The 55375-nt window shown below is 64.0% G+C and carries 57 protein-coding genes, 1 tRNA gene and 2 pseudogenes (1 of these 60 running past the window's edge); 32 read left to right on the top strand and 28 right to left on the bottom strand.

What is annotated here, in order from left to right:
- Nucleotides 1–300: 300 nt before the first annotated feature.
- The 7 genes and pseudogenes from DRB87_RS04515 (at nucleotide 301) to DRB87_RS04480 (ending at nucleotide 6601) form a co-directional block, all read left to right on the top strand.
- Nucleotides 301–1152 (top strand): TIGR04255 family protein, encoded by an 852-nt coding sequence (locus DRB87_RS04515; RefSeq protein ID WP_130025027.1) that lies wholly within the window; start codon nucleotides 301–303, stop codon nucleotides 1150–1152.
- Complete coding sequence (locus DRB87_RS04510) at nucleotides 1149–1736, top strand: hypothetical protein (protein WP_130025026.1); 588 nt, start codon at nucleotides 1149–1151, stop codon at nucleotides 1734–1736. Before DRB87_RS04515 ends, DRB87_RS04510 begins: the two co-directional genes overlap by 4 nt.
- Before the next feature lie 12 nt (nucleotides 1737–1748).
- Nucleotides 1749–2423: a hypothetical protein gene (locus DRB87_RS04505; RefSeq protein ID WP_130025025.1), complete on the top strand. Its 675-nt coding sequence runs from the start codon at nucleotides 1749–1751 to the stop codon at nucleotides 2421–2423.
- Between the two features lie 102 nt (nucleotides 2424–2525).
- Nucleotides 2526–2642: pseudogene (locus DRB87_RS23405) on the top strand (transposase); the annotation flags it as partial.
- A gap of 1882 nt (nucleotides 2643–4524) precedes the next feature.
- Nucleotides 4525–5307, top strand: a complete 783-nt coding sequence (locus DRB87_RS04490) for a hypothetical protein (protein WP_206100068.1) — start codon at nucleotides 4525–4527, stop codon at nucleotides 5305–5307.
- 12 nt (nucleotides 5308–5319) lie between these two features.
- Complete coding sequence (locus DRB87_RS04485) at nucleotides 5320–5565, top strand: DUF4224 domain-containing protein (RefSeq protein WP_130025024.1); 246 nt, start codon at nucleotides 5320–5322, stop codon at nucleotides 5563–5565.
- Nucleotides 5549–6601 carry a tyrosine-type recombinase/integrase gene (locus DRB87_RS04480; protein WP_130025023.1) on the top strand — a complete coding sequence of 351 codons (1053 nt, stop codon included), beginning with the start codon at nucleotides 5549–5551 and terminating at the stop codon, nucleotides 6599–6601. The genes DRB87_RS04485 and DRB87_RS04480 overlap by 17 nt, the downstream gene beginning before the upstream one ends.
- 13 nt (nucleotides 6602–6614) lie before the next feature.
- Here the strand turns inward: DRB87_RS04480 and DRB87_RS04475 are convergent, their stop codons facing one another.
- The 5 genes from DRB87_RS04475 to acs all read right to left on the bottom strand — a co-directional run bounded on the left by DRB87_RS04475 (nucleotide 6615) and on the right by acs (nucleotide 11703).
- On the bottom strand, nucleotides 6615–6815 hold the full coding sequence (locus tag DRB87_RS04475) for a hypothetical protein (RefSeq protein WP_130025022.1): 201 nt from the start codon (nucleotides 6813–6815) through the stop codon (nucleotides 6615–6617).
- A gap of 193 nt (nucleotides 6816–7008) precedes the next feature.
- Nucleotides 7009–7099, bottom strand: a tRNA-Ser gene (locus tag DRB87_RS04470).
- An 86-nt stretch (nucleotides 7100–7185) separates the two neighbouring features.
- Nucleotides 7186–9204 carry a sodium:solute symporter family protein gene (locus tag DRB87_RS04465; protein WP_165385233.1) on the bottom strand — a complete coding sequence of 673 codons (2019 nt, stop codon included), beginning with the start codon at nucleotides 9202–9204 and terminating at the stop codon, nucleotides 7186–7188.
- Nucleotides 9201–9698, bottom strand: coding sequence for a DUF4212 domain-containing protein (locus DRB87_RS04460; protein WP_130025021.1), 498 nt, complete (start codon nucleotides 9696–9698; stop codon nucleotides 9201–9203). Before DRB87_RS04460 ends, DRB87_RS04465 begins: the two co-directional genes overlap by 4 nt.
- A 22-nt stretch (nucleotides 9699–9720) precedes the next feature.
- Nucleotides 9721–11703, bottom strand: coding sequence for an acetate--CoA ligase (gene acs, locus DRB87_RS04455; RefSeq protein ID WP_130025020.1), 1983 nt, complete (start codon nucleotides 11701–11703; stop codon nucleotides 9721–9723).
- Nucleotides 11704–12044: 341 nt separating this feature from the next.
- Here acs and DRB87_RS04450 point away from each other — a divergent pair, with 341 nt between their 5' ends.
- The 13 genes from DRB87_RS04450 (at nucleotide 12045) to hemP (ending at nucleotide 22387) form a co-directional block, all read left to right on the top strand.
- Complete coding sequence (locus DRB87_RS04450) at nucleotides 12045–12932, top strand: DMT family transporter (protein WP_130027717.1); 888 nt, start codon at nucleotides 12045–12047, stop codon at nucleotides 12930–12932.
- Between the two features lie 186 nt (nucleotides 12933–13118).
- Nucleotides 13119–13691 carry a TIGR00645 family protein gene (locus DRB87_RS04445; protein WP_130025019.1) on the top strand — a complete coding sequence of 191 codons (573 nt, stop codon included), beginning with the start codon at nucleotides 13119–13121 and terminating at the stop codon, nucleotides 13689–13691.
- Between the two features lie 15 nt (nucleotides 13692–13706).
- The gene (locus DRB87_RS04440; RefSeq protein WP_130025018.1) at nucleotides 13707–15230 is read left to right on the top strand and encodes a fumarate hydratase; all 1524 of its coding nucleotides are present in this window, start codon (nucleotides 13707–13709) and stop codon (nucleotides 15228–15230) included.
- 288 nt (nucleotides 15231–15518) lie between these two features.
- On the top strand, nucleotides 15519–15998 hold the full coding sequence (gene bfr, locus DRB87_RS04435; protein WP_130025017.1) for a bacterioferritin: 480 nt from the start codon (nucleotides 15519–15521) through the stop codon (nucleotides 15996–15998).
- A gap of 112 nt (nucleotides 15999–16110) precedes the next feature.
- Nucleotides 16111–16989: a glutamate racemase gene (murI, locus tag DRB87_RS04430; protein WP_130025016.1), complete on the top strand. Its 879-nt coding sequence runs from the start codon at nucleotides 16111–16113 to the stop codon at nucleotides 16987–16989.
- Nucleotides 16990–17102: 113 nt separating this feature from the next.
- A complete protein-coding gene (locus DRB87_RS04425) occupies nucleotides 17103–17360 on the top strand; it encodes a bacterioferritin-associated ferredoxin (protein WP_130025015.1) in 258 nt (85 codons plus the stop codon).
- Between the two features lie 446 nt (nucleotides 17361–17806).
- A complete protein-coding gene (locus tag DRB87_RS04420) occupies nucleotides 17807–18511 on the top strand; it encodes an energy transducer TonB (protein WP_130025014.1) in 705 nt (234 codons plus the stop codon).
- A 39-nt stretch (nucleotides 18512–18550) separates the two neighbouring features.
- Nucleotides 18551–19288, top strand: a complete 738-nt coding sequence (locus DRB87_RS04415) for a MotA/TolQ/ExbB proton channel family protein (protein ID WP_017233114.1) — start codon at nucleotides 18551–18553, stop codon at nucleotides 19286–19288.
- Nucleotides 19289–19315: 27 nt separating this feature from the next.
- Entirely contained in the window at nucleotides 19316–19741 is a 426-nt protein-coding gene (locus DRB87_RS04410) for a biopolymer transporter ExbD (protein WP_130025013.1), read from the top strand.
- Nucleotides 19742–19979: 238 nt separating this feature from the next.
- Entirely contained in the window at nucleotides 19980–20876 is an 897-nt protein-coding gene (locus DRB87_RS04405) for a pirin family protein (RefSeq protein WP_130025012.1), read from the top strand.
- A gap of 171 nt (nucleotides 20877–21047) precedes the next feature.
- On the top strand, nucleotides 21048–21458 hold the full coding sequence (locus tag DRB87_RS04400) for an OsmC family protein (RefSeq protein WP_130025011.1): 411 nt from the start codon (nucleotides 21048–21050) through the stop codon (nucleotides 21456–21458).
- A 66-nt stretch (nucleotides 21459–21524) separates the two neighbouring features.
- Nucleotides 21525–21995, top strand: a complete 471-nt coding sequence (locus DRB87_RS04395; protein WP_017233110.1) for an SRPBCC family protein — start codon at nucleotides 21525–21527, stop codon at nucleotides 21993–21995.
- 164 nt (nucleotides 21996–22159) lie between these two features.
- Nucleotides 22160–22387: a hemin uptake protein HemP gene (gene hemP, locus DRB87_RS04390; RefSeq protein ID WP_370363508.1), complete on the top strand. Its 228-nt coding sequence runs from the start codon at nucleotides 22160–22162 to the stop codon at nucleotides 22385–22387.
- A 394-nt stretch (nucleotides 22388–22781) separates the two neighbouring features.
- On the opposite strand, the gene DRB87_RS04385 is transcribed toward hemP, so the two are convergent.
- From DRB87_RS04385 to DRB87_RS04375, 3 genes are all read right to left on the bottom strand, one after another.
- Complete coding sequence (locus DRB87_RS04385; RefSeq protein WP_130025008.1) at nucleotides 22782–23189, bottom strand: heme-binding protein; 408 nt, start codon at nucleotides 23187–23189, stop codon at nucleotides 22782–22784.
- Nucleotides 23190–23308: 119 nt separating this feature from the next.
- On the bottom strand, nucleotides 23309–24097 hold the full coding sequence (locus tag DRB87_RS04380; RefSeq protein ID WP_130025007.1) for a YdcF family protein: 789 nt from the start codon (nucleotides 24095–24097) through the stop codon (nucleotides 23309–23311).
- 84 nt (nucleotides 24098–24181) lie between these two features.
- Nucleotides 24182–24670 (bottom strand): Dps family protein, encoded by a 489-nt coding sequence (locus DRB87_RS04375; protein WP_017233106.1) that lies wholly within the window; start codon nucleotides 24668–24670, stop codon nucleotides 24182–24184.
- Between the two features lie 241 nt (nucleotides 24671–24911).
- On the opposite strand from DRB87_RS04375, the gene DRB87_RS04370 reads away from it, so the two are divergent.
- Nucleotides 24912–25613 (top strand): thiamine phosphate synthase, encoded by a 702-nt coding sequence (locus DRB87_RS04370; RefSeq protein WP_240756177.1) that lies wholly within the window; start codon nucleotides 24912–24914, stop codon nucleotides 25611–25613.
- A gap of 176 nt (nucleotides 25614–25789) precedes the next feature.
- Here the strand turns inward: DRB87_RS04370 and DRB87_RS04365 are convergent, their stop codons facing one another.
- Complete coding sequence (locus DRB87_RS04365) at nucleotides 25790–26734, bottom strand: LysR substrate-binding domain-containing protein (RefSeq protein ID WP_017233103.1); 945 nt, start codon at nucleotides 26732–26734, stop codon at nucleotides 25790–25792.
- 165 nt (nucleotides 26735–26899) lie between these two features.
- Entirely contained in the window at nucleotides 26900–29200 is a 2301-nt protein-coding gene (recG, locus tag DRB87_RS04360; protein WP_130025006.1) for an ATP-dependent DNA helicase RecG, read from the bottom strand.
- A 102-nt stretch (nucleotides 29201–29302) separates the two neighbouring features.
- Here recG and queA point away from each other — a divergent pair, with 102 nt between their 5' ends.
- The 5 genes from queA to secF all read left to right on the top strand — a co-directional run bounded on the left by queA (nucleotide 29303) and on the right by secF (nucleotide 35174).
- Nucleotides 29303–30385 carry a tRNA preQ1(34) S-adenosylmethionine ribosyltransferase-isomerase QueA gene (queA, locus tag DRB87_RS04355; protein ID WP_130025005.1) on the top strand — a complete coding sequence of 361 codons (1083 nt, stop codon included), beginning with the start codon at nucleotides 29303–29305 and terminating at the stop codon, nucleotides 30383–30385.
- Nucleotides 30386–30522: 137 nt separating this feature from the next.
- The gene (tgt, locus tag DRB87_RS04350) at nucleotides 30523–31653 is read left to right on the top strand and encodes a tRNA guanosine(34) transglycosylase Tgt (protein ID WP_130025004.1); all 1131 of its coding nucleotides are present in this window, start codon (nucleotides 30523–30525) and stop codon (nucleotides 31651–31653) included.
- 224 nt (nucleotides 31654–31877) lie between these two features.
- Nucleotides 31878–32144: a preprotein translocase subunit YajC gene (gene yajC / locus DRB87_RS04345; RefSeq protein ID WP_232424572.1), complete on the top strand. Its 267-nt coding sequence runs from the start codon at nucleotides 31878–31880 to the stop codon at nucleotides 32142–32144.
- Between the two features lie 135 nt (nucleotides 32145–32279).
- Nucleotides 32280–34172, top strand: a complete 1893-nt coding sequence (gene secD / locus DRB87_RS04340) for a protein translocase subunit SecD (protein WP_130025003.1) — start codon at nucleotides 32280–32282, stop codon at nucleotides 34170–34172.
- A gap of 24 nt (nucleotides 34173–34196) precedes the next feature.
- Entirely contained in the window at nucleotides 34197–35174 is a 978-nt protein-coding gene (gene secF / locus DRB87_RS04335) for a protein translocase subunit SecF (RefSeq protein WP_130025002.1), read from the top strand.
- A gap of 18 nt (nucleotides 35175–35192) precedes the next feature.
- Here the strand turns inward: secF and DRB87_RS04330 are convergent, their stop codons facing one another.
- Together DRB87_RS04330 and purB are read right to left on the bottom strand one after the other, a co-directional pair.
- Nucleotides 35193–35381, bottom strand: coding sequence for a hypothetical protein (locus DRB87_RS04330; protein ID WP_130025001.1), 189 nt, complete (start codon nucleotides 35379–35381; stop codon nucleotides 35193–35195).
- Between the two features lie 28 nt (nucleotides 35382–35409).
- Nucleotides 35410–36783, bottom strand: coding sequence for an adenylosuccinate lyase (gene purB / locus DRB87_RS04325; protein WP_130025000.1), 1374 nt, complete (start codon nucleotides 36781–36783; stop codon nucleotides 35410–35412).
- Nucleotides 36784–37006: 223 nt separating this feature from the next.
- On the opposite strand from purB, the gene DRB87_RS04320 reads away from it, so the two are divergent.
- Entirely contained in the window at nucleotides 37007–37618 is a 612-nt protein-coding gene (locus tag DRB87_RS04320; protein ID WP_130024999.1) for a glutathione S-transferase family protein, read from the top strand.
- Between the two features lie 340 nt (nucleotides 37619–37958).
- Here the strand turns inward: DRB87_RS04320 and DRB87_RS23400 are convergent, their stop codons facing one another.
- The 13 genes from DRB87_RS23400 to DRB87_RS04255 form a co-directional block, all read right to left on the bottom strand.
- On the bottom strand, nucleotides 37959–38657 hold the full coding sequence (locus DRB87_RS23400) for a lytic transglycosylase domain-containing protein (RefSeq protein WP_240756176.1): 699 nt from the start codon (nucleotides 38655–38657) through the stop codon (nucleotides 37959–37961).
- Between the two features lie 37 nt (nucleotides 38658–38694).
- A complete protein-coding gene (locus DRB87_RS04310; RefSeq protein ID WP_240756175.1) occupies nucleotides 38695–39804 on the bottom strand; it encodes an EscU/YscU/HrcU family type III secretion system export apparatus switch protein in 1110 nt (369 codons plus the stop codon).
- A 7-nt stretch (nucleotides 39805–39811) separates the two neighbouring features.
- Nucleotides 39812–40654 (bottom strand): type III secretion system export apparatus subunit SctT, encoded by an 843-nt coding sequence (gene sctT / locus DRB87_RS04305; RefSeq protein WP_130024998.1) that lies wholly within the window; start codon nucleotides 40652–40654, stop codon nucleotides 39812–39814.
- 5 nt (nucleotides 40655–40659) lie between these two features.
- Complete coding sequence (sctS, locus tag DRB87_RS04300) at nucleotides 40660–40926, bottom strand: type III secretion system export apparatus subunit SctS (RefSeq protein ID WP_017233091.1); 267 nt, start codon at nucleotides 40924–40926, stop codon at nucleotides 40660–40662.
- A 19-nt stretch (nucleotides 40927–40945) separates the two neighbouring features.
- Complete coding sequence (gene sctR, locus DRB87_RS04295) at nucleotides 40946–41596, bottom strand: type III secretion system export apparatus subunit SctR (RefSeq protein WP_130024997.1); 651 nt, start codon at nucleotides 41594–41596, stop codon at nucleotides 40946–40948.
- Between the two features lie 48 nt (nucleotides 41597–41644).
- Complete coding sequence (locus DRB87_RS04290) at nucleotides 41645–41863, bottom strand: hypothetical protein (protein WP_130024996.1); 219 nt, start codon at nucleotides 41861–41863, stop codon at nucleotides 41645–41647.
- A gap of 71 nt (nucleotides 41864–41934) precedes the next feature.
- Nucleotides 41935–42813, bottom strand: coding sequence for a hypothetical protein (locus DRB87_RS04285; protein ID WP_130024995.1), 879 nt, complete (start codon nucleotides 42811–42813; stop codon nucleotides 41935–41937).
- Nucleotides 42803–43249, bottom strand: a complete 447-nt coding sequence (locus DRB87_RS04280) for a hypothetical protein (protein WP_130024994.1) — start codon at nucleotides 43247–43249, stop codon at nucleotides 42803–42805. The genes DRB87_RS04285 and DRB87_RS04280 overlap by 11 nt, the downstream gene beginning before the upstream one ends.
- 118 nt (nucleotides 43250–43367) lie before the next feature.
- Nucleotides 43368–43778, bottom strand: a complete 411-nt coding sequence (locus tag DRB87_RS04275) for a hypothetical protein (RefSeq protein ID WP_130024993.1) — start codon at nucleotides 43776–43778, stop codon at nucleotides 43368–43370.
- Nucleotides 43754–45118, bottom strand: coding sequence for a FliI/YscN family ATPase (locus DRB87_RS04270; protein ID WP_130024992.1), 1365 nt, complete (start codon nucleotides 45116–45118; stop codon nucleotides 43754–43756). Before DRB87_RS04270 ends, DRB87_RS04275 begins: the two co-directional genes overlap by 25 nt.
- A gap of 1 nt (nucleotide 45119) precedes the next feature.
- The gene (gene sctV, locus DRB87_RS04265) at nucleotides 45120–47195 is read right to left on the bottom strand and encodes a type III secretion system export apparatus subunit SctV (RefSeq protein ID WP_130024991.1); all 2076 of its coding nucleotides are present in this window, start codon (nucleotides 47193–47195) and stop codon (nucleotides 45120–45122) included.
- Entirely contained in the window at nucleotides 47192–47581 is a 390-nt protein-coding gene (locus DRB87_RS04260; protein ID WP_130024990.1) for a hypothetical protein, read from the bottom strand. Before DRB87_RS04260 ends, sctV begins: the two co-directional genes overlap by 4 nt.
- A 156-nt stretch (nucleotides 47582–47737) precedes the next feature.
- Nucleotides 47738–48397 carry a two component system response regulator gene (locus tag DRB87_RS04255; protein ID WP_130024989.1) on the bottom strand — a complete coding sequence of 220 codons (660 nt, stop codon included), beginning with the start codon at nucleotides 48395–48397 and terminating at the stop codon, nucleotides 47738–47740.
- A 313-nt stretch (nucleotides 48398–48710) separates the two neighbouring features.
- Here DRB87_RS04255 and DRB87_RS04250 point away from each other — a divergent pair, with 313 nt between their 5' ends.
- The 5 genes from DRB87_RS04250 to DRB87_RS04230 all read left to right on the top strand — a co-directional run bounded on the left by DRB87_RS04250 (nucleotide 48711) and on the right by DRB87_RS04230 (nucleotide 53014).
- Entirely contained in the window at nucleotides 48711–49238 is a 528-nt protein-coding gene (locus tag DRB87_RS04250) for a hypothetical protein (RefSeq protein ID WP_130024988.1), read from the top strand.
- Nucleotides 49239–49240: 2 nt separating this feature from the next.
- Nucleotides 49241–50857, top strand: a complete 1617-nt coding sequence (locus tag DRB87_RS04245) for an EscC/YscC/HrcC family type III secretion system outer membrane ring protein (protein ID WP_130024987.1) — start codon at nucleotides 49241–49243, stop codon at nucleotides 50855–50857.
- Nucleotides 50854–52185 (top strand): type III secretion system inner membrane ring subunit SctD, encoded by a 1332-nt coding sequence (sctD, locus tag DRB87_RS04240; protein WP_130024986.1) that lies wholly within the window; start codon nucleotides 50854–50856, stop codon nucleotides 52183–52185. The genes DRB87_RS04245 and sctD overlap by 4 nt, the downstream gene beginning before the upstream one ends.
- Complete coding sequence (locus DRB87_RS04235; protein WP_165385232.1) at nucleotides 52160–52399, top strand: EscE/YscE/SsaE family type III secretion system needle protein co-chaperone; 240 nt, start codon at nucleotides 52160–52162, stop codon at nucleotides 52397–52399. Before sctD ends, DRB87_RS04235 begins: the two co-directional genes overlap by 26 nt.
- Nucleotides 52400–52600: 201 nt before the next feature.
- Entirely contained in the window at nucleotides 52601–53014 is a 414-nt protein-coding gene (locus DRB87_RS04230) for a hypothetical protein (RefSeq protein WP_130024984.1), read from the top strand.
- 81 nt (nucleotides 53015–53095) lie between these two features.
- Here the strand turns inward: DRB87_RS04230 and DRB87_RS04225 are convergent, their stop codons facing one another.
- The 3 genes and pseudogenes from DRB87_RS04225 to DRB87_RS24120 form a co-directional block, all read right to left on the bottom strand.
- On the bottom strand, nucleotides 53096–54232 hold the full coding sequence (locus DRB87_RS04225; protein ID WP_130024983.1) for a TyeA family type III secretion system gatekeeper subunit: 1137 nt from the start codon (nucleotides 54230–54232) through the stop codon (nucleotides 53096–53098).
- Entirely contained in the window at nucleotides 54225–54914 is a 690-nt protein-coding gene (locus DRB87_RS04220) for a hypothetical protein (protein ID WP_240756174.1), read from the bottom strand. Before DRB87_RS04220 ends, DRB87_RS04225 begins: the two co-directional genes overlap by 8 nt.
- Nucleotides 54915–55101: 187 nt before the next feature.
- Nucleotides 55102–55375: pseudogene (locus tag DRB87_RS24120) on the bottom strand (type III secretion system domain-containing protein); its annotated part runs 200 nt beyond the window's last position; the annotation flags it as partial.

The raw sequence follows: 55375 nt of genomic DNA, 5'->3' as shown, positions 1-55375 counted from the left end.
GCACACCGCCCCCGACCCGACCCTCACTTGTGATTTTTGGAAGGGACAAAGAGCTGAGGCCGATCAAATCGAGCGGGCCAAGCCCCCCCGGCAACACAATGACGCGGACGAGCCCAAAAGGCGGGGAAATTCGCAAAAATGGCACTTGTTAGGCGCAAAATTTGCCACATATACTCACGAACTGCTCGTGGATTGATGGCCTTGCATCGCATATCTCGTCGGTGGATGGTCCGGACTGCGCCATCGTCGTGGCGGGCTGGACCTTGAGATTGAGATGAGTCGCCTTAAACTCATGGCAGAATGATCCAAATTGCCCATCCAAAATTGACTGAGGACACTGTGACCAAAGTCTGGAGCTCCGACTCCCTCGTAGATGCTCGCTCAGCGAACGTTGATCGTTACGAACGCACATTTCTGCGTCAGGCGGTGTGCGAGTTTCGCTTTCCTACGCTGCTTGAGCTTGGCGGGACTAGACCTCCCGCTACGTTCGTTGCTGCGCTGAGGAAGGAGTACCCTCATTTAGAGCTTACGCAAGAGTTGGCTCTCGGCCACGGCTCAGAACAAACTGTCACGGTAAATAAGCACGTTTTCCGATCCGAAAAGTTAAATTGGACAGTCTCACTTAAAGAGAGCGCATTCTCGATTGAGACGAATTCGTACACAACCTTTCCGGTAATGCGCGAGAGGATCCTCCGCGTGCTTTCGGCTGCAACGAAAATCATCGATTCAGAATTTTTCACTCGCGTCGGATTGCGCTACATTAACATGATCGATGCGAACGCAGACCCCGTAAATGAAGGGTGGATCAACCACGACTTGGTTGCACCTCTTCACGCAAAGGTTTTCACCGGGATCAGCGAGTATGCCGGGCGTTTGAACTTGGCAACCGATGATGGAGGTTGTCTTTTACAGCATGGGCTAAAGTTTAAATCGCATCCCGCTCGTGCATTAGAAGATACCGAAGTCGATGCGTTACCCATGTATTTGATCGATATTGACGCGTTTCGCAATGGAGTGGCGTTGGAGGATTCAGCAGCCGCACTTGATTCGATGCATGCACAAGCCTTCGATGTCTTTGACTGGGCAATAGGCGATGCTGCCCGCTCATACCTTGCAACCCCCAAACGATCCAAGGCGGAGGTCCCACGATGAACTTCTATACGAACTCCAAACCTCAGCCGGACATTGGCAGTATTTGGGGAGCACATCAATGGCATGCCACCCCGGAAACAAAGCAGGATTGGTTAGCAACTCCAGGCTACATGACTTGCTTTGTTGATACGGCGTCTGCGCTCACCGGCAACTACGCGCGAACAGGCTCGAGCCACGGAACGCAATCAAGATCGTTCCGTCGTGAACTCACACCGATTCGGGATGAGGGGCTGACTCTTGAAGAAATTGAGTTGCCGCTCGAAACGTCTAACGAAACAGCAACAACGGATTCCGTTAACGTCTCACATAACGTTTTGGCGGAACCCGATCAGATCAAGCGCATCGCGCGAGAGCGTGTGATGCTGATGGCGCGGTTATCCGGCAAGACTCAAGAGCAAACAGAAGTGGAAGCGCGCCTTGAAATGCTGAACTCCCGTTTGCTTTCAATTGCGCCGCGTGTCACTAAGGAACAGGTTGCTGCGCTCGCCCGTACTGCGGAGGAGATCGCCGACACTGCGGCATCGCTTGAGGCTCTGAGACGGGAACGGGCGGAAAGACGAGAACGCGCCAGACTCGGTATTTGACGACAATCGCTCATGAGCCTGTTCCACTTTCCAAAAGCGCAACATACTCGGCAGCTCCAGCCCAAGCAATTCAAACGTTATCAGACCTATAAACGCTACCTGCAGGTAGAGTTTTCACGCGTCTGCGTGTATTGCCGGCAGCCCGACAGTTCCGCAGTAAATCTGAATTTCGGCGTCGACCATTATCGGCCGAAGGGGCTTCCCCAGTTTGCCGCACTTGTGTGCACCTACACAAATTTGTACTATTGCTGCGGCAGTTGCAATAGCCGAAAAAATGACGACTGGCCTATTGATGAGACAACCGGCCAATTCGTCGTCAACCCTTGCGACTTCAAGATGGCTGATCACCTACGCTACGACTCAACTAGCGGACGGATTTCTGCGCGCACTGATTACGGCCAACACACAGTAAATCTACTCCAACTGAACGATCCAAACTCAGTGGAATATCGCCTGAATGTTGCATTTACCGTAGATATCCTGGCTAAAACCATCGCCGACATCGACGTGGAAATTAAAGAAGTTGGTATCGATTTCGACGCCCAAATACTCTCTGCAGCCGATAGGTCTCGTATTTTGGAGGACTTGGACAGAAAGCGCCGTAGAGCGGTATCGAGCTTGCAAGCCCACACAGGCACCACGCCGCTTCCATTGCAACGAAAAATCGGCACCCCAGCCCCCCATTAGCCGCATTTTCTTCCGGCGAAGCTATCAAGGTTCTCGCGGCGTCTCCCCCAATTTGAGTAGCGCGACGATTTAGAGTCCAATCACGTGGTCAGAAGATTGGGCATGAAGAAGCGATTCACGGAAGAGCAGATCATCGGATTCCTGCGGGAGGCTGAGACCGGCATCCCGATCAAGGAGTGGTGCCTCCGGCACAGATTCTCGGAGAGAGCAATGCAACTGCGAGGCGCATTATCCAGAGCCTTTTAGATTTCGGGATTCTGCGCTCCGACTCACATCGGGATGATCTTGCCTTCGCTCTGCCGCTAATGAGCTTGAGATTCTTGTTTCCGAAGCTCTGGCCCGAAGTGGATTCCGAGTAAACACCGCCGTCATTCGATAGATTTCGTTCCCGTACGGGAACGAAATGCCGAAATTGCACTGCTTTAACGGCTTTCGTTCCCGAGCGGATACGAAACAGTGTCCTTAGATGCGGTTGAAGCAATCGCCCGCGTACACGTGAGTGGAGTCCAAGGCTCCGTTTTCGTGCCGATCATTGTTCAGACTTCCCCCGTCAACCAAGAAGAGTCCCGATTAGAACATCGGAATGTTCCGAATCGAAAAGAGTCACCTAGAATGGGACTCGGAACGCGTGGTGTCGATATTGTCGGGCCGCTAATCTTGTCCCCGTCGCGCCCCAAACGCGACCGGGTTTAGCGACCCGAATGGTCATATCTCGGGCACACGGCCGCGATTTCTGCGGCTTTCGTGTGCGTAGTGCCACGTATCCGTGTCAACGGGCGGGCCTGGATTGGGACACCTTCGGGTGTGCCGCCTAATCCGAGTGACCAGCGGTTCGCTAACCTAGTCCAGTGCCCGCCCACCCCTGCGCAATGCAGCGGGCGGCGGGGCCCGCAAGTTGGCTAGATCGAGGCACCCGCATGACTTCTCAATTCCCATCATGTCCCTTAGTCCGCGCTTCCGTGGACAGACTCAACACCCTCTCAGAACGCGTCCTCGCTCTTGCGATGTGCTCGACGACAGACGCAGGCAAAGAAATCCCTCACAGATTTCTACTCGCGATCTTCGAAGAACTCGGCGAAATGGCCGGGGAACTTGTCAGCGAATGCCACAAGCTGAAAGCAAGCCTTCTGTCCGCATAGCCTCAACATCAGCATCCAACTCTGCCTCCGGCATGGCCCCCGCATGTTTCGGCTGCATTCATAGCATCGTCGCGCTCAACAGCGCTCGCTGCTTCAACGTCACGCCACGCCATTCGCCATGCAAGCCACCACCCTCCCCCTCGCCGCTTCAATCGGAATTTCCCCATATACGCGACTTCTGCGTGCTGCTTTAATAGCCCCACATTCGCGCCGCACATCCATATGTGGCGTCCGTTTGGATCTTTGTTTCCCGGTGCATAGAAGTACGGGCTCGCACTGGCCCACTATCACTTCCGGCGACAGACGCCGGACGTTCATAAGCGCGGAAACGCGTAAGCTGGGGCATTTTTACGAGAGTTCGGCCAAGATCCCACCGTGGGCAGTTACCTCCGTCGTACTGCGGCCATCATCCCAAAAATTCCCAATCTCACCCAGCAGGTAACACAGTCGTAACCCAACCTCACCGTTGGTTCGTGCATTGACGTTTGTACTTCCGCTCACCGGTCGTCTTCAGGACGTCTAGCGTCGGGAGTGTCAGCGCCGTACCCGGAGAGCGGGTTGCGTATGCGTGCCTGCGGAGTCCGTGCGGTTATCGCGCGGCTCAGCGCGGCTCGCGTGACCGAGCAGCGGGTCTCACCTCGCGCGCTCGCCACAACCTCATACCTATGCATTCCGGCTTTCATGCCGAACCTTTCTGCGTTCGACGCTGCGATATCGCTCGTCTTGAACGTGACGGGTTACGGACAAAAAGTTGGGAAGCGCTGCGAGCGCCCGCCGCCCGCAGGGGCGAGGACGGCGGGCGCGCGAAGCGCGCCCTTAGACTTGTATTAATAACACTTAACGTACAAGTCATCGGAATCGCCGGCCAGATCAGGCACGACAAGAACACCAACCCCCGAGCGCTCAATGCAAGGGGCACCCTGATCAGAGAGATAGAGGTTTGCGATGAATGACGCCCCTTAATGGATTACTCGCCGTTCCGCCGTGAGTGGATCGTCCGTAGACGCGTCTTCGAGGACGGCCAAGTGGAGGCCTCTGCGACGCGTTTTGACCGGTACATGAAGGCTCAAGCCCTTCATCTCGTGCCCAAGGCAAAGCGCGGCGAATCGAAGGACGAAGAGACGAGCATGCTGAGCGCAGCGAAACGCGCAAGGCAACAAGTGCGACTGCGCTGCAAGGCAATTGGTGCCGACCGCATGATCACGCTTACGTACCGAGAAAACGTGCTCGACAAAGAGAAGATCAAGCGCGATTTCGACTCGCTGCGACGCCTCCTGGGCCGTGTCCAGAGCTTCCAATACGTCGCTGTTCCTGAGCGGCAGAAGCGAGGGGCATGGCATTTGCACATTGCCGTCAAAGGGCGGCAGAACTATCGCGTCCTGCGAGCGCTGTGGCTCCGTGTCGTCGGCGAGGGTAACGGCAACATTGACGTGCGCAACCCAAATCGCGAAGTTGGCCTTCGTCACAAGATCGCGACTTACATTGGGAAATACATCGTCAAGAATTTCGATGAGCACAAGCTCAATGAAAAGAGGTATTGGGCAAGTCGGGGGATCAAGGTTCCGGAAGCGGAGACTATTGCTCACTTTCTCGAAGACGGAGCTTTCGATGCAGTTGTTGCCGCGTACAACTCCGCAACTGAGACCGGCGTATCGCTCGAAGGTCACCAGTATTACTGGAATCAGGACGCGGGATATTTCTGGATGGCGACACGAGAGCGCCGCGAGTCCGACGGCAAGGCGTAAGGAGGTGCATCGATGAGAAATCTGACTTCGATGTTTCTCGAACCGGATGAGTTAGTGACGTTGACCGGACGCACTCAGAACCGCGCCCAGGCACGCGCACTGCGCATGATGGGCATTGAGCACCGCGTGAGGCCAAATGGCACGATTGTGGTGTTGAGCGAGCATGTTGCAATAGTGCTTGGCGTGCAAACGGCCGTAGCCGCCCGTGACGCCTCCGTTGAGCCAGACTGGAGGGCGATGAATGCCGCGAAAGCGTGATCCCCGCCACAAGGGCTTACCGACGCGCTGGCGGCATGTCAGCGGCGCGTATTACTACCAAGTGCCTCCCGGCCTCGAATCGATGTGGGACGACAAGCAGACATTCCGGCTCGGATCGTCGCTTCCCGAGGCATATCGGGTGTGGTCGGATCGGCTTGCCGATCTGGAAAACGTGCGAACCATCGACAAGTTGCTTGAGCGCTATGCGCGAGAGGTTCTGCCCACCAAGGCGGTAACGACGCAGGCGCAAAACACGTCGGCGTTGAAATCGCTTAAGCCGGTTTTCGGTCGCATGCCGCTCAACGGCATCAAGCCTCGGCACGTCTATCAGTACATCGATAAGCGCGAGGCGAAGGTGTCCGCGCGTCGTGAGGTCGAGGTGTTGTCGCACGCGCTTACGAAGGCTGTCGAGTGGGGGTACATCGACAGGCATCCGTTCAAAGGCGAGTTGCGCCTGGCTAGCGTTCCGCCAAGGACTCGGTATGTCGAAGACTGGGAAATCGTCGAATGCTTCTCGCTAACGTCGAAGCGGAAGGCTGGCAGCGTCCTCGCGGTGCATGCCTACATCCGCGTCAAGCTGCTCACGGGATTGCGTCGCGGGGATCTATTGCGGCTTCGTCTCGATGACCTGCAAGAGGACGGAATCCACGTCATGCCAGCCAAAACGGCGAACAGCACTCGCAAGCGGTTGATCATCGAGTGGACGGACGCGTTGCGGGAGGCCGTCGAGGAAGCGAAGTCCGTCAGGCCATCGCAAACTTCCGAGTGGCTATTCTGCACTCAACAAGGCGAGAGCTTCCTGAACGAGAGCACCGGCAGGGCCGGCTCATGGGACTCGATGTGGCAAGGATTTATGCGGCGGGTGTTGGCAGAGACAAAGGTCGAATTCCGGTTCACGGAACATGACCTTCGGGCCAAGTGCGCCAGCGATGCCGAGACGCTTGAGCACGCTCAAACGCTTCTTGCACATGCCGACAGCCGCCTGACGGCGAGGGTCTATCGTCGCAAGCCGGAGCGCGTCAAACCGCTCCGTTAGCGCACTCGAGTGACTAGCGCCCGCCCTCGTTATGGAGAGGCGCGATCATCTCATCATATTCGCGCATCGTTCGCTCGCTGATACCACCCGCAGCATGCATGTCTTTGGCGATATCGTGAAGCGCAGCCAGCGGGGCAGACTCGTCTATGACGGAATAGCGCTTTGTTGTTTCCGCGGAAATTTGATGCGTTGAGTTCTTCACCTTGACGACCACCTTTCGACTCAAATGGAGTAGGCAAGGAGTGTACCGGCGCGGCGGGTGGGTGACCGGGCCACGCTAATGACGGACGTGTTACCGACGAGAACCCGAGCGCGAAAAGCCGCCCCGCAAGCCCCCGGAATAGTAAACATCCGCCCTATAGTAAAACGCGAAAGGGCTCCCTTGCGGGGAGCCCTTTAAACATCTGTGGCGGAGAGAGGGGGATTCGAACCCCCGATAGGCTATTAACCTATACACGCTTTCCAGGCGTGCGACTTAAACCGCTCATCCATCTCTCCTGAAGGTCGCGAATTATAGCAGATCATCGGCAACATCCCATACCCTTTCGCACGAACCCCGCCAAAAATGCTTCCGCCCCGCATCATTACGGGCGGCGAAGATGGTCCACCAGATGTCGATCGCGCTCGCTCGGACGCCCCCCCAGCAAGCTGAATACGATCGCCACCGCAAACCCCGCCGGCACCCCGAACGCCCCCGCCGAAATCGGATCCACCCCCCACCAGCGCGCCCCCACAAATCCCGTCAAACGTGTAAAGAACGGATACGTCGTCACAATGTAATACACACACACCAACAACCCACTCACCATTCCCGCCGTCGCCCCCAGCCGTGTCGTACGCTTCCAAAACACCCCCAGCACCAACGCCGGAAACAAACACGACGCCGCCAACGAAAACGCCGCCCCCACCAGGAACAAAATGTTCCCCAGGTTCAGCGACGTCACATACGACGCAAACATCGCCACGCATAACAACAAGATCTTCGACGTCGTCACCCGCTTCTGGCTCGACGCATTGCGATCCACCATGTGAAAGTAGACGTCGTGCGACAACGCATTCGCGATCGTCAACAGCAACCCGTCCGCCGTCGACAACACCGCCGCCAACGCCCCCGCCGCCACCAGCCCCGAAATGACGTACGGTAGACCCGCGATCTCCGGCCCCGCCAACACCAGCATGTCCGGCTGCATCCAGATCTCCCCCCACTGCACCACCCCATCGCGGTACACATCCGAGATATCAAGCTGCACCGGCGTCGCATGCCGCCATTGCATCACCCACCCCGGCAGATTCTCATAACGCGCCCCCACCAAATGCAGCAGCACGTCATACTTGAGCATCACCGCCAACGCCGGTGCACTCACATACAGCAGTGCCACGAAGAACAGCGTCCACCCCACGGAACTACGCGCGCCCTGCACCGTCGCCGTCGTGCCATACCGCGTCAAGATGTGCGGCAAGCTCGCCGTGCCAATCATCAGGCACACCATCAGCAACAGAAAGTTCAAGCGCTGCGCGTTGCGCGTAGCGTCGTCACGCGCCGGGAACGGCTCCGTTATCGCATGCTGCGGCTCGCTACGCTCCACATACTGATTGCGCATCTCCAACCAACGGTTCTGCGCCTCGCCGACGTCGCGCGGGAACGCCTCCAGCTTCGCTTCCAGCACCTTCACGTCGCGCAACGGCCCATTGCGACGCTTCGTATCCAGCAACTGCCGCTCCAGCTCCGCACGCTCACCATAAAAGCTGTCCGGTAAGCCGTCCAACCGACGCTGCATCTGCTCCGCCTGCTCCCGGTAGTAATCACGCACCTCGCGCTCAGGCACCGACTGCTGTATCTCGCGCTCCAGCGCCTCGACTTTCGCCAACGCCGTGCCATAGCTGAACTGCGGAAACCAACCGTTACCCGTCTGATGGCCAATCATGGCCGTCGGCACCAGAAACGCCGTGATCATGATGATGTACTGCGCCACCTGCGTCCACGTCACGGCGCGCATGCCCCCCAGGAACGAGCACACGAGAATGCCCGCCAACCCAAAGAAAATGCCAATGGTGAATTCCACACCGATGAATCTCGACGCGATCAGTCCCACGCCCTGAATCTGCGCCACGAGATAGACGAATGAACACAGAATCGTCGAGAAGACCCCCAACGCCCGAACCACGTTGCTGTCGTAGCGCGTGCCAAGAAAGTCCGGCACCGTGTAGCGCCCCATCTTGCGCAAATACGGCGCAAGCAGGAACGCCACCAGACAGTACCCGCCGGTCCATCCCATGACGTACGCCAGGCCATCGTAGCCCGACACGTAAAGCGACCCCGCCAACCCCATGAACGACGCGGCGCTCATCCAGTCCGCCGCGCACGCCATCCCATTGAACACCGGCGGAACACGACGCCCCGCAACGTAGTACTCGGCAGCGTCCGACGTCCGAGAGATCAGGCCAATCACGGCGTACACGGCAATCGTCACGAACAGGAACGCATAGCCGATCCACACGCCCGGGCCGTTGACCCGCTCGAGCAGCCCCATCATCAACACGAACGCCAGGAAGCCCGCCGTGTAATAGAGGTAGTAGCGCAGCATTCTGCGCGTGAAACTCATCGGGACGTCGGCGCCGACGCGACGCGAGAGGGGGCGAGAGAGGACGCGCTTCGCGATGCCGCAGACGCCGCTGCGTTGTCCATCCCGTCGCGATCCAGGCCGAGACTGTCTCGATGAGCGTCGCGCAACGCATTCAGCTCACGATGGTAGCGCGCGTCGTTGCGCCGCTGCAGCCACGCGTAGACGGCAATCAGACCGATGTCGACCAGAATCGAACCCTGGGCGCCCATGTAGAACGGCAGCGGCCACCCGGCAAATCGCGTCTCGGCCCACTCGCGCGCCCAGAACTGCGGAACGAATGTCACCACGAAGCCGATCGCCATGAGCACGGCCACCCAACGCAATGTCCTGCGCCAGTGGCGCGCCGCAATGCCGGCGGCCGCCCCATGCCAGTCGACATCGGGCAGCGAGCCACCGACAGCAAGCCCCGGCGGCCGGCTGACGCCCACCGGGTCGGCCTTGCCGGCCGAGCCGGTCTGCGAGCGATTTGCCATAGCCCCGCCGCGAAACCCGCGCTTACTGCGCCTGCTTGAGCTGCTCCAGAATGGCCGGATTCTCAAGCGTAGACGTGTCCTGCGTAATCTCCTCACCCTTGGCAATCACGCGCAGCAAACGGCGCATGATCTTGCCCGAGCGGGTCTTCGGCAGGTTGTCGCCAAAGCGAATGTCCTTCGGCTTGGCGATCGGCCCGATCTCCTTGCCCACCCAGTTGCGCAGTTCAATGGCCAGTTGCTTGGCTTCGTCGCCCGTCGGCCGCGAACGCTTGAGCACCACGAACGCCACGATCGCCTCGCCCGTGGTGTCGTCGGGGCGCCCCACGACCGCCGCTTCGGCCACGAGAGGGTTGGCGACAAGCGCCGACTCGATTTCCATCGTGCCCATGCGGTGTCCCGAGACGTTCAGCACGTCGTCGATACGGCCCATGATCGTGAAGTAGCCCGTCTTGGCGTCGCGAATTGAGCCATCCCCCGCCAGATAGATCTTGCCGCCCAACTCCGACGGGAAGTAGCTCGACTTGTAACGCTCCGGATCGCCCCAGATCGTACGAATCATCGCCGGCCACGGACGCTTGATCACCAGCATGCCGCCCTGACCATTGGGCACGTCCTGCCCGGTTTCGTCGACGATGGCCACCGCAACGCCCGGCAGACCCAGCGTGCACGACCCCGGCACCAGCGGCGTGGCACCCGGCAGCGGCGTAATCACGTGTCCGCCCGTCTCCGTCTGCCACCAGGTGTCGACGATCGGGCAACGCCCGCCGCCAACGTTTTCGTAGTACCACATCCACGCCTCCGGATTGATCGGCTCGCCGACCGACCCGAGAATGCGCAGCGACGACAGGTCGTACTGTTTCGGATGCACGGCCGGCGTCTGCTCGGCCGCCTTGATCAATGAGCGGATCGCCGTCGGCGCCGTATAGAACACGGTCACCTTGTGACGCCCGATCATCTCCCAGAACCGCCCCGCATTCGGGTACGTGGGCACGCCTTCGAACACGATCTGCGTGGCGCCCACCGCCAACGGGCCATAAGCGATGTACGTGTGACCCGTGATCCAGCCAATGTCGGCCGTGCACCAGAAAACGTCGTCGGGCTTGATATCGAAGGTCCACTGCATGGTGAGCGATGCCCACAGCAGATAGCCCCCGGTGCTGTGCTGCACGCCTTTGGGCTTGCCCGTCGAGCCCGATGTATAGAGGATGAAAAGCGGATGCTCCGCGCTGACCCACTCCGGTTCGCACTGATCCGATTGACCGGCGACGAGATCCTGCAGCACTTCGTCACGACCTGGGTGCATCGTCACATTGCCGCCCGTGCGACGGTAGACAATCACGGACTTCACATGGTCGCAGCCGCCCATCGCGAGCGCTTCGTCGACGATGGCCTTCAAGGGCAGCGCCTTGCCGCCCCGCATCTGCTCGTCGGCAGTGACAATCGCCACCGCCCCGGCGTCGATCACGCGCTCGTTGAGCGACTTGGCCGAGAAGCCGCCGAAGACGACCGAATGCGTCGCGCCGATACGCGCGCACGCCTGCATGGCGACCACGCCCTCGATCGACATCGGCATATAGATGACCACGCGGTCGCCCTTCTTCACCCCCTTGGCCTTGAGCGCATTGGCGAAACGGCTCACGCGTCCGAGCAGGTCGCGATAGGTGACGGGGGTCACCGTGCCATCGTCTGCCTCGAACAGAATGGCCGTCTTCTCGCCCAGGCCCGCTTCGATCTGGCGATCCAGACAGTTGTAGGAAGCGTTGATCTGACCGTCGGCGAACCACGTGTAGAACGGCGCGTTGGTCTCGTCGAGGACTTGCGTGAACGGCTTGTGCCAGGCCAGATTTTCGCGCGCCTGGCGCGCCCAGAATCCCTCGTAATCCTTGTCGGCCTCGGCGCACAGCGCCTCATAGGCGGGCATGCCGGAGATCTTCGCGTTGGCGACCAGCGCCTGCGGCGGCGCGAAGACGCGCTGCTCCTGCAATACCGATTCGATTGCTGCCATGAGTTGTCCCCTCTTATAGATATGCAAAAACCATTGCAATCAAGCCCAAACAGATCGCTAACGTCACATTAAGACGAGCGACTTACTAACGCCTTACACTGGCGCACGCGAGGTGGTCGCGCCGCGCGCGGGACTCGCGCGAACGCGCAGCCGTATGGCGTCAGACTGTGGCGAATTCGCTACAATCCTACCCGCATCCCCCCCGACTCGCCACCCCGGACTCGCACGGAGCGCCCGTGAATTCGACATCTCCGTTCCAACCGCCCACGCCGTCGCCCCCGACGGGGTCAGCCGCCGACCGCCTGTTTGCGCGCTTTCCGAGTTTCGCGCTGGCACTGGCGATGACCTTCGTGGGCGCCAACGTCGGCATCGGCAAGACCATGGTCGCCGTCATGCCGGTGGCCGCCTTCGCGCTGTGGCGCTTCGTGATCGCCATCGTCGCCCTCGCGCCCCGCTACCGCCCGTCGGCCATGCGACGCGTCACGCGCCCCCAATGGCGCAACCTTTTCGTGCAAACGTTCTTCGGCACGTTTCTCTTTACCTTGCTCATGCTCTCGGGCGTACGGATGACGACAGCCACCGCCGCCGGGGTCATCACCGCGACGCTGCCGGCCTGTGTCGCCCTGCTGTCGTGGGGCGTGCTGCGCGAACGCCCGTCACGACGCACGCTCGTGAGCATCGGACTGGCGATTGCCGGGGTCGCCCTGCTCAACCTGTCGCGTGCCGACACGCACGGCGCTGGCGCCCCGGGGGCCGCCGGCAACGCCTGGCTGGGCAACCTGCTCGTGCTCGGCGCCGTGGTCTGCGAAGCCATTTACGTGATCGTCTCGAAACGGCTCGCCGCTGAACTCCCCGCCATCGATATTTGCGCCTACACCCACCTGATCGGCGGCGCGCTGATGCTCCCCTTCGGCGTGGCGGGCCTGATGGCCGTGAACTACGCGGCGCTGACGCCCGGGCATTGGGCGCTCATCGTCTGGTACGGACTCGCCGCCAGTGTCTTCTCGTTTTTCCTGTGGATGCGCGGCATTCGGCACGTCAGCGCTCAACTCGCGGGGGTTTTCACCGCCATGGTGCCCGTGGCGGCGACCGCGTACGGCGTGATCTTCCTCGGCGAGCGACTGGCCGCCGCCCAAGGCGCCGCGCTGGCCCTGACCGTCGCCGGGATCGTGCTCGCCGCGTTGCCGCGCTCCGGTTCACGCAAAACGCTATTGCCCGCCCGAGATTGAATCGGACGCAGCGCCTGCGGCCAGACGTTGTAAAATGCCCGCCAAGCCGAATGTCGCGACGCGATATCCGTAACGGGCAAGCGGGTCGCCGTATCGCCCGATGTCCTTCTCTTTGATTTGCGTATCCAATAATTCCGGTCGGCCGCGGCAAGCGCCGACCACTGTCACCACCTCGTCAAAACCGCCATGTCGACTCCCGGCCGCCCGTCCGACGCGCCGATGCGCCCCCTGCCCCGCATCATCTTCTTCAGCCGTTGGCTTCAACTGCCGCTGTATCTGGGGCTGATTGCCGCGCAAGGCGTCTATGTCTACAAGTTCCTGGCCGAACTCTGGCACCTGATCTCGCACGCCACGACGTTCGACGAAACGCAGATCATGCTCGTCGTGCTCGGCCTGATCGACGTGGTGATGATCTCGAACCTGCTCATCATGGTCATCATCGGCGGCTACGAGACGTTCGTCTCGCGCCTCGGTGTCGAAGGCCATCCGGACGAGCCGGAATGGCTCGATCATGTGAACGCCGGGGTGCTCAAGGTGAAGCTGTCGATGGCGCTCATCAGTATTTCGTCGATCCACCTGCTCAAGACCTTTATCGATGCCGCCCAGCAAACGCCCCACACGATCATGTGGCAGGTGATCATTCATTGTGTCTTCCTGCTTTCCGCCGTCGTCATGGCCGTCGTCAACAAGTTGACGAACGAGAGCCACGCTCCGGCGTACGCAACCCCGCAAGTCATTACCCCCACCCGTTCCCACTAAGTCGAGAGCCGTTTCATGTCTACCGTCATTAAAGAAGACGACGTCATTCAGAGCGTCGCCGGTGCCCTGCAGTACATCAGCTACTACCATCCGGACGATTACATTCAGGCACTGGGCCGGGCGTACGAGGCCGAGCAAAGCCCCGCCGCGCGCGACGCCATCGCGCAGATCCTGACCAACAGCCGCATGTGCGCCGAAGGCCGCCGCCCGCTGTGCCAGGACACCGGCATCGTGACCGTGTTCGTGAAGGTCGGCATGAATGTGCGCTGGGACGCCAAGCGCAATCTCACCGACATGATCAACGAAGGCGTGCGTCAGGCGTACATGCACCCGGACAACGTGCTGCGTGCCTCGATCGTGGCGCCGCCCGAAGCCGGCCGAAAGAACACGAAGGACAACACGCCCGCCGTCATCCATTACGAAATCGTGGAAGGCGACAAGGTCGACATCACGGTCGCAGCCAAGGGCGGCGGCTCGGAGAACAAGTCGAAGTTCGTGATGCTCAACCCGTCCGATTCGATCGTCGACTGGGTCGTGAAGACGGTGCCGACGATGGGCGCCGGCTGGTGCCCGCCGGGCATGCTCGGCATCGGTATCGGCGGCACGGCGGAAAAAGCCATGGTGCTCGCCAAGGAATCGCTCATGGACCCGATTGACATCCATGACGTTATCAAGCGCGGTCCGCAGAACTGGAACGAAGAGCTGCGTATCGAGTTGTTCGAGAAGGTCAACGCCCTCGGTATCGGCGCGCAAGGCCTGGGCGGCCTGGCAACCGTGCTCGACGTGAAGATTCTCGACTACCCGACGCACGCAGCCTCCAAGCCGGTCGCGATGATCCCGAACTGCGCGGCCACACGTCATGCGCACTTCACGCTGGACGGCTCGGGCCCGTCGTTCCTCGCCGCGCCGTCGCTCGACGCATGGCCGAACGTGCACTGGGCACCGAATACCGAGACCAGCAAGCGCGTCGATCTGGACACGCTCACGCCGGACGAGGTTGCCAGCTGGACGCCGGGGCAGACCCTGCTGCTCTCGGGCAAGATGCTCACCGGTCGCGACGCGGCGCACAAGCGCATCGCCGACATGATCGGCCGCGGCGAGCCGCTGCCGGTGGACTTCAACGGCCGTGCGATCTACTACGTTGGCCCGGTCGACCCGGTGCGCGACGAAGTCGTCGGCCCGGCGGGCCCGACCACGTCCACCCGCATGGACAAGTTCACCGACATGATGCTCTCGAAGACGGGGCTCGCCGTCATGATCGGCAAATCGGAGCGCGGCCCGGCCGCCATCGAGGCGATCAAGAAGCACAAGGCTGCGTACCTGATGGCCGTTGGCGGTGCCGCTTATCTCGTGTCCAAGGCCATTCGTGCGGCGCGCGTGCTCGCGTTCGAAGACCTCGGCATGGAAGCGATCTACGAGTTCGACGTCAAGGACATGCCCGTGACGGTGGCCGTCGATTCGACCGGCGTCTCGGTGCACCAGACCGGTCCGAAGGAATGGCAAGCCAAGATCGGCAAGATCCCGGTCGCTGCCGAGTAATGCGCCGTAAAGCGACGTAGCGCGAAGTAGCGCGCCACAACGCGACACCCGGTTGCCCCCGGCCGCAGACAGCCGGGTCAGCGCCTGCTGGACCGAGCCCGGCCTTCGCCGGGCTTTTTTCATCCGCTCGGCGCCGATCCGCGCCATGCCGATCTCACAAGAAGGAGCACGAATGGATCGCATTTCCATTTGCACCTTGGTTCACGAAAGGCCCGGCAAGGCTTGGCTTCCCAGCCTTTTCAGGCTACGCTTCAACCGCTCGCAAACCGAACAAGGCAGGGATTCCAAATGAAAGGCGACAAGAAAGTTCTCGAACTCCTCAACGCACAGCTCACGAACGAGTTGACGGCGATCAACCAGTACTTTCTGCACGCCCGGATGTACAACCACTGGGGCCTCGCAAAGCTCGGCAAGCACGAGTACGACGAGTCCATCGGCGAGATGAAGCATGCCGACAAGCTGATCGAACGCATCTTCATGCTCGACGGCCTGCCCAACCTGCAAGATCTGCACAAGCTGTTCATCGGTGAGAACACGGAAGAAATCCTGAAGTGCGATCTGAAGCTCGAAAACCTCTCGCAAAAGACTTGCAAGGAAGGGATCGCCCATTGCGAAAGCGTGAAGGACTTTGTCTCGCGCGAAATCTTCAACGAGATCCTGCACGACACCGAAGAGCACATCGATTGGCTGGAAACGCAAATCGAACTGATCGACAAGGTCGGTCTGCAGAACTATCAGCAGTCTGGCATGGCGTCGTTCGACGAATAAGGCCGTTCGCCGCAGCACGCGGACGCACCACGCATCGCCGCACCGATATCGGTTCGCAGGCTTTGCGCTAGAATTTCGGGGCCGGCCATTTGCCGGCCCTTTTTCGTTTGCCATGCCCTCCAACGCGCCCATTGGCGTTTTCGATTCCGGTCTCGGTGGCCTGTCGGTGCTTCAGGCCGTGCGCGCCCTGCTCCCACAAGAGTCCCTGCTCTATGTGGCGGACTCCCGATTCGCTCCGTACGGCGAGCGCCCCGATGCGTTCATCGAACAACGCAGTCTGGCGATCGGCCGGTGGCTGCGCGAGCGCGGTGCCAAGGCACTTGTCGTCGCCTGCAACACCGCGACGGCGCACGGCGTGGCAGCGCTTCGCGCCGATGCCTCGTGGCCGGTCGTCGGCGTCGAGCCCGGCATCAAACCCGCAGCGGCAGTGTCGAAGCGCGGTGTGATCGGGGTCCTCGCTACCGCGGCCACGCTGCGCAGCAGCCGGTTTGCCGATCTGCTCGCGCGCCACACCGCACAAGGCCAACGCTTCCTTTGCCAGCCGGGCCACGGGCTCGTCGAGCGCATCGAAGCCGGCGATGTCGACTCACCTGACGTCATGGCACTGCTCGAACGATATGTGGAACCGATGGTGTCGCAAGGCGCCGACACGCTCGTGCTCGGCTGCACCCACTATCCCTTCCTGATACCGGCCATCCAGCGACGCTTCGACACGACGCTCTCCCTCATCGACACCGGTGCGGCCATCGCCCGGCAGCTTCAGCGGCGTCTCGAATCCGATGCCTTGATCGCCCCTCGTCTGCCCGACACCCGTGGCGACCTCCAATTGTTCGCCACCGCGAACGCGAGCGAGCTGCAGACGATGGCCGACCGGCTACTGCCCAACGCGCCACGCGCTCAGACGATCGAGATCGCCGACATTGCCGAGATCACGTCGGATGGCCCAGCCAGTCTCGATCCGCCCCCAGACCTTCCCATCATCTCCGCCTGAACCCGCGACCGCAAACCCCTGCTCGCACCATGGAATAGGCCTTCGACACTTGCAAAACATCATCACTTGAATAATAATTATTCTCATTAGTGTTACATTTTTACGTTTTCATCATGATCGTCTGCGTCTGCAAAGCCGTCTCCGAGCGCCAGATCAAGGCCTGCATCGACGCCGGTGCCACCTCGATGGAAGATCTTCAGATCGACCTCGGCGTTGCACTGTGCTGCGGCAAGTGCGGCCCTTATGTCCAGGAAATGGTGTCCGGTGCGTCGCCGTGCTGCGGCCGCTCGTGCGGTGGTGGCTGCCAGTCAGCCCAAGTGACGCCCCCCTCGGAAGTCGTCGTCGTGCGGGAACGGGCGCTGGCCGCCTGAGACGGCTCGCACCGTCACGCCCTCCCCCGATTGCCCAACGGCATCGGCATCGGCATCGGCATCGATTTTGCCGAGTGTTCTGCCTAGTATTTTTCCGAACCGCCTCTGCGGCCAAGTGTCGCATCGGCAACAGCGCCAGCCAACGGCGGCCTATGCGACGATTCGCATGTGCCGCCCAGCGCCAGCCAGCGACTTCTCACCCACCGGAGGTGTCAAATGGAACTCCTGATTGGCTTTGTGTCGACGCTATGTTTGTCGTTTTTCCTGTTTCGAAAGTGAGTTCGCGCACGGCGCTCGATTCATGCCGTCACTGTGTTCGCCGACCGCGCCGCTTGGCGCGGTTTTCCTTTCATCGTACGTCCCGGCCTATCCCGAACGCCGAGTCATCGCGCACCGCGCAGCGCTCGCCGTTCGTCGCCGCAATTTAGCGTACCCTAGCCGTTACCATGTCGACCGTGCCCCCTTCTGGCCTCACGCTCATGCCGAGCCGCGATCCGCTGATGTCGCCGCGCGCCGTCGCAATTGCGGCAGTGATCGTCGTCGCCCACATTGCCGCTCTGGTGGGTCTGTCGCACCTGCGAAATGCCCCGGCGCCGGCCACGATTGTGCCGACGGTCTTCACCGCCACCATCGTTCCGCCCCAACCGAGACCTGCGCCGCCGCAGGCATCCCCACCCAAGCCCGCGCCCGAGCCTCCGAAGCCGAAGGTCGCGCCGCCACCGCCCAAGCCTCGCGTATCGGCGCCCACTGCCATCGCGCAAAAGGCCGAGCCGGTAGCGCCGCCGCAGCCAAGTGCCGAGCCGGTGAAAGACACGGCACCCGTCGCGCCGCCGGCACCGCCCGCACCGGCACAGGCCGTCGCGCCGCCGGGCCGCGTCGAAGGGCTGAAGCTCGAATGCCCGGATCCGCCGCTGATCTATCCGACGCAGTCACGCCGGCTCGGTGAGGAAGGCGTCGCGACGGTCAGGATGGTCATCAATGTGCAAGGCCGAGTGGCGGAGGCAAACATCGTCAAGTCGAGCGGTTATCCGAGACTCGATAAAGCCGCCATCGAATCGGCCTACAAGATGCGCTGCGCCGCGCCGATGAAAGACGGACGCGCGGTGGAAACCACAGCGACGAAGCCGTTCAGATTCAACATCGACAATTAACGCAACCCTTCACGAACGGGATCTCCCGAGGAAAGCAAAATGCAAGAGTATGGTTTGAGCCACGTCTGGGCGCAGGGTGATTTCGTTACCCGAGCCATCGCGATCGTGTTGTTGGTGATGTCGGTGCTGTCGTGGACGGTCATCCTCATCAAGGGCACCCAGGTCTTCCGCCTGAGCCGCCTGACGCGCACCGCCGAGCCGGATTTCTGGCACTCGGAGAATTTCTCCGCCGGTCTGCAGAAGCTGGGCGAATCCGGGCAGAACAACCCGTTCCTCGCACTGGCCCTCGCCGGTCAGGACGCCGCGGAGCATCACCGCCAGAGCCAGCCGCACCTGCACGACAAGATGGATGTGAGCGACTGGATCACGCGCGCCCTGAAGAACTCGGTGGACGACACGGTGTCGCGCCTGCAAAGCGGCCTGGCCATGCTGGCGTCGATCGGCTCGACCGCACCGTTCGTCGGTCTGTTCGGCACGGTGTGGGGCATCTATCACGCCCTGCTGGCGATCGGCGCGTCGGGCCAGACGACGATCGACAAAGTGGCCGGCCCCGTGGGCGAGGCGCTCATCATGACCGCCTTCGGTCTGTTCGTCGCCATTCCGGCCGTGCTCGGCTTCAACGCCCTGACGCGCGCCAACAAGGGCATCGTGTCGAAGCTCAACCGGTTTGCCCACAGCCTGCACGCCTACTTCCTGACCGGCGCCAGCCTGCACCCGACGCAGTTCGCGACCAACGTCTCGCCGGTGCGCAAGTCCACCCCGGCCAGCGCCAGCTAAACCGCCGCGCCAGACAAGGAGTTCGCCATGGCTATGGGTTCATACAGCAGCGACGACGGTGCCGACGACGCCATGATGAGCGAGATCAACATGACGCCGCTCGTCGACGTCATGCTGGTACTGCTGATCATCTTCATCGTGACGCTGCCGGTGCTCAATCAATCGGTCAAGCTCGACCTGCCGCAAGCAAGCAGCCAGCCGGAAGACACCAAGCCGGCCAAGATCGATCTGTCGATCCAGGCCGATGGCACCGTCTTCTGGGACAAGCAGGTCGTCGACGAGACCGCGCTCAAGGCGCGTCTGGCGCAGGCCGCCGAAGCGCAGCCGCAGCCGGAACTGCACCTGTTCGCCGACAAGAACGTGCGCTACGAGAGCGTCGCCAAAGTGCTGTCGCAAGCGCAGACGGCCGGCATCACCAAACTCGGCTTCGTGACCGCCCCCGACACGAAATAAGTTTGACGCGTTCACGAATCGCGCAAGCGCAAGCGCGGTGCTCGTCACCGCGCTTTTTTTCGCCTATCGATGTCGCAAACTACGCCGCGCGGCCACGTTTTGCCGGCATTGTTCCAATCGGGTAACAATCCTTCCTGTGTTACGGGCTACTCCCAGAGCCATGCGCCCCGATATAGTTTGGGCACGACATTGGACGCACAACGCCATCTCGGCATGCGCCCCCACAGGAGGTTTCCCCATGAGCACCCCGTCCGCCCGCCCGATCGCCCGCGTCTTCACGGCAGCGCAAACGCAGGAAGGCGCCGGTTTTCACGTCAATCGCCCGTTCCCCACGCGCATGATGGCGGACTTCGATCCGTTCCTCCTGCTCGACGAAATGGGACCAATGCAAGTCGCCCCCGGCGACGCCAAGGGCGCTCCCGATCACCCGCACCGCGGCTTCGAGACCGTGACGTACTTGCTCTCCGGAGAAATGGAGCATCGCGACTCACAAGGCCACGCAGGCAAGCTCACGCCGGGCGACGTGCAGTGGATGACGGCCGGTGCGGGCGTCATCCACTCCGAAATGCCCTCGCAGGCCTTTCAGCAGCGCGGCGGCGAGATGCACGGCTTCCAGCTCTGGGTGAACCTGCCGCGCACGGACAAGATGATGACGCCGCGCTACCAGGAACTGCCGGCGGCCGGCATCCCGAGCGCGACCAGCGAAGACGGCAAAGTGTCGGTGCGCGTGATTGCGGGCGAGGCGCTGGGCACGCGCGCCGCCATCGAAACGCGCACGCCGATCCTGTACCAGCACTTCACGCTGCAATCGCAGGGAGTGCTCGATCATTCGGTGCCCACGGACTTCAACGTGTTCGCCTACGTGATCGACGGCGAAGGGCAATTCGGCGACGACGCCACCGTGGCCAAGACGCATCAGATGGTCGTATTCGGCGACGCCGGCGAGCGCATTGCCGTGCGCAACGTCAGCGACAGACCGATGTCGTTCCTGCTGATCGGCGGCAAGCCGCTGGGTGAGCCGGTGGCCCGCTACGGCCCGTTCGTGATGAACACGGAGGGCGAGATTCGTCAGGCGATTCTCGACTTCCAGGCAGGCCGCATGGGACGGATTCCGGCCACGAGCAACACCGACTGAGGCGGCGGCGTCGGGCAGATCCCTGCCGTTCGTACCGGCCCGGTGAATTTCGGTCACAATGGCACGCAGAGTGCGTTGTGGCTCGACCTCTTCACCGGGCCGTTCTCATCCTCTTCCGATACGTTCCGTGATGTTCACCCTAACGTTCATTTGGCCCCCACAGGAGCTGCCATGGCTGCAGAAGCGATAGTCACCGCCCATTTGGGCGCCGCAGGTTTTACCACGCCTCTCTCGGACGGCAAGCATGAATGGCTGGCGGACGAGCCCGCGGCGCTCGGCGGCGGCGACCTCGGTCCCGCCCCTGCGGCGTTGCTGCTTTCCAGTCTCGGCGCCTGCACCTCGATCACGTTGCAGATGTATGCGCGGCGCAAGGAATGGCCGCTCAAGGAAGTGACCGTGACGCTCGCGATGAATCCGGACGGCAAACCGCCCGTCGGGACCACGCAAATCACGCGCAAAATCGAACTGGCCGGAGATTTGTCGGAGGAGCAGCGTCAGCGCCTCTTGGAAATCGCGAATGCGTGCCCAATTCACAAGGTGTTATCGGGCACCATTGCCATCGACAGTATGTTGGTCGAGTAATATTCGGCGCGACGCCGGCATGCTGTCACCGCATGCCGGCCCGCGCCGATGGACGGGGAGACTTTCTTGCAGTACGAACACCTGATCGAGGTCAACGACCTCCTGAATCCGCTGGCCTTCGCGTTGACGCGCGATCAACTGTGGCGCGGTCTCGTGCTGCGCGCCGAGCAACCGGAGACTTTCGTGCTCGGACTCGACAAGTGCATCGTGCACGAACGCACCGACGACTCGCTGACCCGCGAGCTGCGTTTCGGCGAAGCGGTGGTGCACGACCGGGTCGTCTTCGAGGCCCAGCAGTGGGTGCGCTACGAGACGGCGGCAACCGATCAGCACGCGGGTGGCACCCTCACCATGCGTATCGAAGAGCCGACGCCGACGCATTACTTCGTGCGCTTCACCTACAGCACCACACTGCAGGAAGACGCCGCCACGGCAGACACGCGCTATAGCGAGTTCGTGAAGTCCGCCTATCGTGAGGCCGACATCGACACCGTCGGGCAGATCCGGGCGCTCGCCGAACAAGGCGCGCTGGGCTGAGCGGTCATCAGCAAGCGATTCGCCGGGCGTGGCGTGTCACCGTCCGGCGAATCCTCGATTAGTCATTCACTATTCACAATTCACAACAATAGCCATATTTCAATGCAAATAGTAATGATTCTCATTTAATATCTGTCTCATAGTCAGCCACACGGATGAGCGAGATGACCGCAAGCCACACCCCTGCCCGCCAGACCCTGCCCGCCATGGAGCCGCGCCGCACGTTGTCGGCGTCACGTGCGCAAACGGCCAAATCGGCCAGCCACACCACGGGCCGCGCGCTCACGAGCGATCACCTGCTGCAAGGCACGCAATGCGTGAACATCCTGCACAACGGACAGACGTATCAGTTGCGCGCCACGCGGTACGGCAAGTTGATCCTGACGAAATAAGACACGCAATCCGTCACGAATTTTGGCGGTGGCACGACCACGACCGTGCCGCCCCGTTACCGAGTTTTGTGGGGACCACCTCGCCTAAGAGGTGTTTGGCAGTAGCCAGCGAATGCAACGCACTCCCATGTAGTTACGGCAAGCCCCTCTCTACCTGCGTTGCACGCCAGCCAAGCCGCTTTTTTTGTCCGTCCACGCGAGTTTCATTGATGTTCTCCTCGTGGCCCAGCCTGACAAGCCTCAGGGGGTGGCCATCCGGCCTGACAAGCCTTTGACCCGTCCGCGAGGACGGGTTTTTCTTTGGTGCCGTCGAAAAAAAAAGCATCGCCGAACTCATCGACGATGCCTTTTTGTCCCTGCGAACCTACGGAGGCGGGCGAGTGCCCCGAGGCGCTCAGGCGCGCTTGAGCGCCGCGATCCCAGCCCGCGCGATCTGGGCATCCTGCGTCGACTTCACACCGGACACACCGACCGCGCCAATCACGTTGCCGTCGACCACGATGGGCACGCCGCCTTCGAGCATCGCGGTGTTCGGCGCGCTCAGGAACGCAAAGCGGCCGCCATTGATCATTTCCTCGAACGCGCCGCTTTCGCGGCGGCCGACCGCGGAGGTCTGCGCCTTACCCATGGACATCATGGCCGTGCTGGGAGCCGCACCGTCCATACGATATAGCGACAGCGCGTGACCGCCGTCGTCGACGATCGTGATGCACACGTTCCAACCGTTCGCGGTGGCTTCGGCCACGGCGGCGGCGTTGATCTTCTGCACGTCTTCAACGCTCAGGACAGCTTTCGTCTTCATACGTCTCTCTCGTTTGAGGTTGGCAATTCAAGGAGCCCGCATTCGTGCGTGACCCCGATTCGTTCGTCATCCCGTCTGAGACGCCGGTACTTCGTGGCATCGACAAGGGAAGGAAAAGCTCAATGCCCCACGGCCAGGGCCATCCATTCGCGCAGCGCCTGATGCGTGGTGCGCAAGCCACCGACGGTGGGCCACCAGCCGGGGATAACATCCGGTTCGAACGCGTTTGCATTACAGCACGGTGCGGGTACCACCGTAAGTCCAGCACGTTCGAACTGGTCGCGAGCCCGGCGCATATGCCAGGCGCTCGTGACCAGATAGACGCGCGACACGCCGACGTTCGCCAGCATACGCGCGCTGAAGGTGGCGTTTTGCGCCGTATTCAACGATTGTCCTTCGATCCAGCGCACCGGGACGCCAAACTCTTCGGTCGCGACTTGGGCCATCATGCGCGCCTCGACCACTTCGCCGGTCGGACTGCCGCCCGAGACGAGCACCGGCAACTGCGTGCGACGCGCGAGTAGCGCGCCATACCGCACGCGGGCCAACGTGGGTGCCTTCAGGTCGGAATCGCCTTCACGCCCGAATTCTGGCGCGTGCCGGGTCGCGCCGCCACCGAGAATCACGACTGCCTGCGGCAGCGTCGCCGCTTCGGCGGCCGACCCGCGCGCGGCATCGAGCGACTTGAGATCGATTGGGGTTCCGGCCTCCAGCGGTCGAGCCAATTGCCGGCCGAACCAAGGCATCGCCTGTAGCCATAGCGCAAGTATCGCGACGACCGCCAGCGTTTTGCCGACACGCGGACAGCGCCGCCCGATGGCGACGGCAAAACCCGCGAGCAGCAGTACATTAACCGGCGGCAGGAACAGGCTGACGAGAAGGGTGCGGGCAAGCCAATCGAGGGACATCCGGCCAGTGTACTGGACTGCACCGCCCTGCGCACCCTTTCTCTATGACATTTCCCGTTCGATAGCGGGGCGGGTGTTACGCGCTCAGGCCAGCAGGCTACGCAGCATCCATGCGTTCTTTTCGTGCAATTGCATGCGTTGCGTGAGCAGGTCGGCGGTCGGCTCGTCGGAGGCTGCGTCGACCGTCGGGAAAATGCCGCGCGCGGTGCGGGTCACCGCTTCCTGCCCTTCGACCAATTGGCGAATCATTTCTTCGGCAGCCGGCACACCGTCGGCTTCGGGAATCGACGACAGCTTCGCAAACTCCTTGTAGGTCCCCGGCGCCGGGTAACCCAACGCGCGAATACGCTCGGCAATCAGGTCGACGGCCAGGGCGAGTTCGTTGTACTGGCCTTCGAACATCAGATGCAACGTGTTGAACATCGGACCGGTCACATTCCAATGGAAGTTGTGCGTCTTCAGGTAAAGCGTGTAGGTGTCGGCCAGCAGATGGCTCAATCCTTCGACGATACGCTTGCGATCCTTCTCGCTGATGCCGATGTTCACGCTAGCCACATTGTTCTTCTTTGCCATGATCCGACTCCGTTGGTGATGGTGCCCCCGTCGTACTGTGAGGGCACACTGGACTGAAATGAAAATGCCGGCGCAGGCCGACGAATCCCGGCTTCGGCAGGCATCGCTCCAGTCTATCGGGATCGTGTGACGATACCCGGCACGTCTGGATGTGATGCCTCTCACCCGCCGATATTTCGCACGAGCGCTCTCCGTACTTTCCTCGAGACGTGCGCGCTGGCATTCCGGTTACACTGCGCGCATGTCCGCTGACCCCGCAGATTCCGCCTACCGCCTGTCGCTGCCCGACCGCCCGGCCGCGCACGACAACGTGGACCGTGCCACGTCTCCCGCTCAGACGCCTCTGCCGCGCCAACTCCTGGTGACGCCCGATATCGCGACGCGCACACAGATCGCCGGGTTCGCGTCACAACTCGCGCAAGCACTCGCCCGCGGCATCCGTCTGGTACAGCTTCGCAATCGTTCGCTCGATGCCGACAGCTACCGGGCCTTGGCAGAGAGCGCCCTGGCATTGACCCATGCGGCAGGTGCGCAACTTATCCTCAACCCGCCGCAAAGCGTTGCGGATCTCTGGCTCGACGCACCGAACGGCGTGCATGCCAGTACTGTTCCACAGGCAGACGGCTGGCATCTGACGAGCGCGCGGCTCATGGTCTGCGATGCGCGTCCCGCGGGCTGGAAGCTTGTCAGCGCCGCGTGCCACAACGCTGCACAGATCGAACGCGCCACGCGTCTGGGCCTCGACTTCATTACGCTCTCGCCCGTGCTCGTCACCGCGACGCATCCGCACGCCAAGCCGCTTGGCTGGCCCGCGTTCACCGCGCTCGCCGCGCAAACGTCGCTGCCGGTGTTCGCCCTCGGCGGCATGCGGGACGACGCCTTGTCGAGCGCGCGCCACGCCGGGGCCTACGGCATTGCCGCCATACGCGCCTTCTGGCCGTAGTCGACACGCCCGGTCATGATTTGCCGGGCTTCTCGATCCATAAGATTAATTCGCCTTATGAAAGCGGTCGAGTTGATCGTTTTTATGTATCCAATAGCTAAAAACAATACGCCGCAGCACCAAGCGACGGCGTATTGCGCCTTCAAGCGGTAACGGAACGGGTGGGTCCCGGCGTATCAGTTCGACGTTGCCGGCAGATCGAGGGGAATCACGCCCGGCAGATGGCATCGGGCGATGGCTTGCGCCACGGCGTCGATGGCAGGCAACCGCGTGAAGCTCTTGCGCCACGCCAGCACGACGCGACGGTCAGGCACCGGCGCCGAGAACGGCACATAGCGCAGCAGACTGTCGGGCGCCTGCGTCTCGGGCACCGACGTCTTCGGCAGCACGGTGATGCCTACGCCACTCGCGACCATATGGCGAATGGTCTCCAGCGAGGAGCCTTCGAACGTCTTCTGGATACCGTCGGCATTCTGCGAGAAGCGCATCAGTTCCGGACACACACCCAGCACGTGATCGCGGAAACAATGTCCACTGCCCAGCAGCAGCATCGTCTCCTGCTTGAGATCGCCGGCGTCGATGTGCTCTCGCTCAGACCACGGATGCGAACGCGGCAGCGCCACGACGAACGGCTCGTCGTAAAGCGGGCGCACCATCAGGCCGCTCTCCGGGAACGGCAGCGCCATGACCGCTGCATCGATTTCGCCCTGCTTGAGCAGTTCGATAAGCTTGAGCGTGTAGTTCTCCTGCAGCATGAGCGGCATCTGCGGGGTGGTCTCGATCATCTGTTTGACGAGGGACGGCAGCAGATACGGTCCGATCGTGTAGATCACGCCCAGGCGCAGCGGCCCGGCAAGCGGATCGCGCCCCTGCTTGGCGATTTCCTTGATGGCGATCGTCTGCTCGAGCACTCGCTGCGCCTGGGCAACGATCTGCTCGCCGAGCGGCGTCACGCTCACTTCCGCGGCCCCACGCTCGAAAATCTGCACGTTCAGCTCGTCTTCGAGCTTCTTGATGGCCACCGAGAGCGTCGGCTGGCTGACGAAACAGGCTTCCGCTGCGCGACCGAAATGGCGTTCGCGCGCCACCGCCACGATGTACTTGAGTTCCGTGAGGGTCATGTCGTCCTAACCTGTGTAAATTAATCGAATTACCGCAATCGATAGATTTTGTTTTTTATAGCACAATCGAGCGGCCATTGCCCGTTTTCGGTCGACGTCCGCGTTGATGCGCGCCCTGATGTTTCCGTTGATGCCCGGCCCCCTATCGTCGCGCGGACACCGGGGTCATGCCTTAAGATAGTCCTCCCGCGCCCCGAGCCAGCGCTCCAGGTGCGCCGCCACGGCGCCGGGATGCGATGCGAGCAGCACATCGGCCGCTTCCTGTGCGCCCGGGATCAACCAGGCGTCCTCGTTCAGATCGACGAAGCGCAACATCGCCGCGCCCGACTGCCGCGCGCCGAGAAATTCGCCCGGGCCGCGGATTTCCAGATCGCGCCGCGCAATGACAAAACCGTCGGTGGTCTCGCGCATCGTCTGCAAACGCGCCTTCGCGCCCATCGACAACGGTGACGCATACATCAGCAGGCACACCGATTCCGCCGAGCCGCGCCCGACGCGTCCGCGCAACTGGTGCAGTTGCGCGAGCCCAAAGCGCTCGGCGTGCTCGATCACCATCAGCGACGCGTTGGGCACGTCCACGCCCACTTCGATGACCGTGGTCGCCACCAGCAAATGCGTGTCGCCACGCGTGAAGTCGTCCATCACGGCCGCCTTCTCCGTCGGCGCGAGCCGCCCGTGCACGAGTCCCACACGCAACTCGGGCAGCGCCGCGACCAGTTGGGCATGCGTGTCGACGGCCGTCTGCAATTGCAGCGCCTCGCTTTCCTCGATCAGCGGACAAACCCAGTACACCTGACGGCCGGCCAACGCCGCCGCCCGCACGCGTTCGATCACCTCCGGGCGCCGGGTGTCACTGATCAGCTTGGTGACGACGGGACTGCGGCCAGGCGGCAGCTCGTCGATCACGGAAACGTCAAGATCGGCGTAGTACGTCATCGCGAGCGTTCGCGGAATGGGCGTCGCGCTCATCATCAACTGATGCGGCATGGCGTTGCCGCCCATGCCGGCGGTTTGCATCTTGCTGCGCAGCGCCAGACGCTGTGCCACGCCAAACCGATGCTGCTCGTCGACGACGGCCATGCCCAGCCGCGCAAACGTGACGGTGTCCTGAATGATGGCGTGCGTGCCGATGACCAGTTGCGCGTCGCCGCTCGCCACGCGCGCGAGGGCCTCGCGCTTTTCCTTCGCCTTCATGCTGCCCGCCAGCCACGCGACCTCGACGCCCAACGGCGCAAGCCAGCCCGAGAGTTTGCGCAGATGCTGCTCCGCGAGGATTTCGGTCGGCGCCATGATCGCCGCCTGATACCCCGCGTCGATGGCCTGTGCCGCGGCCAGCGCCGCAACGATCGTCTTGCCGCTGCCCACGTCGCCCTGAAGCAGGCGCTGCATCGGATGGGGCTCGGCAAGATCGGCGCGGATCTCGGCCCACACGCGTTGCTGGGCGCCGGTCAGGCGAAACGGCAGCGCCGCCTCGAAACGTTCGAGCAGGCCCCCCGGCACACGGGCGCCGAGCGCAGGGGCCGCAAGCCGGCGACGCGCGGCCTGTGCCCGTTTGAGCGACAGTTGCTGCGCGAGCAATTCCTCGCACTTGATGCGCAGCCATGCCGGATGCGAGCGCTCGACAAGCGCTGTCTCGGACACATTGGGCGGAGGCGCGTGCAGAAGGTGGACGGCGTCGGACAACGCGGGGAGCGGATGCTCGGGCCCCATGACACGCTGGAGCAGTCCTGGCGGCAGCAACTCCGGTAACGGCGTGCGCTCCATCGCGTTGTGGATCGCTTTGCGCAGATACGCTTGCGACAGGCCCGCCGCGCTCGGGTACACCGGCGTGAGGGACTCTGGCAGCGGCGCGGCGGCGTCCTGCACCACGCGATACGCGGGGTGGACCATCTCCAATCCGAAGAAGCCGCCACGCACTTCGCCACGCACCCGCACACGCGTGCCAACGGCGAGTTGCTTCTGCTGGCTGCCGTAGAAATTCAGAAAACGCAGCACGAGTTCGTGGCCGTCGTCCGCAATACGTACGACCCACTGACGGCGCGGTCGGTAGGCCACGTCGCTTGACGTGACGACGCCCTCCACCTGCGCCAGTTCGCTCGGCAGTACTTCGCCGATCTTGCGCAGGGTGGTTTCGTCCTCGTAGCGCATCGGCAGATGCAGTATCAGATCGATGTCGCGCTTCAGGCCGAGCTTGGCGAGCTTATCGGCCGTGCCCGAGCCGGTCGTCTTGCGCGCGGCGGCCTTCGCGTTTTTCGGTGACTTCGCGGACGTGGCGGACTGGGCGGACCGGGCGGGGGCCGCTTCGCCCTCCCCTGTCGGCGCCTGAGCCGGCGCCGCCGGGCGCCGACCGCGCTTCGCGGCGGGACGTGGCGCGACATCGGCCTGTGCACCGGCGGCATCGGCAAGATCCACGAGGTCGGCGGGGGTGTCGTCAGGCGCGGTGGCGGGCATTCTGCGTTCGGTCATGCAGTCGCGAGTCGGGGACGTTCGGCCGTGAGGCGCACACCGTGCCGGCAGGCCTTCGGACGAACCAAGTAAAATGTCGGTTGCTACGCATTGTAAACGCTGATGTATACCCTTTCCGATTTCGATTTCGACCTGCCGCCCGAACTGATCGCGCAGACCGCGCTTGCCGAGCGCACCGCCAGCCGCCTGCTGGAGGTCGACGGCAGCGTCACGCCGCCGCATCTGTACGACCGGCGCTTCGCCGATCTGCCCGGCCTGCTCGCCCCTGGCGACCTGCTGGTGTTCAACGACACCCGTGTCATCAAGGCGCGCCTGTTCGGCCAGAAGGCGAGCGGCGGCAAGATCGAGGTGCTCGTCGAGCGTGTCATCGACAACCGCACCGTGCTCGCGCAGATCCGGGCGAGCAAGAGCCCGACGCCCGGCACCGTGCTGCATCTGGCCGATGCGTTCGACGTGACCGTTGGCGAGCGCGTCGAACCGTTCTACACGCTGCACTTCCCGGACGACTGCTATACGCTGCTGGAGACCTACGGCCGCCTGCCGCTGCCCCCCTACATCGCGCACGACGCCGACGCCGCCGACGAAACGCGCTACCAGACCGTCTATGCGCGCAACCCGGGCGCGGTCGCCGCGCCGACCGCCGGGCTGCATTTCGACGACGGCCTCTTCGCCCGCCTCGACGCACTGGGCGTGCACCGCGCCACACTCACGCTGCACGTCGGCGCCGGCACGTTCCAGCCGGTGCGCGTGGAGAACATCGGCGAACACAAGATGCACTCGGAGTGGTACGAAATCACGCCGTCGCTGGTCGACGCCATCGCCGCCACCCGCGCGCGTGGCGGCCGCGTCGTCGCGGTCGGCACGACATCGATGCGTGCCCTGGAGTCGGCCGCGCAAGCCACGCTGGCTGCGGGCGGCGCGCCGGGCACCTTGCGCGCCGGCAGCGCCGAGACGGACATTTTCATCACGCCGGGCTACCGTTTCCAATTGGTCGACCGGCTCATTACCAACTTCCACCTGCCCAAATCGACCTTGCTCATGCTGGTGTCGGCGTTCTCGGGGATGGAGACGATCCGCGCGGCCTACCGGCATGCGATCGAGCAGCGCTACCGCTTCTTCAGCTACGGCGACGCGATGATCCTCTCGCGCGTGGCGCCTCACGACGCGCCGAAAGCCGCCGCCTGACGCGGCACGGCCGTTGGATCGACGGCCGTGCGACCCGGTACAATAGCGGCTTGGCCGCGCATGGGGCGCCGGCCGCTTATTTGACGTCCTGTGCGGGCGCCGGCTTGTGTTGCCGGTGGTGCCGGGGCGCACGACACATGCTCAAGTTCGAACTCATCACCACCGACGGACAAGCCCGCCGGGGGCGCGTCACGCTCAACCATGGCGTGGTCGAGACACCTATCTTCATGCCGGTCGGCACCTACGGCTCGGTCAAGGCGATGTCGCCGGCCGAATTGGTCGAGAACAACGCCCAGATCATCCTCGGCAATACCTTCCACCTTTGGCTGCGCCCCGGGCTGGAGACGATCGCCGCCCACGGCGGGCTGCATCGCTTCATGGGCTGGGATCGTCCGATTCTCACGGATTCCGGCGGTTTTCAGGTATTCAGCCTCGGGGAGCTGCGCAAGATCAGCGAAGACGGGGTGAAGTTCGCGTCACCCGTGAATGGCGACCGTCTCTTCCTCTCGCCCGAAATCTCGATGCAGATCCAGCACGTGCTCAATTCGGACATCGTCATGCAGTTCGACGAATGCACGCCGTACGAGATCGACGGCCGCCCGGCCACGGAAGTCGAGGCCGGCCAGTCGATGCGCATGTCGATGCGCTGGGCCAAGCGCTCCATCGACGAATTCAACCGTCTCGAGAACCCGAATGCGCTGTTCGGGATCGTGCAAGGCGGCATGTACGAACATTTGCGCGACGAGTCGCTCGCCGGGTTGTCGGAACTGGACTTTCACGGCTATGCGATCGGCGGGTTGTCGGTGGGTGAGCCGAAGGAAGATATGATGCGCGTGCTCCAGCACGTGGCGCCGCGGCTGCCGGCGAACAAACCCCATTACCTGATGGGGGTCGGCACGCCGGAGGACCTCGTGGCTGGCGTGGCGGCGGGCGTCGACATGTTCGACTGCGTGATGCCCACGCGTAACGCCCGCAATGGCTGGCTCTTCACGCGATTCGGCGATCTGAAGATCCGCAACGCGTCGCACAAGACCGATACGCGCCCTCTGGACGAAACTTGCGGCTGTTACGCCTGTCGAAACTTCTCGCGCGCCTACCTGCACCATTTGCAGCGAGCCGGGGAAATTCTGGGCGCGCGGCTCAACACCATCCACAACCTGCATTACTATCTCACGCTGATGCAGGAAATCCGGGATGCCATCGAAGCGCACCGTTTCGACGCTTTCGTCGCCCAGTTCCGGGCCGATCGCGCGCGCGGCGTGCATTGACGGGCGGCGCGCGCCAGCGGGCACCGAAACCCCGGAGACCGGGGTTGGGCAGTGGTAAAATGCCGGGCTTGGATCCTGCATCCACGCACCGAAACACACGCCGCGCGTGTCCGGAGCTCCGGCCACACGCGGCTTTTACACGTCTTACATAAGGAGAACCGAACGTGCTGATTTCCAATGCCTTCGCTCAGACGGCAGGCGCCGCGAGCCCGACCAGCAACCTGATGAGCTTCCTGCCGCTGGTGCTGATGTTCGTGGTGCTGTACTTCATCATGATCCGTCCGCAAATGAAGCGCCAGAAAGAAACGCGCAACATGCTGTCGGCCCTCGCCAAGGGCGACGAAGTTGTGACCTCGGGCGGCCTGGCCGGTCGCATCTCGAAGGTCGGCGAGACCTTCGTGACCGTGGAGATCGCTGAAAACGTCGAAATCAACGTGCAGAAGGGTGCGATCACCACCCTGCTGCCGAAGGGCACCATCAAGGCGCTCTGAGCCTTCGCGCCACTGCACGCGGCCGCCTTCAACGGCGGCCGCCGTGCATGGCGACGCCGGCCGTGGCGACCCACGTTGCCATGCCAGCCGGTCTGAAGCACGGTTTGCCACGAGGCATCACCCTAGCCCGCTGCTATGAATCGCTATCCTCTCTGGAAGTACATCCTCATTCTGGTGGCGCTTGCCATCGGGGTGTTCTATACGCTGCCCAACCTGTTCGGTGAAACACCGGCAGTACAGATTTCCAGCGTCAAGGCGACCGTCAAGGTCGATGCCTCAACGCTCGCGCGCGCCGAAGACGCGCTCAAGGCGCAGAACATCGCTTATCAAGGCGCCGTGTTCGACAGCACGGGCAACAACCCGAGCGTGCGCATTCGCTTCGCCGACACCGACACGCAATTGCGGGCCAAGGACATGCTCCAGACGGCGCTGAACAGCGACCCGACGGACCCGACCTACGTCGTCGCGCTCAACCTGCTCTCGGCCTCGCCGGAATGGCTCACCCGAATCCACGCGCTGCCGATGTATCTCGGTCTCGACCTGCGTGGCGGGGTGCACTTCCTGCTGCAAGTCGACATGGCCGGCGCCATCACCAAGCGCCTGGACGCGAGCGCCGCCGATGCCCGCACGCTGCTGCGCGACAAGAACATCCGCCACAACGGCGTGACGCGTACGGACACTGGCATCGAAGCCGTCTTCAGCGACCAGAACGACGCCGAGCGCGCCCGCGGTGCCCTGACCGACGGGCTGCCCGATCTGTCCTACACGACGCAAGCCGGCCCGAACGGGACGTTCAAGGTCGTGGGTGCCTTCACGGAAGCCGCCCGTCGTGCGGTACAGGACAACGCCGTCAAGCAGAACATCGTCACGCTGCATAACCGGGTGAACGAACTCGGTGTGGCCGAGCCGGTGATTCAGCAGGAAGGCCCGGACCGCATCGTCGTGCAGTTGCCTGGCGTGCAGGACACCGCCAAGGCGAAGGACATCATCGGCCGTACGGCAACGCTCGAAGCGCGTCTGGTCGATCCGGACGCCCCGCGCCTCATCACGGCTGACACGCCGGTGCCGCCGCAGGACGAACTGTTCCTGCACGGCAACGGCGCGCCGGTGATGCTCAAGCGTCAGGTGATCTTCAGCGGCGATCGCATCACCAGCGCGTCCGCGGGCTTCGACGATCACCAGCAACCGTCGGTCAGCATCAAGCTTGACGCCGCCGGCGGCCGTGTGCTGCGCGACGTCTCGCGCGACAACATCGGCAAGCCGATGGCCATCGTGCTGTTCGAGAAGGGCAAGGGCGAAGTGCTGACGGTGGCGAACATCCGCAGCGAACTGGGCCAGAGCTTCCAGATCACCGGCATGGGTTCGGCGCAGGGCGCCAACGACCTGGCACTGCTGCTGCGCGCCGGTTCGCTGGCCGCCCCGATGGAGATCATCGAAGAACGCACGATCGGCCCGAGCCTGGGCGCCGATAACGTGCATAAGGGTGTCGACTCGGTGATGTACGGCCTGATCGCCATCGCGTTGTTCATGATGGCGTACTACATGCTGTTCGGCGTGTTCTCGGTGATCGCCCTGCTGTTCAACCTGTTGCTGCTGGTGGCCGTGCTCTCGATGATGCAAGCTACGCTCACGCTGCCGGGGATTGCCGCTATCGCGCTCACGCTTGGTATGGCCATCGACGCGAACGTGCTGATCAACGAACGCATTCGCGAAGAATTGCGCGCGGGTGCGTCGGCACAGAAGGCGATTTCGCTGGGCTTCGAGCATGCCTGGGCGACGATTCTGGACTCGAACGTGACCACGCTGATCGCTGGTCTGGCGTTGCTGGCGTTCGGTTCGGGCCCGGTGCGCGCGTTCGCCGTGGTGCACTGCCTGGGTATTCTGACCTCGATGTTCTCGGCCGTGTTCTTCTCGCGCGGTCTGGTCAACCTGTGGTACGGCGGCCGTCGCAAGCTCAAGACGCTGGCGATCGGTCAGGTCTGGCGCCCGGACGGTGCGAAAAACGCACCCGACGCAGGCGAGCAATAACCGCAGGCGCGAGAGGAAACAGTCATGGAATTTTTCCGCATCAAGAAAGACGTGCCGTTCATGCGGCACGCCCTGATCTTCAACATCATCTCGGCGCTCACGTTCGTGGCGGCGGTGTTCTTCCTGCTCACGCGGGGCCTGCACATGTCGATCGAGTTCACCGGCGGCACGGTCATGGAAGTGGCCTACTCGCAGGCGGCCGATCTCGAGAAGATCCGTGGCGAAGTCGGCAAGCTGGGCTATCGCGACGTGCAGGTGCAGAGCTTCGGCACCTCGCGCGACGTGATGATCCGCCTGCCGATCCAGAACGGTTCTGACGGCAAGCAGGTCACCAGTGCACAGCAAAGCGACGCCGTGATGTCCGCCCTGAAGGCCGACGCCCCCGATGTGCAATTGCGTCGCGTGGAATTCGTCGGTCCGCAGATCGGCCACGAGTTGTTCACGGATGGCCTGCTGGCGCTGACCTTCGTGGTCATCGGCATCATCATCTACCTGTCCTTCCGCTTCGAATGGAAGTTCGCGGTGGCCGGCGTGATCGCCAACCTGCACGACGTGGTGATCATTCTGGGCTTCTTCGCCTACTTCCAGTGGGAGTTCTCGCTGGCGGTGCTGGCGGGCGTGCTGGCCGTGCTCGGCTACTCGGTGAACGAATCGGTCGTGATCTTCGACCGGATTCGCGAGACGTTCCGCAAGATGCGCAAGGCGACGGTGCGCGAGGTGATCGACCACGCCATCACAACGACCATGTCGCGTACGATCATCACGCACGCGAGCACGGAAATGATGGTGCTGTCGATGTTCTTCTTCGGTGGACAGACGCTGCACTATTTCGCGCTCGCCCTGACCGTGGGTATTCTGTTCGGTATCTACTCGTCGGTGTTCGTGGCCGCGGCCATTGCGATGTGGCTCGGCGTGAAGCGTGAAGACCTCATCAAGCACAGCAACAAGGATGGTGAAGAAGGCGTCGATCGCAACGACCCGAACTTCGGCGCCCGAGTCTGACCGACTCACTGCGCTGCGTCAGGAAGACCGCCGGCATGTCCGGCGGTTTTTTTTCGCGTGTGCGGCGCGCGAACGCCGTGCCCCGGTCGCCTTGGCCTTGGCCATCTCGGTGCGCATTGCCATGACCGCCCCGCCCTCCTCGCCGTGATCGATGCGGTCGTCACCATGCAAAACGGGCCGCAGATGCGGCCCGACTTGTTGCTTCATTGAAGCGGTGGAGGCGTGCTGGACGCGCTCAGACCCGTTTGGCGAGCGATTCGGCGATACCGATGTAGTTCGCCGGCGTCATTTGCAGCAGACGCGCCTTCGCATCTTCCGGAATGGCCAGTTGCTTGATGAAGTCCTGCAACGCTTCGCGCGTGATGCCCTTGCCGCGCGTCAGCTCCTTGAGCTGCTCGTACGGGTTGGGAATGCCGAAGCGGCGCATCACGGTCTGTACCGGCTCGGCCAGCACTTCCCACGTGTTGTCGAGATCGTCGTTCAGACGCTGCGGATTGACTTCGAGCTTGTCCAGGCCCCGCTTGCACGAATCGTACGCCAGCAGACTATAGCCGAACGCCACGCCGATGTTACGCAGCACGGTCGAGTCGGTCAGGTCTCGCTGCCAGCGCGACACCGGCAGCTTGTCGGCCAGATGGCGCAGCACGGCGTTCGCCAGACCGAGGTTGCCTTCCGAATTCTCGAAATCGATCGGGTTGACCTTGTGCGGCATGGTCGACGAACCGATCTCGCCGGCCTTGGTCTTCTGCTTGAAGTAGCCGACCGAGATGTAACCCCAGATATCGCGGTTCAGGTCGAGCAGGATGGTGTTGGCACGCGCAACGGCGTCGAACAGCTCGGCCATGTAATCGTGCGGCTCGATCTGGATCGTGTACGGGTTGAACGTCAGGCCCAGGCGCTGCTCGATCACGGCCTTCGAGAAGGCTTCCCAATCGTAGTCCGGGTAGGCCGAGAGGTGGGCGTTGTAGTTACCGACCGCACCGTTCATTTTGGCGAGCAACTCGACGCGGCGAACGCGCTCCAGCGCGCGGGCCAGTCGTACGGCCACGTTCGCGAGTTCCTTGCCAAGCGTGGTCGGCGACGCCGGTTGACCGTGCGTGCGCGAGAGCATCGGCTGAGCGGCATGTTCGCGTGCCAGCTCGCCAAGCTTGGCGACCAGCGATTCGAGCGCGGGCACGACGACCTTGTCGCGCGCGCCCTTGATCATCAAGCCGTGCGAGGTGTTGTTGATATCTTCCGACGTGCAGGCGAAGTGGATGAATTCGCTCGCCTTTTCGAGTTCCGCCTGGCCCTGCACCTTCTCCTTGAGCCAATACTCGACAGCCTTCACGTCGTGGTTCGTGACCTTCTCGATGTCCTTGATGCGCTGCGCATCGGCGTTCGAGAACTGGGTGGCCAGGCTCAGCAGGAACGTCTCCGCTTCGGCCGAGAACGGGGCGATTTCGGCGAAACCGGCCTTGGACAGGGCGATCAGCCAATGGATCTCGACCGTCACGCGGTGGCGCATGAACGCCGCTTCGGACAGCCACGGACGCAGGGCGTCGGTCTTGCTGGCATAACGGCCGTCGAGCGGAGAAAGCGCGGTCAATGGGGAGAATTCGTCGGACATGGCACTGGGCACCGAAAAAGAAAATCGGGGGAGCCGGCGAGCCGCCAACTCGGAAAGGCCAGCATTTTACCATTCTCGGCCTCGCCCATCCCGGGACGAATCGATTTCACCGCAATTCGGGCAGGGCTCGCCCCGTGCTGCGGCATACGCAACACGCATGCGCGACAGCCCGGAGCCCACGTTATACTCTCCCCCGCCCTACCGCGATTTATCAAGGATTCACATGAAGTTGATCGGTGCCCTCGCCAGTCCCTACGTTCGCAAGGTCCGCATTGTGCTGGCCGAGAAGAAGCTCGACTACAAGCTCGAGCTGGAGAACGTGTGGGCCGACGACACGCGCATCCAGCAGTCCAACCCGCTGGGCAAAGTGCCGTGTCTGGTCATGGAGGACGGCGAAGCCGTGTTCGACTCGCGCGTGATCTGCGAGTACCTCGATACGCTCTCTCCGGTGGGCAAGCTCATCCCCCCTTCTGGCCGCGAACGCGCCGAAGTGCGCTGCTGGGAGGCCCTCGCCGATGGCGTGACGGACGCCGCCGTGCAGATTCGCGTCGAGGCGATGTTCCACGACGAAGCCTCGCGCTCGCAGGCGCTCATCGACCGCCAGCGCAGCAAGATCGACGAAGCGCTGCGAGCAATGGCGCTTGGACTCGACGAACGTCAGTGGTGCGCGAGCAACCGCCTCACGCTGGCCGATGTGGCCGTCGTCTGTGCGCTCGGCTACCTCGATTTCCGGTTTCCGGAGATCGCCTGGCGCGACGCACACCCCAATCTGGCCGATCACTTCGAACGCATGTCTGCGCGCCCCTCGGTCATCGACACCGCCCCCACGCGCTAGTCCTATCCGCCGACCGCAGGGCCAGCGCCTCGCGCCTGCCCGCGCGCGGGCAAGACGACCGCTGGCCGGTCGCGTCCGCGGCTGTCGGAGGCTTGCGCCGACGGGCTGCGTGTCAGCAGCGCCCCCACCCCTCGCAGCAAACGCCAGGCGCGTTCCCTCGCGGCCTCGTCCGAGGGCGTATCGCCGCGCTCCCGAGCCGGCGTTGTCGTGGCGGGCGCCGTGGTATCGGGCTTCGTATCGACAAGGATGGCGGCAGGCTGGATGGGCTGGATGGGTGGCAACGGTCGCGAGGGTACCGCTGGCACCGGACCCGCGTCACGTAGCCGAGCGTATCCGGCCATCACCTTGCGCACGTAATTCTGCGTCTCCGGGAACGGCGGGATCTGACGCCCGTAACGCAGCACCGCACCCTCCCCGCGTTGTAGGCCGCCAATGCCAGCGTCAGGTCACCGTCGAAGCGCGCCAGCAGCCAGCGGACGTAGGACGCCCCAGCGCGTACATTCTCCGCGGGGTCTTCGAGACGTCGCACGCCGAAGCGCTCGCCAGTGCGCGGCAGCACCTGCATCAACCCGATCGCCCCCCGCACGGACACCGCCTGCGGATCATATCCCGATTCAGTGTCGATAATGGCGTGCAGCAGCGCCGCATCAACTGACGCCACTTGCGCCGCGCGTTGCACCAACGCGTCGAAGGGCAGCGCGGGGTCGGCAGACGTCGGTGCGTCCGTGTCGCGGGAGGTGGCGACGACAGACATCGGTGCCGCCGTGTCGCGGGAGGTGGCGATGATCGACGTCGGTGCGTCCGCGTCGCCGGGGCTGGCGACGACAGGCGCTTGCGCGGGCCGCGCCAACACGTCTGCCATGGCCCGCGGCACGGGCACCACGAGCTGCGCGTCAGCCACTCGCGGGTGACGCGGCAGCAGTCCCCCGTCCATCGCCCATACGGACACCGACGGCCCCATCATGCTCAACACGCTGAGCACGCCTCCCGCGAGCCGTGCGCGCCACCCGCACAAGTCCCGAACCCGGCGCCCACTCATACGCCGTCTCCCGAAGCCGAGCGCGTGGGCGCGTCCTTCATGCCGCCTGCGACGCAGCCGTCCTGCGGCATTGCATCGGCGTGCGGCGCGGCGTTCGCCGCTTGCACCTCATAAGGCAGGTCGAGCGCGAGCCGCAGAATCGCGGCCACTGCGTCGAACAGATCGGGGGAATCGGTGCGTCGATCTCGACGTCGTCCATCAGGCGGCGCGCCACGGGCACGTGCTCGACTATCGGCACGCCTTCGCGCTCGGCGAGCCGGACGATGGTCCGCGCACGTTCGTTGCGGCCCTTCTCGATCACCATCGGCACGGCCGTCTCGCCGGGAACGTAGCGCAGACAAATCGCGATACGGGTCGGGTTGCGCACCACGGCCGTCGACCGCTTCACGTTGTCCGACAGACTGCCGCTTTCGATCGTTTCCCGATGAATGTCGCGCCGCTTGTTCTTGATCTCCCGGTTGCCCTCGACCTCCTTGGATTCCCGCTTGATCTCGTCGTGGGACATCATCAATTGCTTGCGAAGCTGATACTTCTGATACGCGAAGTCGAGCCCGCCGAACACTACGTACGCGATAACCAACACCGCCATCAGCCAGAACATCAACCGCACCGTGAGGGCAAGACCGCACGACGGCCCGCACTGCGGCAGCGCGGCGAGCGACGGCGTGTACTGCCGGATGAGATAGAAAAAGACCACGGCCAGCACCGCCACCTTGACGAGCGACTTGCCGAATTCGAAGAGCGACTGCATCGAGAACAGTTGCTTGGCCTTGGCGACGGGATCGATCCGTTCATACTTGGGACGAACGCTCTCGGGCGCCACGAGCATGCCGACCTGTAACACCATCGCCAGCCAGGTCGTCACGATCAACAGCACGGCAAGACCGCCCACGAAACGCACGAAGAGCAGCAGCGAAGGTCCGAGCATGCCGCGTACGGCGTCGTCCACCGGATCGTTGAGCACCCCTAACATGCGCGCGACGAGCGCTTGCAGCGCGTCGTAAAGCGCTGGCCCTTCGAACGTCAACCACGCCAGCACCACACCGAGTTGCATGCACACGGCAAGATCGGCGCTCTTCGCAACGCGCCCCTTCTTGCGCTCGTCTTCGATCTTCTTGGGGGTGGGCGGCTGGCTCTTTTCGCTCATGTCGGCCTCAGGATGCAGGCAGCGCCAGCGCGGCCCAGGCGCGAAACACGTCGGGCAGCCGATACCAGCCCTGCAGCGGCACGGCGATGGCAAACGGCAGACTGGCCACCGTCACCAGCAGCGCCATCGCGCTCTTCACCGGCATGGCGAGAAAAAAAACGTTGAGCTGTTGCGCGGCCCGGTTGATGAAGCCCATCGACATATCGACCAGCACCATCACGACCATCGCCGGCAGCGCCACCGCCACGCACATCACCTGCATCGCTTGCCAGAGCGCGAGCAGCCAGGCCACGCTGTCGTCATGCCATCGCCACGGCTGCCCCACCGGCAGCGCGGCGTAGGAGTCATATAACGCGGTGAGCAAGGCCTGCGCCGCCGGGGTGACAAAGAACAGCACGCAAAGCATCTGAGTGAGCGCGATGCCGAAGATCGACGACTGCGCCCCCATCAATGGATTGAGCACGCTCGCCATGGACGCGCCGCGCATCGTGTCGATCACGTACCCCGTCATGTCGACGGCCCAGAACGGCAGCGCGGCGGCAAAGCCGAGCAGGCCGCCGATGCACAACTCGCGCAGCACCAGCATGCCCCATGCGCCCCAATGCGACGGCATTTCCGGGCTAGCATGCACGAGCGACACCACCGGCAACGCCAGCGCCAGCACCAGCGCATTGCGCAACATGCCGGCGCCGAGCATGCCGACGGAGAACACCGGCAGCAGCATCGCAATGCCCAGCGGGCGCAGCATCGCCACGCCCCACGCCACCAACCAGCCGTACAGGTCGGCCCACAGCGGCGAGAGCAAGGTGTCGACGCCGGGCGCCATGCCCGGCACGAAGGAGGACGTCATGCCGCTCACCGCATCCGGCTGATCTGCTCGAACGCGTTACCCGCGTAATGCAGCAGCACATGGCCCATCCACGCATAGGTGGCGGCCAGCGTGACCGACACCGCGATGAGCTTGATGAGGAACTGCACGGTCTGATCCTGCACCTGCGTAAGCGCCTGCACCAGCGAGACCAGCACGCCGACCGCCGCCGCCACCACCACGGTGGGCAGCGACAGGAGGAGCGTGAGCCAGAGCATCTCGCTCGTGAGATTGACGACGATGGCTTCACTCATGGGTGCGCTCCGGGCCGCTTCATGCGTAGGAGAGCATCAACTGACGCACCAACTGCTCCCAACCGTTCATCATGACGAAGATCAGTAACTTGAACGGCAGTGCGATGGTCATGGGCGAGACCATCATCATGCCCATCGCGAGCAGGATGTTCGAGATCACCAGATCGATCACAACAAACGGCAGGTACAGCAGCAGCCCGATCTTGAACGCTTCGGCGAGTTGGCTCAGCGCGAACGCCGGCATCAGGACGAGCAGCGAGTCGCTGCCCAGGCGGCCGCGATGCGCCTCAGGCCAGGTATCTCGGCCGACGCTGGCGAAGAAGTCGCGTTGTCTCGCGTCGGTGTGACGGGTGAGAAATGCACGGTAGGGCGACAGGACGCTCGCATCGACATCGGCCACGAAATCCTTGGACGACAGCGATACCGGACGCGTCTCGAGATTGGCCTCGATGTCGAAGGCCACCGGCGCCATGATGAAGCAGGTGAGCACGAGCGATAAGCCGTAAATCGCGATGTTGGGCGGAATCTGCTGCGTGCCGAGCGCATTGCGCAACAGGGCGAACACGACCGCCAGCTTCAGAAACGCAGTCCCCAGCACCACCAGCAACGGCATGATCGAGAGCAGCGAAAGCAAGACGACGAGCTGCACCGGGTGGTCGAGCAGGGACATGCAAACTCCAATGAGCGTCGTTGACGACCGGGTTGGGTATCCGAGAGATTAGGTCGTCTCCGGATGCACGCCCATCCGGTCACGACCCGAAATATCGCCGGGAGAATCGCGCTCACCGGGCGTGTCGTGCTCGGTGAGCGCGACGTCGACCGACGCGTTCTCGACGGATGCACCGATCATGCTGTCGATGCACACCGCGAGTCGTCCGTCGTCGAAACGCAGCAAATGCCCGGCGGCCCACGGTGAGTCGTCACGCAGGAGCGTCATTCGATCGACCGACAGCGGGCAGGCGATTGCGTCGCTTTGGGCAATCGCGTCGTTGCCTGAACGCCAGGCCGTCAGCAACGGAATGGGAAAGTGCCTTTCTGCGACGAGGGCAGACAAACGCACGGTGGCTGCTTCCCGGCGCGCCCCGGCGGCCGTCGACAGCGTGTCGTCGGGGGGCTCGCGTTCGTGTCGTCGAGTTGCAGGACGCGCCGATCCAACGGCCGGCCGTCACGCATGGCCATGGCGCGGTCGCCGTCCACAAGCCAATACTCACCGCCTGCGATGTGAGCCGCCACGTCGAGGAGTACGGCGTCTCCCACCTGCACACGCTCGCATTGCGCGCTGGGCAAGGTCGCCCACCCCGCCACCAGCGCACATCGACGCGTCGGCAATCCCGACGGATCGAGCGCGGTGTCGCCTGGCGTCGCCCGTCGGCAGCGCTCACGCAGCCACGATGTCGCGCCGTCGAGATACATCAACGCCAACCGACGTCCCTCTCGCTGCAACACCACGCCCACACGCCACGCTGTCTCCACATCCGCGGACGCGAGGGCAGTCGCGCGCGGCCACGACCGGGTATCGCGGGTGGCGTCGGCCGCACCGACCGCCGCGTCGAGCGGCATATCGGCGCTCACGTCGCCCGTCGCCAGCGTGAGCGATGCCGCGCTGGCCCGCCACGCGGGCGGCAGCGCGTCCCACGACGGGACCGGCAGGTTCGGCGCGAGCCAGTCGCACCACTGCAGCGCGTCGCACCAGAAGCGCGTCTGGCCGACAACGCCTTCGTCGACGCGTGCCGTTACGATAAGACCTTCCCCTCCCGCACGTAGCCAGCCGACACGGACTTCGGTATCGCCTTCGACAAAAGCCACGCAGGCCACGCCCATGAGCGCCTCATCCAACGGCCCCGGCGTCGACGCCGCGATTAACTCGACGTCCGACTCAGGGGACATATCGAGCCTCGACTTCGATCGTGACGGACACCTTCAGGCGCGACGTCAGGGCGCGCTCGAGCCGCCCTCGATGCGCCAGCAACCGCCGGTACATCGTGAGCCGCACGCAGAGCAGACTCACCGTCACGCCCTGCCGTCCGCGGCGGGCTTCGACGACCAATGCATCGAGCGCACCACCATGCACCAACATGCGCAACGAACTGCCGCCGTCCCAGTTGGCATCCTGACGCACGTGCCAGACACGCAACCAACGCAGCACATCGGCGGGTCCGGACACGCACGCGGCCGGCTCGCATGCCAGGGTGAAGGTCCGTTCGTGACGGTCGCCGCTTGGCCTGCCATCGGGCGTTGCCGTGCCGCGCCGCTGCGACGACGAACGCTCGGACAAGCTGACGAACGCATCGGCCGACGGGCCGCTTCGGTGAATGGTACGCATCGTGAAGTCCTTTTGATGGCAATGGTGGTGAGCGCGTTTCGTTCGGCATAGGTGCGCAATCCCTTCGGCGCCGGGTCATGGCGTGAGACTGTTCCGTCTTCGGCGGTCCATTGCCCATTCACCGGCGGTAAAACGTCAGCAACTCCCGCAGTTTTTCCTGCTTGCGTGCATTCGCCTGCAGGCGCTCGCGTTGGTGACGCACTTCGGCGTCGACAAGCTTCGCGTGCGCGAGTGCGGCGCTGTGCCGGTTCCGCGCCTCGTCAAGGGCGGCTCGCTGCACTTCCACCGCACCCGGCGCGCCCGCGGCCTCGCGGGGCCCGTAGACTCCGCCGCGCGACAATGCGTCCTGCCACGCGCGACGTTGCGCGTCGCACGCGCGCTCGCACGCAACGACCGCCTCGTTGGCGTCGCGCGCCGCGGCCGTCATGCGGGCCAGTGCGGCACGCAGGCTGGCTTCGCGGCGCCGGGCGAGGGCCGCCAACGCCGCCAGGCCCTCGTCGTCCTTCAGTTCGCGAGATGTTCGAGCCATGCGCGCGTGTCGTCGAATGGCGCCACGTCGTGCTGCGCCTGACAAAGAAAGGCACGGATGTCCGGCGCGCGCGCGAGCGCGTCGTCGGTCTCCGGATCGTTGCCCGGCTGATATTCGCCAACGCGTACCAGCAACTCGACCTGCGCCGCCAGCGCCATCGCGCGCCTGACACGCGCCGCCGCATCGACATGCGGCGCGTCGGTCACCGCCGCCATCACCCGCGAGAGGCTCCTCGCGACGTCGATGGCGGGATAGTGATTTTCCTGCGCGAGACGCCGCGACAGCACGATGTGACCGTCGACGATCGAACGCACCTCGTCGGCGAGCGGCTCATCCAGGTTGTCGCCTTCCACGAGCACCGTATAAAACGCGGTGATGCTGCCCCGCACGCCGGTCCCCGCGCGCTCCAGCAACCGGGGCAGACGCGCATAGAAGCTCGGTGGCAACCCGCTCGTCGCCCCAAGCGGCTCTCCCGCCGCCATCCCGATATCGCGCACGGCGCGCCCGAAGCGCGTCAGGGAATCCATGAGCAACAGCACGTCTTTGCCGTCGTCGCGAAACGCCTCCGCAATGGCCGTCGCGGTGTAGGCTGCCTTCATCCGTTCAAGCGCGGGACGATCGGATGTCGCGACGACGCAGACAGTCCGTGCACGCGCCTCGGGGGTGAGGGCCGTCTCGAGAAATTCGCGCACCTCACGCCCGCGCTCGCCGATCAGCGCCACGACGATCACATCGGCCTGCGCACCCTGGCACATCATCGCCAGCAGCGTGCTCTTGCCGCCCCCCGCCGCCGCAAAGATGCCGAGTCGCTGGCCGCGACCGCAGGTGAGCATGCCGTCGATCGCGCGAATGCCGATGGGCAGGCATGTGGACACGAGCGCGCGCGTCATCGCGGGCGGCGGCGCTGTGTCGAGTGAACGCCATGCCACGCCGGACCTCGGCGCCTCGTCGGCCGCCGTCGCGGAGGCCAACGGCCGCCCGAGGCCATCGAGCACCGCGCCGATCAGGTGATCGCCGACGGCCACGCGCGACGACGTTCCCAGCGCCTGCACCAGCGCGCCATTGGCCACGCCGTTCGGCTCGGCATACGGCGCCAGCCAGACATGCCGCCCCTCGACCGCAATCACCTCGGCGTCGAGCGACGGCGAGACCACGCGGCATTGCTCACCGAGCGCCGCGCCCGGCAATCGGGCACGCATCGCATTCGGGGTGATCTTGTCGATACGCCCGTAGCGCGCTTCACCGCCGGACATCCGCCGCCACTCGTCACACGCCTCGCGCCGCGCGTCGAGCGTTCGACGAAGCCCATGGGCGATGCGTGCGGCGTCCGGGCGACGCATCTCAGTAGGTTCCCTGCACGTCGATCGTGCCCAGCACCCGCACATGCGGCTCGTCGGCCACTTCCTGAAACGACAACACCGCCAGATCGGCGCGTTCGCGCTCGACGAGCTTGCGCAGAAAGCGTCGAACGTCCATGGCGGTGAACAGTACCGCTGGCGTGCCGTCATGCGTGGTTAGTGCGCCATCGATGGCGTTCAGAATCGCGTCGGTCTGCGCGGGATTCAGATCGGCATAGGACCCCGACGCCGTCTGCCGCACGGCGGCCCGCACGGTGTCCTCGATGCCGCGGCCCACGTTCCATCCGGTGATATGTTCGGCGCCCCGTCGAAAGCGCCGGGTGATGTGACGTCGCAGACTGAGCCGCACGTACTCGGTCAACATGATCTGATCGCGCTCGCGCGGGGCCCATTCGATCAGGGCCTCGAACACGCGCCGCAGGTCACGAATCGACACGCCCTCGGCGACCAGTCGCTGCAGCACCTCCGCCGTCCGGCTGATCGGCAATTGGCGTTGCAGCTCCTTGACGAGTTCGCCGTAGCGATCCTCCATCGCATCCATCAGGAAACGCGCTTCCTGCACACCGAGGAAGTCGGCGGCATGCGCGTCGATGACCAGCGACACGCAGTGCGCCACACGATCCGCGCCCACGATCACAGTGCCGCCTCGCGTCTGCCACGCCTGGCGTTGCGCATCGTCCAGCCAAAAAAGGATCTGCCCGCCGAACGGCAACGGCATCTCGCGCGGCGCACCGGCGTCAAGGCTGCGCAGCGCGGGGATCGGATGCGCCGCGTCGTGCTGCGCCAATGCGGCGTCAGGGGCCATATCAATCGTCATCACGCTCTCGTGATAGAGCTGAATATCCAGCGTCTCGCCCGGCAGGCCGGCGTCGACGACCACCTGCACCTCGGGCATTGGCACGCCGAACTGCTCGAACTTCTGATCACGCAGGGCATCGATGCGCGCGGCGAGCACCGCAGTGCCGCCCGCTGCCTCGGCCAACGCGGCCCCCACCCGCGCCTGCAGCGGCTGCGCGCCCGGGCGTCCCGGTTTCGCTTGCGCGCCGCCGGCTTCGCCCTGCGCGCCGTCCTTGTCCCCTTGGCCCTCGCCCTCTCTGCGTTTCACCCACCACGCGGCGGTCCCCGCCAGCGCCGCGAGCAGGAGGAAATAGTGCATCGGGAAGCCGGGGATCAGACCGAAGAGCACGAGCACCACGGCCGCCAACGTCAGCGAGCGCGGCTGTGCGGCAAGCTGATCGGTGAGTTCGCGCGCCAGGTTGCGACGTTGCTCGCCAGGCACCCGCGTCACGATGATGCCCGCCGTCACGGAAATGAGCAGCGCCGGAATCTGCGACACCAGCCCGTCGCCGATGGAGAGAATCGCGTAGATCGCCGCCGCATCGCCCGCACTCATGCCGCGCATGAAAACGCCCACCCCGATGCCGCCCAGCAAGTTCACCACGATGATGACGAGCCCGGCGATGGCATCCCCCTTGACGAACTTCATCGCGCCATCCATCGCGCCGTAGAACTGGCTCTCCTTCTGCACGACGCGGCGCAGGCGCTTGGCCTCGGCGGCGTCGATCGTGCCCGCACGCAAATCGCCGTCGATGCTCATCTGCTTGCCGGGCATGCCATCGAGCGAAAACCGGGCGCCGACTTCGGCCACGCGCTCCGAGCCTTTCGTGATGACGATGAAGTTGACGACAGTGATAATCAGAAACACGATCATGCCGACGACAATGTTCCCGCCTGCGGCGAAATCGCCGAACGTGTAGACGATGTCGCCCGCGTCGGCGCGCAGCAAAATCAGGCGGCTGGTGCTGATCGTGAGCCCCAGCCGAAACAGCGTGGTCATCAGCAGTACGGACGGGAACGCCGAGAAATCGAGCGGCTCGTTGATATAGAGCGCCACCATCAGCAGCAACAGCGACAGGCCCAGATTGAGCGCGATGAGCAGATCCATCACCGACGGCGGCATCGGGATGATGATCATCAGCACCGTGACGAGCAGCAGCGCGGCCAGCACGATGTCCTGCCGGCCGGCAGCGACGCGAAGCCAGGGCAGCAGGCGCGTCACGGGCAAATCTCCTGCTGCTGCCGGGCATCGATCCGCGCCAACAGGCGCCGCATGCGGCCGAGGCAATCAAACCATTCGACGGCCTGTGAGTTGCCGCTCGCCGGCGGCGTGGCGATCAACATCGGGCGCCCCTGCGCCACACATGCCCGCACGGGAATGCCGAGACTCCACTCCGGCGCGCAGGTTTGCAGCAACATGGGCAGCCACCGCTGCGCGCGGGCGGCGCGATCGATCAGCGTCAACACCAACGTCACGCCCTGCGCATCGACCTCGATCATCAGCACGCAGGGTGCGAGCACCACGCGCATGCGAGGGGCCACACGTTGCGGCGGTAGCGCCAGCAATTCGAAGAGCTGCTCGAGCTTGCGTTGAGTCTGGGTGTCCATCGGCGATCTTGCGTTGGGAACGTGCTGGCGGCGCACGCGCGGCTCGGAGGGCGCTCAGGTAGCGGCAGCGGGCATGGTCGCGCATCCACGGCCGAGGGGGCTATCCGGCGCATACCTGAATTTCGCGGCGGGCGTTCCGACGAGGGGCCGCCATCGTCACAGCATCATGCGTAGTCGATGTGCCCAATTCACGATATCTGCCACGTTGTGTGCGTCGAGCTTGCGCATCATGTTCAGCCGGTGGGTCTCGACCGTCTTCACACTGATCGACAACAGTTGCGCGATGTCGCGATTGCGTTGCCCTTCCGCGACCAGCTTGAGCACCTGCCGCTCACGCAGCGTCAGCAGCCGTTCGGGCATCTCGAACGCGCATGGGCGGGGCACGTGGCGCGCGCCCGCCGGATCGTGTATGCCACCGAACACGGCCGGATCGACGAAACGCTCGCCACGTATGACCTGATACGACGCGTGGATCAACGTCGCGCGGGCGCTGCTTTTGAGGACGTAAGCCGCCGCCCCGGCTTCCAGCGCCTGGCGCGCCCGCTCGCTGTCGTTGCTGGCCGAGTTGACGACGATGCGCAGGTCGGGCCAGCGCTGGGCGCATTGGCGGATCACGTCCACGCCGTCCATGCCGGGCAGGCCCAGATCCAGCATCATCAGGGTCGGTCGATGCACCACGCAGGCCCGGTAGACATCGAGCCCGTTGACGACCCGGGCAAGCACGCGCCAACCGAGATCGTGCTCGATCAGACAGCAGAGTCCGTCGGCCAGTAACTCGTGGTCTTCGACAACGACGACACCGATACACCCCGTCATTCGCAGCTCCTCGACAGTTGGTCATAAGCACTCACGCAAGCACTCATACGGATTTTTGTTCACTTTCTATCGACTTCGGGCCACTTGCGCGAATCTTGTGCCTTCGCCTGACGCCGGACGTGGGAAAGCCCCCAAACCGCGGCGCCCGAGCGTCACTTCAGGTCTGCGCCGGATTGTGCCGGCACCTCAGCGCTTGATAATGAGGAATCTTGTGCGCCGCCGTGTCGATCGACGGCGACCCGTGATGGCGTATGCCGCCGATGTCGCATGCGCTTCGTTCCCCGTGCCCGTGCACTGCCTCCTTCAGATACCTATGCGTTTGCCATTTGCGCTTGCCGCGCTCGACTGGATTACCCCGCGCGAAGTACAGGGTGCGCGCATTGCGCTCGACCTCGACGGCCAACGCGGCTGGACGTGTCGAGCCGACGGCGGCTACTGCGTCGCAACGGCACTGACACTGCCGTCGCACGCCCATATGCAAGTCCATCCCCATGCTCAGCCCCATGCGCAACCGCTCGCCGCCGCACTCGACGACGACCCGGCGCTCGCACGCTGGCTCTTGCGGCTCTGCCTCGTGCTGGCCGGTCAGCCGGCGTTGCGCGACGACAGCCTGTGCGTTGCGAACGACGTCCTCTGGTGGGTCCACCGCTTCGATGCCGGCGAACCGGCCGCACGCGTGGAAGCGCAGCTTCGTCGCCAACTGCTGGCCTGCATGATGGTGACGTCTCAGGGCACGCGCGCCGACGCGGTGCCACCTGCATCATTCACGCCCCACGCGTCCGGTCGTCCCGCCGGGGCGGCAGACGCCAGCCGCCGTCTTCACGCGCTGCGCCGCTGCTGACCATGCCGCCTTCCTTCACTTCGCGCACCGTCGCCCTGCTTGCCGGGAGCCTGTGCGTCACGCTGGCCACCGCGTCGTTTGCCGCGCCCCTCACGGAGCATGCGTCCCGGGTCTCACCGGGCACGCCGGTCTGGCGCGGCGGCCCGTTCGTCTTCCAGAGCGCAGGCACGCCTCTCGCGGAGTTGTTGCGCGACTTCGGGGCGCACCACGGCATTCCGACCGTTGTGAGTCCGCACGTCGCCGATCGCTTCATCGGCACGCTACCTGCGGGTGCCGCTCAGGCGACCCTCGATGCCCTATCGGAACGTTATCGGCTTTCGTGGTACTTCAACGGCCAGACGCTGAACGTCTATAAATCCAGCGAGGCAACGCGGCGCGTCATGTCCGTGCGTTACGCCTCGCCCAGCGACTTGCTCGGGCACCTGCGCAATGCCGGTGTGCTGCACCCGCGGCACTGCGTGGCGCGGGCGATTCCGGCCACCCACGCCCTTGAAATCGCCGGCGTTCCCGCCTGCATCGAGACGGTTGCCATGCTCGCAGACCACCTCGAACGCGACGCCCGCGATCAGCAGGAAAGCGAAGAGACCATCAAGATATTTCCCCTGAAATTCGCGACGGCCGACGACACGAGGTACTTTTATCGCGGGCAGGAAGTCGTCGTGCCGGGCGTTGTCAGCGTACTGAAGGATTTGATTCTCGGCGCCGGTCCGCTCGGTGCCACTGCGGCGGCGTTTGCCTCGCCGGGCGCGTCGGCCGGCGCCGGCCTTGACGCCCGCCTTCCCGTCGCCGCCGGCTCGCGCTCCGGCACGCCGCGCTTTTCCGCCGATCCGCGTCGCAATGCGGTCATCGTGCGTGAGCGGCGACGCAATCTGCCGATCTACGGCGACCTGATCGCGCAACTCGACATCCGGCCTCGCCTGGTCGACATCTCGGTGGCGATCATCGACGTCAACGCCAGCGACATCGCCGAACTTGGCGTCGACTTCTCCGGCAGCGCCCGGCTGGGCGGCTTTGGCGCCGTGTCGCTGAACTCGCAGACACAGAATGGGGACACCGGTACGTTCACGACTTTGGTCGGCGACACCAACAAGTTCATGGTCAATTTGAGCGCGCTGGAGCGAAACTCCAAGGCGCGCGTACTATCCCGCCCATCCATCGTCACGCTCGACAATATGCAGGCCGTGCTCGATCGCAGCGTGACGTTCTATACCAAGGTCTCAGGCGAGAAGGTCGCCAAACTGGAGAGCGTGACGTCGGGATCGCTATTGCGTGTCACGCCGCGACTCGTTCCCCAGGAAGGCGATGGTCGCGAGCAGGTGATGCTCACCCTCAATATCGAAGACGGCGGCGAAGTGCGCAGCGAACGCAACAGCCGCAACGAGGTCCCGACGATCCGCAACTCCTCGATTTCGACGCATGCCACGCTCCAGGCGGGACAAAGCCTGCTGCTCGGCGGCTTCGTGCAAGACGCGCAGCACGAGCAGGAGCGCAAGATTCCCCTGCTGGGGGATCTGCCGCTCATCGGCCGTCTGTTCAGTTCGACGAGCAACCGGAGCGACAGTGTCATGCGTCTGTTTCTGATCAAGGCCGAGCCGGCGGCCGACCTGCCGAGCGCATGAGCATGCTCACGCTCACGCTGCTCGACGGCCCCCTCGCCGGACGACCCATGCCGCTACCGCCGGGCACACTCACGATCGGCGACAGTGATTCCGATATCGCGATGACGCTCGAACATGGCGCACAGATCGCGCTGGGCGTCGACGACGATGGCGTTCGGCTGCTCACGCCGGCGCCGGTCTGGGTCGACGGCATGCCCGTCGCCGCGTCGGATGATCGCGCGGCCGACACGCTCAGGCTCCCGCTGCATACCGCGATCGATCTTGCTGGCCTCGGCATCTGGCTTGGCGACGGTAGCGAAAGCGCGCCCGTGCCCATGCCAAAACGTCCGGAGCGGCGTCCCGAGCACGCGGCATCGCCTCGCATGACCCTCGCGCCCGAAGCCCCCCAAGCGGCCGAAGCCCCTGCGCGGCGCGCTCGCGCCCCGACCGCCTGGATCGCCGTCACGGGACTATCGTTACTGATCGCGGCGGCGGGCGTCGCGATCTGGCGCACGGGCACCGCCAACGTCATCGCCGCGCCGCCACCGCCCGACGCGCTCAAAGCGCTCGCGGCACGCGTCGCGCCCGGCGTCGTGCTGGATCACAGCGACAATGGGGTACGTCTGTCCGGCGGCTGCATCGACGACGACGCGCTTGCACGACTGCGCGCCGAGGCGCGTTGGCTGGGCAAAGCGTTGAGCGACGAGACCTGGTGCCCCGCGAATTCCATACAGACGGTGCGCACGTTGCTACGGTTGCACGGCTTCGGTACCGCACAGGTGAGCGTCACGCCGGACGGCGAAGTGCTCATCGGTGCGCCGACGGTCGCCGACGCCCGCTGGCGGTCAGCCGCCAACGCGCTCGATGCATTGGCGCTGCCGCATGGCTGGCGCGTGGCAGAAGGCACGGCCAACAGCTTCGAGCGGCTGTTGAAGACGCTACGCGACGCCGGCCAGTTGCGCGGCATCGATATCGCCCGCGACCGCAATGGATGGCGGCTTACCGGGGCACTGACCGTGGGACGCCAGGCGTCGTTGAAGGGCATCGTCGACACATGGAACACCGGTGACAACGCGATGCCGGTGCGCATCGAGCCGCTGCCGCCCCAGATCCCGACGCTGGCTGAAACGGGCTTTTCCGCGCCGCTCGTGAGCATAGGCGGTTCGCCCAACGCGCCGCAGATCACCCTCGCCGACGGCACGCGTCTGGCGCAAGGGGCGCGCCTGCCCGGCGGCACACGCGTAATCGCGATTCATACGGGCGGCGTGTCGATCGGCTCGCATGACCGGCTTTTCTACTTACCCCTGTCTCCGGAGACGCTGCATGACGATTCGCCTGACCCAGCTTGAAGACCGCCTCGCCGCCGCGCCCGAGGCTGTCGCGCGCGACATCGGCACACAGCTCGATGTCGCGCGCCAGACGCTGCAACAGGCGCTGCACGCGCCGCTTGCGCCCGCACAGCACGCGCTTGCGCAATCACAGATGCAAGCGGTGCGCGCCGCCGAGGTGATTCTCGAGGGCGTCGCGCGGCGGTACGCCACGTCTTACGGGTCATCGTCATGACGACGGGAGCGACGGTGGGCGTCGACCGATGCTCGCGTGTGCGCAGAAGCGACAACCCAGCTCGCGCGACCAAAGTCTGCGCGACCCAATCGTGGGAACCTTCGGCATCGCGCGCCCCGCGCGAGCGGTTTTCGTCACCGCGTTGTCGCAGGACGCTGGCACGGGGCGCGTCGTCGATTTCTTCCACTCTCCACGCATATCATGCCAAGTTACGACCTAGCGAAAACTCTCGTCGAAGCGCTGAAGTTGATCGGCTGCGACCCGGGCAAGATTGATGCCGTCGACAATCACTCGCCCATCGAGCTGACGTTTACCGCCTCGCCCAGCATCATCGTGGAAACCTTGAAAAACCAGGCGTGCAGTATTCACGCCGTCGTGGCCACCGACGAAGCCGCGCGTCTGCATCGTGCCAACAGTGAGCGGCTTCTGCAATTTCTCATTGAGCCGGCCGAATGGGCCGTCACCGGGCACGTGCAGTTGCGCGAACGCGACCGTCGTCTGATTCTTCACGCGCAGGTGACGGACGAAGCCGCCGCTGAGCCCGAGCCGTTCGCGCAAGCGCTCACCGATTTCTATGACCGTATCAAGCTCTGCCGGGAGCACCTGCGCGCCTGAGCGCAGCCGGCACCCTTTGGCGCATCCGTTGTGCGCCAGTCCATCCCCCGATCCTCGCGTTCCCACTTCCCCACTTCCCCACTACCCCCCGGTCACCTCTCCCTCGTGGGCGATCTCCGCGCGCCAGCCATCCAGTGCTTCGCCGAGCGTCTCGCGTTGTGTCTCGTCGCGAAAGCAACCGTCATGTGCCGACTGCACCAGCCGAGTCAATTCGCGCGCAAACGCGTAGCGCGCGTCGATCGTCACCATGCCTAGATAGGCCGCGCGTTGCGCAAGCCATTCCACGCCCACCCACGGCTGATCCAGTAACGTGAGCATCTCCGAGATCATCGTGTCCGTCTCGAACGCGCGAGCGCCTGCGGCGCGCAATGTTTGCGCCGCCTGCTCGCACGCCGACTCCAGCGTGAGAAACAGCACTACACGACGAAGATCGTCGATGACGGCGGCCAGACGCGGGAGTTCCGCACCGGCCTCTCGCGCGCCCAATTCCAACCCCAGCGCCTGCATCAGCGCGCGCAACCGCGCACGACGCTGCGCAAAGCGCCGGCATTCGTCGAACCATTGCGTCAACGAGCGCTGCGATCCTTGTGACTGACGGAACAGCGACTTGAGTTGTTGCAACAGCGCCATGCCTGGGTTTTGCCCGCTACCGCATTCCAGCGCCGCGAAGGCCTCGATCGCCCACGTCTCGGACGACGTCAGTTCGTCCAGCGTCCGGCGCAAGCGGCTGCGCGTTGCGCTGTCCAGCCCGCCTTCGGCCAACCAGGCCGCAACGACCAATGCCGCATGCCCGGCCGACAGGTGGGCCTGGCGAATCAGTTGATGGGGGTCGGGAACGAACGGAAGATCGCGCAACTGCCCTCGCAGTCGCTCGAATTGCGCCGCGTTCACGCGCGCAAACCGATGCATCTGCTGCTCGAACAAGGCGCGCGCACGCTGCTTGTCGTCGCGCACATCGCGATCGCTCGTCCTGCGGAATCGCACCCCGAGGGCGAAGCTGAGATTCTCTTGAGATTCGGCGACCGCCGCCTCTTCGTTCTGTGAGATGGTCGCTTCGATAAGCGCGATATGTCCCGGCATGTCGGCAGGCAACCCTCGCGCCGCGCTTGCCTCACCATCCAGCGGCAGCCATTCGTCCGCCACACGGCGCTCAACGGCCTTGTTTTCCTGGGGTGCCCGACCCGCCGATGGACCGGACGATGGCAAGCGCTCAACCATCAGCGATCTCCAGATCGGGACTCGCGTTCAGGCGCTCGAGGACTGCCGCGAGATCCGCGTCGAGATCCAGGCACACCGTCACCCATTCGCTTTCGATGCGGGCCTGCCGGCCAACCAGCGTGGCATCCGCCGTGCAGGCCAGCACAATATCGGCCGCTCGCAAGGCATCGGCCACGCCGTCGCGAAGGGCGGGCGGCACTCGCAGCACGAGCGCTCCCTCGCGCACCAGCGCGGGTAAAGCGAGTGCGACGCGTTGCGCGAAGCGCTCACCGACATCGAGCGGGGAGACGAAATTCGACAGCGCGGCGCTCAGGGCGTCTGTCACGCGACGCTCCAGCGAGCGAGCGATGTCGCGCTCGAGCGACGCCTCGTCGACCAGCCATGCAACGGCCTGCGCCACGGCGTCACGGCGGGCCGCTTCCGCAAGCGCCGCCGCCTCCTGTCGGGCCTGCTCGCGCGCCGCGTCCCGCCACGCGTCGCGCAGCGCCTGCGCATCGATACGTGCCTGCTCGCGGTCAGCCAGCGCGGCGTCACGCTCGGTCTTTGCCTGCGCCATCCAGCGAGCCCGCAGACTTGCCTGTTCGCGCAGCCCCTCGAGTGCCTGGCGGGAAATCACCGGCCCCGCAGGCGCGGGGCCATCCATCGCTTCGATGGCCGTCAAGGCGAAGTCGACGACATACATAGCATCTTCTCCAGCGCTGCAAACCGCAGCCAGATGTCCTCGTTCGTCGAGCGCTCACCCGCCGCAAACGGTTCAATGTCGGCCGGCGGGGAAGCAACAGTCTGGCGGCCTTGTTCACCGTCGCCACGTCGACGCACGGCAGCTCAGACGCGCCATCCAGGCACGCGCCGGTGGCCGCCAGCGCCGCAGGAACGACCTGCTCGGGCGACAGGGTGGGTCTGGCAGGCCAATCCAGACGCGTAAGCAGCAAACGGTCGCACTGCCAGGCGTCGAGCCACGACGACAACGCACGGCGGTACGTGCCGAGCAGGAGATAGTCCGCACATCCCATCGCGCGCAAGCCGTGGGCCAACGACAGACGTCGCAGGTTCGGCAACCGCCTCAGCATCGCTTGCGCCGTGTTGCCTAGCGGGGGTGCGCAATCGCCCGCCGCCGCGCCCGGCCAGCCGCGCCGGGCGATG

It is taken from the genome of Pandoraea sp. XY-2, assembly GCF_004193915.1.
GTDB lineage: Bacteria > Pseudomonadota > Gammaproteobacteria > Burkholderiales > Burkholderiaceae > Pandoraea > Pandoraea cepalis.
This window is presented reverse-complemented; position numbering and strand designations above follow the sequence as displayed.

Excerpts from the sequence above, each read along its gene's own strand:
- DRB87_RS04245 (WP_130024987.1), top strand. The coding sequence starts at position 49,241 with ATGCCGCCTTCCTTCACTTCGCGCACCGTCGCCCTGCTTGCCGGGAGC.
- sctD (WP_130024986.1), top strand. The coding sequence starts at position 50,854 with ATGAGCATGCTCACGCTCACGCTGCTCGACGGCCCCCTCGCCGGACGA.
- DRB87_RS04400 (WP_130025011.1), top strand. The coding sequence starts at position 21,048 with ATGGCTGCAGAAGCGATAGTCACCGCCCATTTGGGCGCCGCAGGTTTT.
- DRB87_RS04480 (WP_130025023.1), top strand. The coding sequence starts at position 5,549 with ATGCCGCGAAAGCGTGATCCCCGCCACAAGGGCTTACCGACGCGCTGG.
- DRB87_RS04225 (WP_130024983.1), bottom strand. The coding sequence starts at position 54,232 with ATGGTTGAGCGCTTGCCATCGTCCGGTCCATCGGCGGGTCGGGCACCC.
- DRB87_RS04415 (WP_017233114.1), top strand. The coding sequence starts at position 18,551 with ATGCAAGAGTATGGTTTGAGCCACGTCTGGGCGCAGGGTGATTTCGTT.
- DRB87_RS04490 (WP_206100068.1), top strand. The coding sequence starts at position 4,525 with ATGGATTACTCGCCGTTCCGCCGTGAGTGGATCGTCCGTAGACGCGTC.
- DRB87_RS04285 (WP_130024995.1), bottom strand. The coding sequence starts at position 42,813 with ATGTCCCCTGAGTCGGACGTCGAGTTAATCGCGGCGTCGACGCCGGGG.
- DRB87_RS04365 (WP_017233103.1), bottom strand. The coding sequence starts at position 26,734 with ATGACCCTCACGGAACTCAAGTACATCGTGGCGGTGGCGCGCGAACGC.
- DRB87_RS04255 (WP_130024989.1), bottom strand. The coding sequence starts at position 48,397 with ATGACGGGGTGTATCGGTGTCGTCGTTGTCGAAGACCACGAGTTACTG.
- acs (WP_130025020.1), bottom strand. The coding sequence starts at position 11,703 with ATGGCAGCAATCGAATCGGTATTGCAGGAGCAGCGCGTCTTCGCGCCG.
- secD (WP_130025003.1), top strand. The coding sequence starts at position 32,280 with ATGAATCGCTATCCTCTCTGGAAGTACATCCTCATTCTGGTGGCGCTT.
- DRB87_RS04375 (WP_017233106.1), bottom strand. The coding sequence starts at position 24,670 with ATGGCAAAGAAGAACAATGTGGCTAGCGTGAACATCGGCATCAGCGAG.
- DRB87_RS04445 (WP_130025019.1), top strand. The coding sequence starts at position 13,119 with ATGTCGACTCCCGGCCGCCCGTCCGACGCGCCGATGCGCCCCCTGCCC.
- yajC (WP_232424572.1), top strand. The coding sequence starts at position 31,878 with ATGAGCTTCCTGCCGCTGGTGCTGATGTTCGTGGTGCTGTACTTCATC.
- DRB87_RS04485 (WP_130025024.1), top strand. The coding sequence starts at position 5,320 with ATGAGAAATCTGACTTCGATGTTTCTCGAACCGGATGAGTTAGTGACG.
- DRB87_RS04280 (WP_130024994.1), bottom strand. The coding sequence starts at position 43,249 with ATGCGTACCATTCACCGAAGCGGCCCGTCGGCCGATGCGTTCGTCAGC.
- murI (WP_130025016.1), top strand. The coding sequence starts at position 16,111 with ATGCCCTCCAACGCGCCCATTGGCGTTTTCGATTCCGGTCTCGGTGGC.
- sctT (WP_130024998.1), bottom strand. The coding sequence starts at position 40,654 with ATGACGTCCTCCTTCGTGCCGGGCATGGCGCCCGGCGTCGACACCTTG.
- purB (WP_130025000.1), bottom strand. The coding sequence starts at position 36,783 with ATGTCCGACGAATTCTCCCCATTGACCGCGCTTTCTCCGCTCGACGGC.
- DRB87_RS23400 (WP_240756176.1), bottom strand. The coding sequence starts at position 38,657 with ATGAGTGGGCGCCGGGTTCGGGACTTGTGCGGGTGGCGCGCACGGCTC.
- queA (WP_130025005.1), top strand. The coding sequence starts at position 29,303 with ATGTATACCCTTTCCGATTTCGATTTCGACCTGCCGCCCGAACTGATC.
- DRB87_RS04275 (WP_130024993.1), bottom strand. The coding sequence starts at position 43,778 with ATGGCTCGAACATCTCGCGAACTGAAGGACGACGAGGGCCTGGCGGCG.
- DRB87_RS04290 (WP_130024996.1), bottom strand. The coding sequence starts at position 41,863 with ATGACGCTCCTGCGTGACGACTCACCGTGGGCCGCCGGGCATTTGCTG.
- DRB87_RS04310 (WP_240756175.1), bottom strand. The coding sequence starts at position 39,804 with ATGAGCGAAAAGAGCCAGCCGCCCACCCCCAAGAAGATCGAAGACGAG.
- sctR (WP_130024997.1), bottom strand. The coding sequence starts at position 41,596 with ATGTCCCTGCTCGACCACCCGGTGCAGCTCGTCGTCTTGCTTTCGCTG.
- DRB87_RS04410 (WP_130025013.1), top strand. The coding sequence starts at position 19,316 with ATGGCTATGGGTTCATACAGCAGCGACGACGGTGCCGACGACGCCATG.
- DRB87_RS04465 (WP_165385233.1), bottom strand. The coding sequence starts at position 9,204 with ATGAGTTTCACGCGCAGAATGCTGCGCTACTACCTCTATTACACGGCG.
- bfr (WP_130025017.1), top strand. The coding sequence starts at position 15,519 with ATGAAAGGCGACAAGAAAGTTCTCGAACTCCTCAACGCACAGCTCACG.
- DRB87_RS04330 (WP_130025001.1), bottom strand. The coding sequence starts at position 35,381 with ATGAAGCAACAAGTCGGGCCGCATCTGCGGCCCGTTTTGCATGGTGAC.
- DRB87_RS04270 (WP_130024992.1), bottom strand. The coding sequence starts at position 45,118 with ATGCGTCGCCCGGACGCCGCACGCATCGCCCATGGGCTTCGTCGAACG.
- DRB87_RS04425 (WP_130025015.1), top strand. The coding sequence starts at position 17,103 with ATGATCGTCTGCGTCTGCAAAGCCGTCTCCGAGCGCCAGATCAAGGCC.
- DRB87_RS04450 (WP_130027717.1), top strand. The coding sequence starts at position 12,045 with ATGACCTTCGTGGGCGCCAACGTCGGCATCGGCAAGACCATGGTCGCC.
- sctS (WP_017233091.1), bottom strand. The coding sequence starts at position 40,926 with ATGAGTGAAGCCATCGTCGTCAATCTCACGAGCGAGATGCTCTGGCTC.
- DRB87_RS04385 (WP_130025008.1), bottom strand. The coding sequence starts at position 23,189 with ATGAAGACGAAAGCTGTCCTGAGCGTTGAAGACGTGCAGAAGATCAAC.
- DRB87_RS04260 (WP_130024990.1), bottom strand. The coding sequence starts at position 47,581 with ATGGACACCCAGACTCAACGCAAGCTCGAGCAGCTCTTCGAATTGCTG.
- DRB87_RS04420 (WP_130025014.1), top strand. The coding sequence starts at position 17,807 with ATGTCGACCGTGCCCCCTTCTGGCCTCACGCTCATGCCGAGCCGCGAT.
- DRB87_RS04230 (WP_130024984.1), top strand. The coding sequence starts at position 52,601 with ATGCCAAGTTACGACCTAGCGAAAACTCTCGTCGAAGCGCTGAAGTTG.
- recG (WP_130025006.1), bottom strand. The coding sequence starts at position 29,200 with ATGACCGAACGCAGAATGCCCGCCACCGCGCCTGACGACACCCCCGCC.
- hemP (WP_370363508.1), top strand. The coding sequence starts at position 22,160 with ATGACCGCAAGCCACACCCCTGCCCGCCAGACCCTGCCCGCCATGGAG.
- DRB87_RS04220 (WP_240756174.1), bottom strand. The coding sequence starts at position 54,914 with ATGTATGTCGTCGACTTCGCCTTGACGGCCATCGAAGCGATGGATGGC.
- secF (WP_130025002.1), top strand. The coding sequence starts at position 34,197 with ATGGAATTTTTCCGCATCAAGAAAGACGTGCCGTTCATGCGGCACGCC.
- DRB87_RS04510 (WP_130025026.1), top strand. The coding sequence starts at position 1,149 with ATGAACTTCTATACGAACTCCAAACCTCAGCCGGACATTGGCAGTATT.
- DRB87_RS04460 (WP_130025021.1), bottom strand. The coding sequence starts at position 9,698 with ATGGCAAATCGCTCGCAGACCGGCTCGGCCGGCAAGGCCGACCCGGTG.
- DRB87_RS04505 (WP_130025025.1), top strand. The coding sequence starts at position 1,749 with ATGAGCCTGTTCCACTTTCCAAAAGCGCAACATACTCGGCAGCTCCAG.
- tgt (WP_130025004.1), top strand. The coding sequence starts at position 30,523 with ATGCTCAAGTTCGAACTCATCACCACCGACGGACAAGCCCGCCGGGGG.
- DRB87_RS04405 (WP_130025012.1), top strand. The coding sequence starts at position 19,980 with ATGAGCACCCCGTCCGCCCGCCCGATCGCCCGCGTCTTCACGGCAGCG.
- DRB87_RS04440 (WP_130025018.1), top strand. The coding sequence starts at position 13,707 with ATGTCTACCGTCATTAAAGAAGACGACGTCATTCAGAGCGTCGCCGGT.
- DRB87_RS04380 (WP_130025007.1), bottom strand. The coding sequence starts at position 24,097 with ATGTCCCTCGATTGGCTTGCCCGCACCCTTCTCGTCAGCCTGTTCCTG.
- DRB87_RS04250 (WP_130024988.1), top strand. The coding sequence starts at position 48,711 with ATGCGTTTGCCATTTGCGCTTGCCGCGCTCGACTGGATTACCCCGCGC.
- DRB87_RS04320 (WP_130024999.1), top strand. The coding sequence starts at position 37,007 with ATGAAGTTGATCGGTGCCCTCGCCAGTCCCTACGTTCGCAAGGTCCGC.
- DRB87_RS04370 (WP_240756177.1), top strand. The coding sequence starts at position 24,912 with ATGTCCGCTGACCCCGCAGATTCCGCCTACCGCCTGTCGCTGCCCGAC.
- DRB87_RS04235 (WP_165385232.1), top strand. The coding sequence starts at position 52,160 with ATGACGATTCGCCTGACCCAGCTTGAAGACCGCCTCGCCGCCGCGCCC.
- DRB87_RS04515 (WP_130025027.1), top strand. The coding sequence starts at position 301 with ATGATCCAAATTGCCCATCCAAAATTGACTGAGGACACTGTGACCAAA.